The organism is Leptolyngbya sp. BC1307 (assembly GCF_002286735.1).
In the GTDB taxonomy this organism is placed as follows: Bacteria; Cyanobacteriota; Cyanobacteriia; order Phormidesmidales; family Phormidesmidaceae; genus Phormidesmis.
This window is the reverse complement of the sequence record NZ_NRTA01000034.1, coordinates 1-47,759: the sequence shown is the minus strand read 5'-3', so window position 1 is coordinate 47,759 and position 47,759 is coordinate 1. Positions and strand designations below refer to the sequence as shown.

Here is a 47,759-nt window from a genome sequence, read left to right as displayed (position 1 = left end):
AGGGTCTCGTTAATTCTCTCTTCCAAATTATTCGCTTTTCTAGGTGCTACTCCTCGCCTCCGGTAGTAACCGCCGTGGCGGTCGCTCCCTTCAGCGCTCAACTAATATAGCGACCTTTTGATGAATGTGTCAACTGATTTGAAGAAAGTTTTTTAGGATCGCTGAATTCCTTTCTCTGCGTGCAATCTAGCGATTCAACTAGCTCCCTATTGGGCTGATAAGTCTGGTTTGGGCTCTTTTTTCTTGGGAAAAAGTTTTTGGGCACAGCTGGGCTGCTCAAGGCAAAAAGTTTGTATTGCCCTATACGAAACGGTTGTGAGGCATCTGGCTCTATGCTGGTGCGTAGCAATTATTTTTTTAGTAGAGATATGCTGCCGAGCTGGATAGTTTTAGATGGGCTGCTGACGGGTTGGTTGCAGGAGGATATTGGTCGAGGCGATCGCACTACGCTGGGTCTAGCCGATTTAGGTAAGCAGGGAGGCAAGGCTTACTGGGTAGCCAAAGAGGACGGGATCATCGCTGGCCTACCTGTCGCCAAACGGATTTTTTACTTATTAGATACAGCAGTAGGGTTTAGAGCAGAGGTTAGGGAGGGAGAACCGGTTACCCAGGGCACAGTGATTGCTGAGATCGAGGGCCGGCTCGATACGCTGCTAACCGGAGAGCGAGTGGCGCTAAATCTTGCTATGCGGCTCAGTGGGATCGCAACGATGACCCAGCAGTACGCCGAGGTGATTGCCGACTTGCCCACGCGGCTGGTCGATACCCGAAAGACGACGCCCGGGCTAAGGATATTAGAAAAGTACGCGGCCCTTATGGGTGGCGCGCAGAACCATCGAATGGGGCTGGACGATGGAGTGATGATTAAAGACAATCACATCGCTGCAGCCGGCGGAATTGCACAGGCAATTGACCGCATTAGAGAGCGAATGCCTTATCCGGTGACGATAGAGGTGGAGACGGAAAGCTTGGAGCAAGTGGCTGAGGCGATCGCTCACCAGGCGGACATCATCATGCTAGATAATATGTCTCTTGACCTAATGAGAACAGCCGTCAAAAAAATCCGAGCAGCGCATCAGCGAATTAAAATTGAGGCTTCGGGGAATATCAGTCTGGAGACGATTCGAGCCGTGGCTGAGACCGGTGTGGACTATATTTCGAGCAGTGCGCCCATCACGCGATCGCCCTGGCTAGACCTGAGTATGAGAATGCGTTTGTAGCGACCGAAATTTCGGTCTAACGCCATAGCCGCAGTCGCCGAGTCTTAAGTTAATTTACGAAACGGGACGACTAACCGGATTAAGCAATTGAACTAGGCTTAATCCATTGTTTTTTTGGGAATGTGCTTATGAACGATCAACCTGGAGTCGCCAGGCTCGATATGCTCGATACTGACTATGCCAGGATGGTGGCCGGAGAGCCCATTCCCCAAGAGCGCAGAGAACGGTTAGAGGCGGCTGACGCTCATACGTTTGGCCGGTTAGAAAAGCAGATCAGTCGCTATCGATACGGGCAGCTGGGTCAAGAAGGCAAAGACGACATTTTGTGTGATATCGGCCTCACCGCCGACCTGCTCACCCGATCTGATATGGAAGAGATTCATCAGCGCGTCCGCGAGACCGGGCGGTTCTACCTGACGGCGAGTGAGCGTCAGCAGATTATTAACTGGGTTAAAGACGAATTGGCCATTGATTTGACGAGGCCCATTAGCTAGGTCGCCCGTTATCCGACCTGCTTATCTAAAATAGAAATAGAGGATATAGAAGAAGCCTACATAGAGGCACTGAAGTTCAGAGAAGTTTGGTCTCAAAGTCCCTTTACGCGGGTAGAAAAATGGCTACTGTTTCATCTGTAAGCTTGCCAGGACTGATTGAAGGTTTGCCGAATATCTGTGGATGGGAAGGGGAAATCGAGGCGGCGATCGCCTCTCGGCGTCCGGTCTTTTTACCCCAGACGAACTTACGGTTGGCGGATGTGTCGGCAGGGTTTGCTGTCGCCTTGCATATGCATCAGCCAACCATCCCAGCAGGCCAAAACGGAGAGCTGATCAATAACTTGCAGCACATGTTTGAGCATCCCTATGAGGGGGATAATCACAATGCCGGGCCGTTTGCCTACTGCTATAGCCGGATGGGCGACTTTATTCCTGAGCTAGTAGACCAGGGCTACAACCCTAGAGTCATGTTGGACTACGCAGGCACGCTGCTGTGGGGTCTGCAGCAAATGGGCCGAGTGGACATTCTAGACAAGCTGCGAAGCATGACTTGCGACCCGAAGTACCAGCCCTATGTAGAGTGGCTAGGCACCTTTTGGGGACACGGCGTCGCTGCTTCGGTACCGCTACCAGATATAAAGTTGCATATACAAGCCTGGCAGCATCACTTCGCTGCCATCTTTGGTATAGAAGCTCTGCAGCGAGTGCGTGGGTTCTCGCCGCCAGAGATGCAGTTGCCGAATCATCCAGAAACTCTGTATGTCTTGGTGAAGGCGCTGAAGGCGTGTGGCTATCAGTGGATGATGGTGCAAGAGCACACGGTGGAAGCGATCAGCGGCGAGGGAATTAAGCACCCGCATCTGCCGCACCGGCTAGTAGCGCGCAGCTCGTCAGGTGAAGTTGCTGAAATTGCCGTGCTGATCAAAACTCAGGGCTCGGATACAAAATTGGTAGGGCAAATGCAGCCTTACTATGAAGCCAAAACGCTGTCGCCTGTGACCCTGGGCGGGCAGCAAATTCCGCCTTTGGTCACCCAGATTGCCGATGGGGAAAATGGCGGCGTCATGATGAATGAGTTTCCGAGCGCGTTTAAGCGGGCCTGGCATGAGATGGGCGGAAGCAGGCAAGGGGTGGTAGCCTTCAACGGCACAGAATACCTGGAGCTATTGGCAGATGCTGGGGTTACCTTGGCAGACTTTCCCAGTTGCCAGGCGGTCGGACAGGCGCGGCTGTGGGCACAGATTGAAGGCGAACCCACCGCTGAAAAGGTAGCAGCGGCGATCGCCCAGGCACCCGATGGCCTAACGATGACCGGTGGCTCTTGGACCAATGACCGCAGCTGGGTAGAGGGCTATAGCAATGTACTGGAGCCGATGGAAAACTTGAGCTATCGGTTTCACAGCGCGGTAGAGACTGTTCAAGCCTCCGACCTGAAGCAGCAGCACCGATATCGCAATGCCCTGCTGCACAATCTGCTGCTGCAGACTAGCTGCTTTCGCTACTGGGGGCAGGGAGAGTGGACAGACTACGCCAGAGAAATTTACCGGCGCGGGCTGATGATTTTGGACAGTGATTTTTGAGCGGCTCACTCTTTTAATCGCTTTTTAATCGCTGCTGTTTGATTGTTTGGGCAGCGATCGCCTACTGATCGGCAATCTGATCGACTGCAATTTGCACAAAGCTATTGGCCACATCGAAGCTGTCTTCGTGAGCAGCAAAAATGACGACCAAACTCTGACTGGCCTGACCGTAAGGATTGGGATAGCAAAGGATGCGAAAAGAGCCGTCGCCGAAATAGCCCGTACGATCAATCCGGCCTCGCTCTACGGTGACCTCTAAAGTGCCAACAAAGGCATCTGTACGTGAGAGGCAGGTGCGGACACCGCCATTGACGATACCGTCTCCGCTAGCGATTTCGGGTGTAGCCAGGGCAGCGGTCATCGTCGAGCCCCAGGTCAACAGCAAAGCAGACAGAAAATGGGCAGCTTTCATAAGGGCAAAGAAACTTTTATAGCCGCAAGTGTAGGTATATGAGCTTGCTTGCGGCTACTTACCTTGTTCCGGTTTGTGAAGAGTCATAGAAGGGCCAATACCGTCATGCGCTCAGTTGCCAGCTCACGCTTAGGATCGATGACGCCGTAACGCTTGCGGCTCGATGATGTGGAACATCACCCGTTGCCGCCTGGAGATTGACTATGACACACTCTAACCCCAGAAAGGAATACGGAGACTGGATTGCCTACTTTGCCCGATTCGGATACGCAGCCAAAGGCGTACTTTACGGCGGCATCGGACTTTTGGCATTGCTACAGGCATTGGACCTCAGCTCGGGCAAAACCGTTGGCTCGAAAGGCGTCTTGCTAACAATTGCCAGTCAGCCCTATGGCAAGGTAATGTTAGTTATCTTGGCTATTAGCTTGATGGGGTATGTATTGTGGCACTTCATTCAGGCATTTGTAGATCCTGAACACAGCGGTCACGATGCCCAAAACATTGCCCGCCGGATTGGCTATGCCGTGAGCGGACTGGTCTACGCCAGTGTTGCCTTTAGCGCCGTTGGCATTCTGAGATCCTCATCGTCAGAGGACGGAAAAACGGCTCAGGAGTGGGCACTGACGATAATGCAGCAGCCATTCGGACGCTGGCTGGTCGGCGCGGGCGGACTGCTAGCCTTTGGCCTGGGTTGCTACTACTTTTATCGAGCGATTAAAGCCGAGTTTCGTAAGCATATGAAAATGTACGAGATGAGCGATACGGCTAAAACTTGGGCAACGATTGTAGGCCGAGTAGGTAACGCTGCGAGAGGCGTTATCTACATTGTCATCAGCGTTTTTACGCTCCGAGCTGCCTGGGCGTTTGACCCTTCAAAAATTAAGACAACAGAGGGAGCCTTGGCAGTTTTTGATAACAATCCGGCGGATGAGTGGATTTTGAGTATTTTGGGGATAGGGTTTATCGCCTACGGTATTCACATGGGATTTCAGGCGGTTTATCGCCGGATTCAGCCAGAGAATTAGGTCAGAAAATTAGCAGATATGGCTAGCTCTAATCCCTCTCCCAAACCTTATGAACGCTGGCTTGAGTACTATGCCCGCTTCGGTTACGCTGCCAAGGGGATTCTTTACGGGAGCACGGGCGTGCTGGCGATCCTGGCAGCGCTCGATTTCAACCAGAATGAAACGGTAGTGGGATCGACGGGAGCATTGAGAAGCATTGCCAACCAGCCTTTTGGGCGGGTATTGGCAATCGTCATCGCGGCTAGCCTGATGGGTTACGTCGTGTGGCGCTTTCTGCAAGCATTTTTAGATCCTGAGCACAGTGGCTGCGATGCCTCAGATATTGTGCGCCGAATTGGCTATGGCTGTAGCGGCGTTGTGTATGCCAGTATCGCTTACAGTATCGTGGACATTTTGAGCGAACCTGTAGACGATGATGATAGATCGGCTGAGGAATGGGTTTTCATCATCATGAGGCAGCCGTTTGGCAGGTGGTTAATCGGGGCTGCGGGTTTTGTCTTCTTTTGTATTGGCTGCTATTACTTTTACCGGGCAGTCAAAGCGGAGTTTCGTAAACGCTTCAAGCTACACAAGATGACCGATGTTGCTAAGCGCTGGGCGTTTATTGTAGGCCGGGTGGGTATTGCTGCGCGCGGTGTTGTATATACAGTGATTGGCATTTTTGCGATGAGAGCGGCCTGGCTATTTGATGCGGATGAGATTAAAACGACCGAGCAGGCACTGGCGGTTTTCAATAACAATCCGGCGAACGAAACAGTGCTCTTAACGTTGGGAGTTGGCTTTGTAGCGTATGGCATTCACATGGGATTTCAGGCGAAATATCGCAGTATCGATCCGATGTAGGAGCCAGATACCTCGACTGTATGAGGTTTTATGGGTGTCGCTTAGCGTTTCTAGCGATGCGATCGCTCTTTTCCAGCGCCAGGATCACCGTAGCTAGCCAGAGCGCACCGACGATTAGGCCGACGATGATGTCGCTAGGCCAGTGAGCCCCCAGCGTAATGCGGGCAGTGGCAATCAACCCAATCCAAACTGTGCCAAAGGCGATCGCGATCAGCCTTTCTAGCCAGTTGCGAGACGTGCGAAACCACAGGTAAAAGATCAGGCCGTACATAGTTGTAACAACAACGACATGACCTGAGGGGAAAGAGTGCAAGCCGGGAGCCGCGATACCATTCGCAATCAGCTCAGGGCGATCGCGGCTCCACATTCCCCAGCTAATCCACACCAGCGCGAACTGGCCGATGTAGGTGACAACTGCAGTCGCGGCAATAATCGGCTGACGAAACCAGGCTGTTAGGGCGGTGAGTATCAGGAAGATAGGCAGCATTCCAATCGTATTACCGGGAGATTCCCAGGTGATGCTGCGAGGGAACGAAAGGGGGGAGCGGCTTTCCAAAATGAGAAGCCATTTCTCATCCCAGGCTTGCAGCCAGGTATTTTCCCAACCCATTGCTAAGCAGGTCATCAAATAGGTCAATAGGGCACAAATGCCGAGTCCAACGGCAAGCGTTTTCCACCAGCGAGACCAGGCGGCAGGTGGGAGCGAGCAGCTTTCGTGCCAAAACCGGTGGGCGATCGCTTTAACGCCAGCCGGAACTGCTGTCTTGGACTTACGCACCATTTACCTTGCCTACCGCAGATAACTCAAGCAGTTCCAGCATGTAGGAACTTAGATCCTGCTGGCATCTGCCTAGCGGTAGGCAGCACTAAATTCAGGCGAGCGTCATATTGATGCGGCTCAAGAAGTTTTGTAGCCGCTCACTGCGGGGATCGGCCAATACCTCACGAGGATCGCCCTCTTCTTCTACCTGACCTTTGTTTAAGAACATAACCCGACTGGCAACTTCACGGGCGAACTGCATTTCGTGAGTCACCACAACCATAGTCATGCCCTCTTGGGCGAGCTGCTGCATCACTTGCAAAACTTCACCGACTAACTCAGGATCAAGGGCGCTGGTCGGTTCGTCAAATAGCAGAATTTCTGGCTTCATGCAGAGGGCGCGGGCGATCGCTACCCGTTGCTTTTGACCGCCTGAAAGCTGATCAGGGTAGGCATGGGACTTTTCACTGAGTCCTACCTTATTGAGATAAAAGCTAGCCGTTTCTTTGCTCTCCTGTTTGGATTGGCCTAGCACCTTTTGCGGAGCGAGACAGAGATTTTTCAGTACAGACAGGTGAGGAAACAGGTTGAACTGCTGAAAGACCATCCCCACATTGGCTCGCAGCTCTAGCAGGCGGCGGCGACTGAGTTCAGCTACAGACAGATCGATGTCGTTGACAATAAGCTGACCACCGCTGATCGATTCTAAGCGATTGAAGCAGCGCAGCAGCGTACTTTTACCACAGCCTGACGAGCCGATGATGGCAACGACCTCACCCCGGTCAATTTGACAGTCAATGCCTCGCAGCACGGAAAGATCGCCGAACTTTTTCGTCAAATGATTACTGACAATCGCTGGGGTAGGCATGGGGCTTCGGGAAAAAGTAACGACTTTAAGATTTATAGAAGGGTATCACTTCAGCTTCTATAGCGCTGCTCGCACAGTGAGATAGTGAGGCAGCGAGATTGTCATTTTTACGAGGGTCGCAGAAAAAGCAGCCAGTTGGCTACGGCTATTTTGTAAAGTATCATCTATCACTTTTCTGGCGCACAGGAGCCCGATAATAGATGCTAACGAGTGAAAACTATTGGTGTGAGGCCATTTGTGATGAAATTGACGCGCTCTGCTTTTTTGAGAAATGCGGCTGTCGGACTTTGCGCAGCGGGGCTGCTGGCAGCCTGTGGCGGCAGCTCGGGTGAGAAGATACGCTGTCGGTGGGGACAGAGCCGGGATTTCCGCCCTTTGAGTCGATGAGTGGCAGCGGTGAACTAGAAGGCTTTGATATTGACCTGATGAATGCGATTGGGGAAAAAGCCGGTAAGACAATTGAATTCGAGAGTCTGCCGTTTGACGGGCTGATTGCAGCGCTACAGGGTGGCTCAATTGACGCGGCGATCAGCGGCATGACGATCACAGACGAGCGGAAAGAGACTGTTGATTTTTCCGATCCTTACTTTAAGGCGGGACTAGCGATCGCCGTACAGAAAAGCACCACAGATATTCAGACCCTCGATGACTTAGCGGGCAAAAGGATCGCTGTGCAAATTGGCACGACCGGAGCCGATGCCGCCAATAGCGTGCCCGATGCTGAGGTGACAACCTTTGACTCCGCGCCTTTAGCGCTGCAAGAGCTAGCCAATGGCAACGTCGATGCGGTGATTAACGATGCGCCTGCAACTTTGGATGCGATCGCTACTGGCAACATTCCCGACATTGAAGTGGTCGGCGAACTCCTCACTGAAGAATTTTATGGCATTGCAATGCCGCAAGAATCCGGCAACCTGGAAGCCATCAATACAGCGCTCGCCGAAGTAAAAGCAGATGGCACCTACGCAGAGCTTTACCAAAAATGGTTCAACGCTGAGCCACCGGCTGACATGGTCAACTAAGTAACTTACTAACCGCCAAGTAACCGTCAGCTAATCGAAACGCTTTTTCTGCCTGCCCTCTTTAAACTGGAGCTTTCATTTTGGACGAGTCACTCGGCGTTGTCATCAATGCGCTGCCTGCTTTGCTAATGGGAGCCCGAGTTACCCTGCAGCTTACCGCTGTGGCCGTCGCCTTTGGCTCTGTCGGTGGCGTTGCGCTGGGTGTGGCAAGGCTTTCAAAAATTTGGCTGCTGAGGTTGATTGCCAGAATTTACGTCGATTTCTTTAGAGGGACACCGCTGCTAGTGCAGCTTTTCGTCATCTATTTTGGCATCCCGTCTTTGCTGGGCTCTATTGGGCTTGACTTCAGCTTCAGTCGGTGGGGCGCAGCGATTCTGGGGCTAAGTCTAAACTCAGCCGCTTACCTGGCAGAGATTGTTCGAGCGGGCATCCAGTCGATTGAGGTCGGCCAAAAAGAAGCGTCAGAGTCTCTCGGCTTAGGGTCAATGCAGACGATGCGCTATATTATTTTTCCGCAAGCTTTGCGCCGCATGGTTCCGCCTTTGGGCAATGAGTTTATCATTTTGCTCAAAGATACGAGCTTAGTAGCATTCATCGGCTATCAGGAGCTGTTTCGACAGGGTCAGCTCATTGCCGCCAGAAACTTTCGGGCCTTTGAGATTTATATCACGGTTGCCCTGATCTATCTGGCGCTGACAATCATCTCTTCTCAAGCCTTTTCCTGGCTAGAGCGCAGACTGAATCCGACTACGAAGTGAGTTAGTTTATGAACAGTCGTGATGCCAGGTCTTCTAAACGCTAGCTTTCCTGATGCCACAGAGTTTTCCAAAGATCAAAATTATTGCAGTCGGCAAGGTTAAAAAACCTTGGATCAAAGACGGTATTGCCCTATACGCAAAACGTCTGCCCGAGGTGGAAATCATTGAAATTAAAGACAGCGGCAAAGAGAAAGAAGCTGACAAGCTAGAGAGCCTGATCACCGCGCAAGATCGGCTGGCTGTCATGGCGGAATACGGCAAGATGCGCGATTCTGTAGCGTTTGCGCAGTGGCTAGGCAGCGAAGCCTTTGGAACGCTGGTGCTGTTTATTGGGGGGCCGGAAGGGGTGAGCGATCGCCTCAAAACCCACCCAATGATCAGCCTCTCAGCCATGACCTTCCCCCACGAAATCGCCAGGTTGATGTTAGTAGAGCAGCTATACCGGGCAAAAACGATTCTCCAAAAAGGCAGCTATCACAAATGACACAGCAACCAATTCGCCCCTTCAGGTCTTGTGGGTACAAAAACTCCTAAAAACCATGTAAATTGAGAGTTTCTACTTTTGGCACAGTTCGCCTGAATGAAATACTAGGCATTTTCCTTAGCCTCTATTTTTGCTTTTAGCTCAGCTTGAAATGTCCTTCTTTGTTTAGTAACTTCATACAGGACAATACCAGACGATGTTCCTAAATTTAGACTTTCAATAATTCCAAACATGGGAATGTTGACACATAAAGCGCTGTTTTCCAGAGCTAGATTGCTGATTCCAGTACTCTCACTACCAAACCATACGGCCAGTTTCTTGTACTTTGTATAGTCGCCAGCATCGAGCACTACATTGGTTCTTCCTTTAGTGTGCGGGGAGGTGACAATAGATACAAAGCCATTTTTCTCAAGGTGCTGAATGCAGGATTCAGTGTCTTGAAACTTTTTGACGAAGCTCCACTTAATGGCTGAAACTGATGTTTTAGAAAGGGCTGGCCGCTCTCTCATCTCTTGCCAGTCGTCCGGCAGGGAGTTCTTTTGGTCTACGACATATGCTTTCTCAACCCCCAAGGCATTCACATTTCTGATAATTGTGCCGATGTTTTTAATGTCAGTCGGATTTTCGATAACTGCAATCAGATTTTTACACCTAAAATCTTTTATTCTGTCTGCACGCTGCCTGAGAGAAGTTTTTTCTCTAGAGTCTTGCATTGCTTTAGTCCAAAATTGAGGTAAAGAAGTGGCCTAATATTTCGATTTACCTATGTCAGGCAACTCTTCGATACTAACGAGAACTCTCAGCTTCGTCAGGTGCAGTCTGATAGTTATCAGCCATCTGACTTGCAGGCTAGCCTAACAGCAGGTCAAAGACGGGTAAAAAACGTCACTTGATCAAATGTGAACTGAGCTGGTGGAAGAGAAAACCACCTTCCTAAACGCAGTAAATAAATTAATCATTGACTAGCTTAGCTTTCACGATCGCCTGCACTTTACCACCATCGGCCTGACCTTGCAGTCGCTTCATTGCTGGCCCCATCACTTTACCCATATCGCGAGGGCTGCTGGCTCCGGTTTGAGCAATCACCTCATCGACGGCAGCTTCTACTTCCGCGTCAGAGAGCTGAGCGGGTAAATATTCTTCCAGGATGGTGAGTTCCTGGGCTTCTTTGTCAGCGAGATCTGGGCGACCGGCGTCGGTGTACTGGGTAATGGAGTCGCGGCGCTGCTTAGCGAGCTGAGTGAGCACGGCGAGTTCTTCCTCTTCGTTGAGTTCTTCGCGGCCCTTGGCCCGGATTTCGCTTTCCTTTTCGAGAATGACTTTTTTGATGCCGCGCACCGTCTCCAGGCGCAGCTTGTCTTTGGCCTTCATCGCCGTTTTGATTTCGTCAGAGATGTGATCTTTTAATCTCATGGGTGTAGCGTCCTAGAAAGGTCAGTAATCGAAAAAAAGGAGGACTCGCCGGTGACGCGCCCTCCTTTCTAAAAGCTGAAAGTCAATGCGCCAGGATCAATACTCAGGCACTGAGGGATCAATTTCGCGGCTCCAGGCGAGAATGCCGCCTTTGACATTGGTGCCTTGAATGCCTGCTTCTTTGAGAATGGCGAGGGCTTTAGCAGAACGGCCTCCCATTTTGCAGTGAGCAACGAGCTTATGGCCGTTGAGCATACCCTGAAGCTTGAGAACGCCGTCACCGTTTTCAATTTCACCGAGGGGGATTAGCGTAGAACCGGGAATTTTAGCAATTTCGTACTCGTTGGGATTGCGCACGTCCAGCAGGAAGTAGTCGTCTTTGTCGCTGTCGAGCAGTTCTTTAAGTTCGCTGACAGACATTTCAGGCATATTCGCAGCCTGCTTCGCTTCTTCTTCAGCCGCTTGAGGAATGCCGCAGAACTGTTCGTAGTCGATCAGCTTGTCGATCACTACGCGATGTTCCTCGGGCGGTCGGCGCAGCTTCAGCTCCCTAAAGCTCATGTCTAAAGAGTTATATACCAGCAGGCGACCGCTGAGGGTTTTGCCCTTGCCCAAGATGATTTTGATCGTTTCAGTGGCCTGAATCACGCCAATCATGCCGGGGAGAATGCCCAGCACACCGCCTTCTGCGCAGGAGGGCACCAGTCCCGGCGGCGGCGGCTCAGGGTACAGGTCGCGGTAGTTTGGCCCTTCTTCGTAGTTAAAGACGGTCGCCTGCCCTTCAAAGCGATAGATAGAACCGTATACGTTCGGTTTATTCAACAAAACGCAGGCGTCGTTGACCAGGTAGCGAGTTGGGAAGTTATCAGTCCCATCGACGACGATGTCATAGGGCTCAAAGATCTCCAGGGCGTTGTCAGAAGAGAGCCGGACTTCGTGAAGATCAACCTGACAGTACGGGTTGATCTCGAGGATGCGGGCCTTTGCAGACTCGATTTTGGGCTTGCCGACCCATGAGGTGCCGTGGATCACCTGTCGCTGAAGGTTGGAGTGATCGACCACGTCAAAATCGACGATGCCGATACGACCGACGCCAGCGGCGGCTAAGTAGAGCAAGAGAGGGGAGCCTAAGCCGCCCGTGCCCACGCAGCAAACGCTGGCGGCTTTAAGCTTTTTTTGGCCTTCGAGGCCGACCTCAGGCAAGATCAGGTGGCGAGAGTAGCGTTCGTACTCGGCCTTGTCGAGTTGAATTTCATCCAGGTTGGGATTCAGCATGGTGTTTGAAAGGATTAAATAAGTGGCTGATTGCAGCTAGCGAGAAAGGCGAAATGAAAAATATTTAAGCCGAAACCGGCATTCGATCCCTGGCAGATGAAGGTGAAATCCTCATCACTTCTGGTTGAAACTGATGAGTTGAGTCTAGCGCCCAGTTTTTAACATCGACGGCTTGGCCGCTGCGAACCGACACAATTACGTAGGCATATTCAGGCCAGGCGAGGGCGCGATCGCACTCCGAAGGCACCGCCTCATGATCAGGGTGAGAGTGATAAACCCCGATGATACTTAGCCCCTGCTCCCGCGCCTGTCGCTGGGTTCGCAGCATGTCTTCAGGGGATATCGAATATCGTCGCCGCTTAGGCTGGGCTGAAGCGGTTGAAGTGTCTTCGGGGAATACCTCTGCTGTCCATTCATTGTCGAGCGGCACTGTTTCTATCAAACGCTTTTGCGATTCGCCTTCCTCATTCTGAAGAAGAATTTTGCCCACTAGCAAACCGCAGCACTCCTCGGGATACACCCGCTCGGCATGGGCTGACATAGCGGCAAGTTGTTGCGCAGAAAGGGCTAAGACCACGGCTTAAAACTAGAACGGCTCGCTTTTTCAAAAACGCCCCTACTAAAGACGTATTATCCAAGACTTTATATATTAGGCCACTGGGCTACGGAGTAACCATGAAATCTTTTAGAAGCTGATCGACGACTTTGTCCATTGCGACGGAGCGGGAGGCTTTGAAGAGGAGGCGATCGCCTGGTCGAATCATCTTTTTCAGGCAACTAGCTAGTGCTGCATGGCTGACAAATTGCTGAGCAGGGACAGGCCCCGCCCCCACTTCCATCGCCTCAGCCTCAGCAGGATCAGCCAAAATCAGGAGCTGATCGACGCCGAGAGCAGCCACCGTTTGACCAATATGTCGATGCAGTTCCACAGAGCGATCTCCAAGTTCTTTCATCGTACCGAGTATTGCAATATGGCGATCGCCCGGCTGGTCAACCAGTAACTGCAGCGCCGCTACCATCGACTCAGCCCCAGCGTTGTAGGTTTCATCTAGCAGTAAAACATCGTTGGGTAACTGATGACGCTGGGCGCGACCGGCAGGCATAGAAACGGTAACCCCCTGGGCGAGCTTGTGCCAGTCAAGGTCTAGGGCTTTGAGGGTAGCGATCGCACTGAGCAAATTCAGCGCATTATGTCGGCCCGGTAGCGGTAGGGGAATGGAGAGGCTATCTACGATGAGACTGTCGCCCGCCATCTGACCGCGCAGATCACCGCCGGTCAGCCCGTACGTAATCTGCTTCCCTGACCACGCTTTGGCTGCCGTCGCCATCAGCCGCGCGTCATCGTAATTAAGCACAGCTACCCTATCGGCAGGCAGCTCTCTGAGTAATTCGCATTTGGCATCGGCGATCGCCTGCCGCGATCCCAGCCGCCCAATATGGGCTGTGCCTACATTGGTAATCAGGGCAACGTCAGGCTGAGCAATCTGAGCGAGCAGCGCAATTTCTCCCGGCCCCCGCATCCCCATTTCTACCACCGCATACTCGTGCTCGGCGCTCAAGCCTAGCAGCGTCTTGGGAACGCCAATTTCATTGTTGTAGTTAGCCTCGGTTTTCAGCACCGGGCCAAATTTACCCAAAGCCGCTGCGACCAGCTCTTTGGTCGTCGTTTTGCCCACAGAGCCTGTAATCGCAACGACGGGCACCGCTCGCTGCTGACGCCACCATTGGCCCAGAGACTGATAGGCCGCTAGCGTATTGTCAACTTCTAATCGAGGTAGGGCAGAAGTTTCAGCAGAGAAAACAGCGCGGCGGGTAACGGCAGCGATCGCCCCACGATCTATCGCCTGCTGTGCGAAATCATGTCCGTTAAAGGTCTCGCCTTCTAATGCTACAAACAGCTCACCTGGCTGCAGCGATCGCGTATCGGTCGCGATTCCAGTCACTGGCCGGTCGCTGGCCATCGCCTCGCAATTGTGAGGAGTCGCCGCTAGCAGCTTTGTCAACGTCCCCAAGGGCGCAGTGAAACCGGTCATCTTCTTACCAAATTTTTAAGCTGATGATACCAAGCTTCACGACGCCTGGAAGATACCTGATCTCCGACGGTCTGAATCGGTGTCGGCAATAGAGGTAGGACAGCAGTGGGCGATCGCCTCGCTCAGTCAGCAAACTGTACGGAAGATCAAACATCAAAAGTTGATAGGGTCATCCGTAAGGCGGGCATATTAGCGGGTAAGAAATATCACTAAAATTTGATGCGATTGCAGACAGGGCCTATCGGGAAACCGCCAAACCTACCCATGCCTCTCGGTCTGCCATCATCAGCCTCTATCAGTGCCTCACCTCACCTGCTGACTCATGACCCTAAATAGCCGTCCCGTCACCAAAAATATTTCCTTCGGCTCAGACATTTCTTCTTCCACCCAGATCGCAGATCGCTACAGCGACAACCTCATGGACGATCTGTTCATCGATGTGGATCAGATCTTAGAAGGCGATCTCAGCAGCGCCGCTGCAGTCTCTAGTCCACAGGCTGATCATCAACAGGGCCGTCAGGCAGCGTTAATCCATTCCTCAGCTCGCACCGTTGCATTACCTACCGACTTTTCACCCCAGAGCGCTGCCGATATCTATCGCGCCACCTTAGCGGCCAGCAGTCACACTGGCGGCGGCAGACCGGTCACCGCTCGGGTAACTGCCCCCAGCGAAACGGCTCCTTCTGCCGAGTCGATAGAGGTCGAGGCTGCGCCGATGCAATCTGCCGTTAGCTTTCTCTATCCCAGCGAGTCGCTGCTAGCGCTACCCGACGATGGCCTTTCGCCTCGCTCTCCGCAAACTCTCCTTCAGCCCCAGCAGCTAAAAAAGCTATCTCTGCCCTTCTTGCTGATGGGAGCCGCCGGTATTTCGCTGGTCAGTGCCCTCGGCCTATGGCTACTGCCAGGCTCTTCTGAACCTGGATGGCTGCTTTCTCTCAATAAAGAAGCGGCAGCGGCAGAGCTACCCGATCACTCAGACCAGGCATTTTTGCAGTATTTAGGACAATCGTTAGAAGTGATTAGCGCACGCGAAAGCAGCGAAAACCAGACAGTCGCTGCCATTCCACCCACTCTATCGCCGACTGCTCCGTCCTCTGAAACAACGGAGAAAACCGGGACGCTGCCTATTTTGCCCAACATCAAGGCACCGGCCAATATCGTTGAGCGCGTGTTTGTGCCGGTTTATGAGACTGGTCAAACCGCTCAGAGCGCCTCTCAATCTGGCGCATCGCTTCCCACTGTGCCGCCATCGCCAACTCGGATTCCGCTGCGGGCGGTGACAGCCCCCTTGGTGCCCCCTGTGCCTAGAGCAACTGCTTTACCTGCGCCAAGACCGGCAGCAACGACAGCCGTCGCACCCACCAATCCCACTAGCGGCGCAGCGGCGGCTGTCACCGACGTTACACCGGCGACTGACCATGTTTTGGTCGGCATCTTAAACCTGGGCGATCGCTCTGCGGCCATGTTCAATATCGATGGCGGCAGCTCACAGCGGGCTTATGTCGGCGATCGCATTGGCCTTTCTAGCTGGACGCTGGTTACCGTCAACGGACAAGATGTGGTGTTGAGGCGTGATGGCGAGGTGCGCTCAATCTATATTGGACAAAGCTTCTAAATCTCGATCTATATTGGACAAAGCTCCTAAATATAGACGACTGCCATGAGCCTATTTGACGATCTCAGCCGTTTTCTAGAAACGCGGTTAGATGAATTTTTGCGGGCCAATCCGCATTTAGAACTGCGTGCGCTAGAAGATCAGCTGCGCGGACAGGAGGAAGATGCACTAGCCCTCCTCGGCAATCTCAAGCGCCGCGAAAAACAGCTAGAAGACAGCATTCTAGAAACAGCTCAAGACATCCAGCAGTGGCACAACCGCATTGCCAAAGCCAAAGCCGCCAACCGTCAAGACTTAGTCGGCCCAGCTCAAGAACGAGAGGCAGCTTTACTGCGTCAGGGCAATCATCTCTGGGGCCAAATGCAGGGCGTTAAAGAGCGCATTGAGCAAACAAAGGAACTGCGGCAGCGGGTGATGACCAAACGAGAGGAAGTCAAAACTAAAATTGCTCAGGCCGCTACCACACCCAAAGCCACCGACTGGGGAACCACCGGCTGGAACCAAAGTCCCTACAGCTTCAATCAGGCCCTTGATCCTCTTGATGAGACCTTTCGCCAGTGGGAAGCCGAGGACGAACTCGACGATCTCAAACGCAAAATGGGCAATTGAGAGAACGCGAGATGGCGAAGCGTAGATCTTCTATTCGTCACGGCCCACATCTACTGCCAGTCACCGGAGACCGCTTCTACAGGTTCGCCGCTTTCAGTGATGACTTCTAACGGCAGGCTCGCGAGTTCGTCTACCCGGTCAAACTGCACGACTTGCATGCCGGTATCAGCCGGTTCGACGGTCATCACGTAGTGATCTTCCTGCCACGCTAAGCCAGTAATACGATGGTTGAGCAGCCAGGTTTCGGCGCGATCGCCCGCATTGATAGCGATCGCCGCTTCCTCTCCATAGCAGTCCCACAAATCATCAGCCACCGTCCACACGCCAGAGAGATTGATCGGCTCTAGGCGAGCACTCAGGCCATAGGTCGTAAAGCTGATCACCTGATGATCCCAGAACTGGTTAACAGCACTCTTCAGCGGATCGCCACTCAGCGCCTCAGCATATCGAGCATCGCCACCCATTTGCTTGGCCTGCTCAGCCTCACTGGGTCGCTGCCATCTGTCTACATTGGCACATACTTCAAAGGGCACCGCTGCAGGCGTTGCTGCGCTTTGCTCAAGACTTTGGGCAACAGTCGCCTCATCAATCGGTGCTTGAGCAACAGCTTCTTGAACAACAGACCTTTGGGAAAGCGTACTGCTGTCAGGCAGCATGACGCTATTGGCTGTTTTACTAGGGCAGCCTGTAATCATGTAAGCACCCAGCATCGTGACGCCTAGCTGCTGTAGCCGCTTAAAATTTTTCTGACTCATTTTTCTTTCTCACCATCACTCAACTTCGACCTAATTTGATCAGCCTTGCAGCTGACCTACCAAACATTGCTCTTCGATTTACAGCTTCACTTTTCTTGGTCAGGGTAGCTTTGGCTGAAGCGAGCTTCTTCGCTGCCTTAAGGGGCTAGCTCTACAGGACGCCAGCTAAATTAACTAGCTCGCAATCTATAGAGCGGTAACAAATGCCTGAAAGGTTTGAAAGATTAGACTCAGCTCAGCGGCTATTAAATCTGCATAGCGCCTATGAACCGGTCTCAAGCAAGGCTCTAATGCCAAGCTATAGCCTTGGCTACTTAGCTCACTACACTTAGCTCACGACATTAGCGATCACTAGAACAGAGTCATGTGCTGAGTACTAAGTGGCTAGCCGTCGTACGTAGGCGTAGCCTTCTCTGCGAGTATGCATCCGACGACGGCTACAATTTCGCTAAACCCAAAAGACAGAAGCGGCCAATCTTTCGAGGATACTGAAGCAAGCTATCAAACCTGTGTAAAACGAGACGCGATTGATGTCGCCTCTACTCTTTTGAAGAGCTATCTTCACACTTTCTAAGTATCGCTTTATAACTACTTAACACAGATTGAATGTGACAGTTGGTATATCTAACGACAACCTGTTATCGGCGACTGCCTTACTCGCTCAGACAAGACAAATAGCCTGGTGCAGCTGGCTTTTTTGAAGCTTCACGTCTAAGAGTCCATTCAAGAACCCACCTGCGAGAGACAAAACGCTACTGACGATCACGGGAACTGATTGCCTTTCATTATCTACAAATTGGCTCTTTTTTCAGTTGTAGATAGGACAGTTTATAAAAAACGTAATAACTGTCTTGGGCACGTAGAAGAAATACGGAGATGCCGACTCATTTAAAGCACAAAGACTGAGCTAAAAGTTATCAGTATTCACAGGTCCTGCATGGGCAACCGCTGATTGGTTGGCTTGGGTGCTAGCCGATTAAAGGAGCGATCGCTGTAGCCGGAACAAATAAGCTCTGCAACCGCTGTAACGTACCGCCGCCATCATAAAATAAGTCGCCCTTCCCCAGCAGATTGGCTGCTGCCCCCTGCCTACCGCCCAATATGATGGCAGAATCGGCATCGCTGGCCGTGCGCAGGGCTACTCTTCCGGGCAAGTTTGAGCGAATCAGCAGCGTAACGACTTTGGCCTCGGGTCTTTGGGTGGCAATGACCAGGTGAATACCGGCGGCGCGGGCCATTGCGCCCAACCGTTGAATATGTTGTTCGAGCGCTTTGGCGGCCTCTTTATCGGCCATGAAGTCGGCATATTCGTCAAAAATGCAGAGAATGCGGGGTAGGGGCTGCGGCGCTTTTTGGTTGTATTGGCGCAGGTCTGAGCAGCGGCGATGCTCGAAGCGCTGATAGCGATTGTCCATCTCAGCGACGAGGCGTTCCATGAGTGCGATCGCGTCTTCTTTGGTTTTCACAATCGGCTCATACAGCCAGCGCATGGTCTCAAATTCGGGGAAGGTGACTCGCTTGGGATCGACCAGAGCGACCTGAAAATGGGCAGGATCGTGGCGGACGATAAGGCTGAGGAGGAGCGATCGCCGGAGCGAGATCATGAATTTAAGGCCCCTTAGATTGAGCCGCTAGCGTAAGAATTTCCTCAAGGGGGACTTGTTCAGCTTTCACGAGCGACATATTGGCTTTCAAGCTGGTGACCTCGCCTGCACGAATAGCAAAGAATTCGCCTACTTTTTGGTTAGCTAGCTTGCTGGTCACATCTACTTTGGCTTCGCTTAGCATGGGCTTTAGCTTGTTGAGTGCCGTATTTTCTTTGACCTTGCCCACAAACCAGGAGGAGATTTGGTCTCGACATTTGTAATCCAGGTCGCCAGGGCTTTGAGTGGCAAGGAGGATGCCGATCCCCGCTGAACGGGCGCGCTTCAAAAGGCTTTCCATGGGTTCTTTGGTAGAAGGTTTGCCCTGCGCAGGCAGGTAAAGATCGGCTTCATCAAACAGCACGACTGCCTGTAACTTCCCAGAAGGGTGTTTCTGTGCGTAGCGATTGAAATCGAGCAGAAACTGAGATACCCAGAATAGGATATTGGCGTTATCTCCTAGAGAGCCTAAGTTGATGATCGACAGTGGCGTTTTTTGGGGCGATTGGCTGGTTAATAGCTGGTCGGCTGACAGTTGCTCGGCCTGACTATTAAATAGATGACCTGTCATCAGACTGAGCGTTTGCAGGTCTTCGGCAAGCTTTTTGCAATGCTTCGGATCTAGAACGCCGATGGCATTGACTAACAGCGGGTCTACTTCTGAGATAAATTCAATCAGCCGATTTATATTGAGCGGGTTCTCAATCTGTAGCTCACTCAGCACTGCGATCGCCTGTCCTAAAATAGCAATCCGAGTCTTGTCTTGACCGTACTGCTTGTAGTTCAAAATGCCACCTAGCGCCATTGCGCAATAGTTAGCAATTTGCCGACGTTCACCGCTGGGTAATTGGCCTAAGCCCGGTGGTGTAATAGCAATGCTTAACGGTCGGCCCTGTTCTCCAATCGTACCGGGGGTGTAGACGGCGACTTCTACTTTGTCTCGAAGTAATTGACGGCAAGCAGCTAGCTGAGGATCGCTGTCGGGCTGATTCCAGGCATCAGGGTTTGCATAGCTGCACAAGTCGCCTTTGCGATCTAGCAGGATTGCAGGGATACCTCGCAGCAGTAGCTGTTCGATTAGGGTTAATGCCAACGTGGTTTTGCCACTGCCTGTGCCACCTAAAAAAGCACCATGCCGTACCAATTTTTCTGGCCCAAGTTCTACGGGCTCTGGCAAAGTCGTGCGGGTATACCCTAAGGAAATAACTGAATCAGGGATAGGTAAAGTGGGGCTGGTTGAAAAGGACGATATAGGCGTAGGCTTTTCAGGATTTGAAATGGGTTCTGTGCGAGCGGTCATGTTATCTGAACCAACTCCTGTAGGTATCGCCTCGGTGGTTAATACTGGGATCTCTGCTTTTAGCTCGTTTAGGTTGAGCATTTTTTGAAAAGAGGGCAGTTGAGACAGCGGCTGCTCTGTTTGCAGCCATTGCTGGTACTCAGATCGGGGACTATGCAGTTCCTGAAAGCTTTGAATCGCCAGCATCGTTCGCCAGTCGGAGTCTACGACCATAGCTCTACGGCCACCGCTACTCAAAAACTGACCGATTTTCTGAGCGGTTTGTGTCTTCGGATTACTCGGAAACTCTGTAGTTCTGATGATTACAGGGATATAGTCAGCGGCAGCTTGCTCAAATACTTTGATCTGCCTCAACAAAGCGCCGCCCGCCGAGGACTTTTGGCATAGGCCAATTAACAAAGACTCTTTGAGAGTATTTTGCCCTAGCTGAATGTCAGTTTTGAGATAATTGCCTTCTTCGCTGACGGTGAAACGGTAGTTATTACCGCCGAGTTCTTGAGCGCATTGCGGGATGCTGGCGCTTAGAAGGTTCAGTAGGTCGCGATCGCTCTCAGGCAACGTAAAGGTACCAGCTAGGTGATCGTTCCAAAGCTGACTAAGTTCTGTCGGCTCTAGAGGAGGATCTGGGACTATATCGCCATGTAGTTTGGGGGGCTGGCCTGTAGAAATGCTCTCTTCTCTTTTTTGAAGACACCAGTCCAAGACACGCCGAGTGGGTAAGCCTGCTAGTTTATCTACTGTTTCAGAAGGAAAAGGATACAAAGGATCTTGATTGTCTGATATATCAGTATCGGCTGAATCGTAGAGATGCTGTAGGCGTCTTTCGATAATCAGCTGGATATCATCCGCTGTTCTTTGCGCTTTGAGCGTGACGGGTGCAGGGTCTAGTTCTAAGCGATCAAGGTGGGGCTTAGGAAGATATTGCTTCAAGCTGCTATAGAAATCATCCAAGCAAGAGATCACGACTACCACATTAGGAATTTCAGCAATAGTGACGATGGTTTGCATAGCCCGCCGAAAACGCTGCTCGGCGGATTCCATCTCACGAATGTCTTCTAGCTGGTCGAGGCAAATAATGAAAGCGCCGGTTGTGACCGCCCGAACGAGGAGCGCTAGAGACTGCAACATTCGGAGGGGATCGTCATCGCGATCACGCGAAGCCATCCCACCTAATACGCCGCTGTCGTACGGTGCTAACGGCTCACACCGTAGAAACTTCAGCACCTTGGCATTGATAGCAGCTTGACCAGCCTGAAGATAAAGCAGCGCTCGAATAACGTCCAAGTCCACGCCGCTAAGCTTCTCTATTGCTATCACTCGATCCGCAACCGGATAAATCAGATCTAATAGCTCAGAGGTGCTGAGATCTTCCTCTCTTAATAAATGCAGTTCACCCTCAGTCATCACGCCCGGACTCTCTGCCAAAGCGTTTGAAATTTTCATCAGCCCAGTCGTGACGCCAAAATCCTCGTAATAGGGCTTTTCAAAAGAGTCGATTGTGTTCCTGAGTACATACCGCGCGTAGTTAGAGACGGCAGATGTCATCTGCATGTAGCTAAAGAATCCCTGATTTCTCCCATGCGTTTGATTGCGAAAGACGCGCATCAAGTGGGTTTTGCCAGCGCCTGACTCTCCTAGCAGTAGTAAAATTCGCCCTGAATCATCCGAAGTGCCGCTATCTACTCTATTGAGCAGGCGCTCATAGGCTGACCGCGCTGACTGATGGATGGTGTCGACATCATAAGGGTCGGGATGCCAAATGTGATGCTGATGCGTAATCGCGTGAAAGGTGTCTAAACCCTGCTGAGAGCAAAATACGGTTAGCTGCTGTTCTGTGGTCATTGGGAAAAAGAAATCCAGGCGGCAAAAGGTTATTTTGGAAAAGTTTAGTCGGTACGAATGAAATGAAACTGGCTTTGCAAATGGATAATTTCGGAAGCCGCTACGTCTTCTGAGTCAAGGGAGTAACCTAAGTCGGCGCGGCTCAGGTTAATCCATTCTTTACGGCTCGCTGCCAAAAGTTTCTGCTTGAATTCGTCTAGTGTCAGGTTCCAATCCGGTTGCTGCGAACTTAGGGTCTTCCAAACTTGCGAAATAAATACTTTATGGTCTCCAAACCACCCTTCTTCAGTATCTTTAGCCGCTGCTAATACCGTATTAGCAAAGTCCTCAAGCTCCAGATTTGAGAACGCTTTAGGTTGGGTTGGGGCTTCGGATATAGATTGCTTCAAAGTCTCTGGTTCAAAAGCCGGTTCGACCGGCCCATCTATAAAAGCTTGCCGAAGAATAGCCAAACGCAACTGGTCAGGATTATTCCGAGCACCAGCAGCTTTAGCAATAAGCTGGTTGAGCGCCTTATCCCATTTCAAAGGCTTGGGCGTTTGCAAAATATTGTTCAGCAATAACCCCATGACTGCCCCTTGGTTGAACGCTTGCTGACTGAGCTGAGGGAGCTGATCTTGCAAGCTCTGAGCAACAGATGGGTCAAATAGTTGCTGCCACAGCAGAGCATTACGAGTTTCAGTCAGCGACGAGAATGCGTCTATAGGCAAATCATATTCAGACTGTAAGATAGCCGCTCGCAATCTATCCGCATCAGCTAGCCGCTTTCTGGTTTCTGAGGTTAGCGCTGGCAAACCCAGAGCATAGGCAATCCAATACGTGTTTTTGAAAGTAGGCCACTGTAACCTAGTCGGCAGCGTTTCTAGCTTTAGCTGCTTAAGGATGTATTGAGTTCCTTTGTCTGTCGCTTGGTAACGAGCTTTGCCAGCAGACTCGGCATAGCCTTTTTCCTCAAGTGATGTAAGCGCTTGCTCTAGTTGCTCAGTCAGCGCTGATGCAGATAGCTGACTGGCTGCGATCGCTTTCACAGAATCTTTCAGCTTACTTTTAATAAGACCACCCTCTTTTACCAACAGCAGACGGCTGAGGATCAAGTCTGAAAGTGTGATCGGTTGCAGTGGGCGCATGATGACTCCAGTTAAACGGATGATTGAGCAAGTCGAAGCGATAAAGCCTGGTCGATAGTAGCAAGGATTTCTTCGAGGCGGGCAATGACATCTTCAGAGAGGAAGCGCAAAACCCAGAAGCCTGCCTGCTGTAGAGCGATGTCTTTGCGGCGATCGCGGCGATAGCTATCAGATGACTGAAAGTGATAGTAACCATCCAGCTCAACGACGATTTTGGCGCTATCTGCCAGAAAATCAACTTCCATAGACCGGTTACCAAAGCGGATATCGAGCTGAGCATTGACTCGAAACTGCCCAGAAGTCGCAGGTCTTGCTTCTAAGTACTGAAATAGAAGCCACTCTGCCTGACTGCGGTAATTCTCCTTCTCGTCAGCAGTGGGTTCAGCTTTTTCAGCCGACTCTGTGAGCGCCAGTGCCGCATTCAGTATTGCTTCGGTAGCACCGTACTTTTGCCCAGCATGGACAATGGATTGCAGATGGTCTTCGCGCTTTAAACCGCGATCACTCAGCCACTGTCGCAGCCCATTTTTCCCCGGCGCAGTGATTTCAACCATGCCGCCTCGCAAAGTCGCCTTCGCTCTGGATTCTGGCAGCGTGTTTAGCAGTTCATCGGCTTGATCAGAGGGGAGTAAAAGACCGATGGGAATTTTCGGGACTGCTTCGACCAGTTGTGTCAGTGCTATCAGGATCGTCTGCTGGGGAAACTCGTGGCAATCAGGGGGTAGGCGGATGAGAATTCCTGGCGCGGCGTTTTCAGGAAGAAGGGTAGAGACGAGCGTGAAGAGTTGTGCGATCACAGGCAGGTCATTCGCCTTTAGCTCAATGCCCTCAGAGTTGAACGCTTCCCGAAATTTTCCGCAGAGAGGCTTAGCCCGATCTAGGAGTACTTTTAACCAACGACCCTGCTCAGACTGAGCACATTGCTGCTGCCAGAATCGCTCTATTTGATATTCACTCGCGTGAGTCAGCCAAGCGGATAGCTGCTCAACAGCTCGGTCGGATAGCTGGGCAACCCGTTCTAGAACCAGAGACCGTAGGTCGTAATGCTGGACAACAATAGAAAGCCAACCCTCAAACAGCGAAAGCGCTGACTCATAAGTACAAACAGCGGTATGTCGATCAACCTGCTGCGCCCATTGATTCCAAAGAAGCTGCGTTGCCGCTGCACCGCCTGTCAAAACAGACAGCGTCGGGATGGACTGGTTTCGCCGGGACTGATGCAACGCTAATTTGCTAACAAAGGCTGTTTGCTGTTGTTCAACGTCCAGCGTTTTCTGACTTGTCATGGAACCCTTTACTTTTCATTCCTTCTCCATCTCACTACATGAGTTCCCAGATTTCTTTCAAGATCCTATAGGCATCGAGCTACTTGACTGACTGCCCGGTTGGCCCTGCCGACTGAGAGTCTGCTGCGGGCGAGGTTGACTACTCGGTAAGTGCGACGCAGCCTGCCCTCCCAAGCTCTCGCGTAAAAACTTCACGTAGTGACCCAGCATCGTCGCCGTTGCCGCAGGATAATTGCCCGTCGGATCGTACTCATCTCGCAGGAACTGTTTGCCCTGCGCACTCAGCCTGACTTCTTTAATCGTATATTTTGTAATCGTGAGCATTCCCCGCTCGGCCAAACTGCTAATGAGCTGCTGACGGACATTTGCGGGCACCGGCAGCTTACCGGGCGTCATCGTATCCTTACAGGCTTTCAGCACCTTCAGCTCATCGGGCGTGACCGGCAGGCTGGTGGTATCTAGCGTTAGCAGCGTTCTACCGGGAGGCGCAATTTTGAAGTAGGCGACTTCACTGTCGTAGTCCACGTATCCCTTGGAACTCAGGGTTTCGCAAACGCGATCGCGCTCAGCCGCCTTCGTTTTGCTATTAGGAGATAGCTCCGTAATTTGATCACGGTATCCCTCAGATCCCAACAGCTTCAATAAAAACTTCAGCTCAATTACTTTCAAGCTCATGGTGCACCCCTTTTCCCTATGTCAACCTTTAGAAAGCCCAATCAGTTTAAACAAGACTTGATTAGCGCGTAACTACTTTTACCTTTTCTTCGCGTTCATATCAGCAAACTTTGCGATCGCTGATACCCATCAAAGCAAAATTCCCGCGTCCTATTAACTGATCCTTTTTTCGATTTCAGCTTTCACAGCGTCCGCATTGGCTGGCAGGTAAACAGCAGGGTTGGCATATTGGCTAGTCACTTCTTCCAGCGACGACTCATGGTAGCCGACTTTGAAATCGGTAAACTTCAGCCCGTGAGCCGTGCTAATCACCACCGTCTTGTCACTAGATTTGATCACGCCGCGCTTAATCAGCTTAGTCAGCACGGCAAGCGCCACACCGGTATGCGGGCAGGTAAACATGCCAGTCAAATCAGCGTGCGCGGCGGCGGCAGCCAATTCGTTTTCGGTCGCCTGTTCGACAATGCCATCTGTTTCAGCGATCGCCTTCACCGCTTTCTCATAGCTAACCGGACTGCCAATCCGGATGGCATTGGCCAACGTGTTTTGTGCGGTCACGCTGATCTTTTCTTTGAATCCGGTTTTAAAAGATTCATAAAAAGGATTAGCTCTGGCCGCTTGAGCGGCGACTAGCCTGGGCATTCGAGTAATTAGCCCAAGATCCATCATCAGTTGGAAGCCTTTGTGGAGGGCGCTGATGTTGCCAAGGTTGCCAACCGGGATCACGATCCAGTCAGGTACTTCCCAATCAAACTGTTTGGCGATTTCAATGCCGACCGTCTTCTGGCCTTCGATGCGCAGACTGTTCATCGAATTAGCTAGATAAATAGACTTGTCCTGTGTCACTTCCTGGACAATTTTCATGCAGCCATCGAAGTCAGTGTCGAGCGCCAGCACATGCGCACCGTTGGCAACCGGTTGAATTAGCTGCGCCGTACTGACTTTACCCGCAGGCAAAAAGATAATGGCCGGAATTCCCGCGTAAGCCGCGTAAGCTGCGAGTGCAGCACTGGTGTCACCCGTACTGGCGCAGGCAACGGCTTTCACACTGCTGCCCTGAGCCATCATTTGCTTGACGACGCTCACCAGCACGGTCATACCCAGATCTTTGAAGCTGCCGGTGTGGCTGATGCCGCAGAGCTTGATCCACAGGTCAGGGACGCCGAGCTGCTTTCCTAATCGTTCGGCCCAAAACAAGTTCGTATTGCCTTCGCACATACTGACTATATTTTCGTCAGCCAGAGAGGGAATGACCCACTCACGCATTCCCCACACGCCGCTACCGTATGGCCATGTTGTGGTGCCAACCCGCGAGTCGAACAGTTGCCGCCATTGAGAGGCGTCGCGTTTTTTGAGCGGTTCACGTTCGTGATGCACTTCCAGCAGGCTGCCGCAGGACGGGCAGCGGTAAATCACGTCAAAAATCGAATGCTTGGCGGAGCAGCCCGCGATGCAGCGAAAGTAAACTGTCTGACTATCTGTTTGTGATTGGGGCTCGGCAACTGACAGCATGAGTGATTTCTGGAGGTAGGTATTAAGTTGATGGTACGGTCATAGCTGCCAGATGGGAAAGCAGCCAGTATGAACTGCTGAGATAGACTTCTCTAGCTAGGCTTCATAGTCAAAATAGTCAAAATATCTTGAAAACAGGTATCAGCTCAACGTTTGTTATCGAAAGAGTCATGCGGCTTAGGCTGCAGACCCAGTGAAACATTGCGCTCCCAAAAGGCTTCCTCAGCGTAGCCTTGAATAGTCGAATTTTCCGTAGCCAGCGCCAATCGCTTCTGGGCCAAACAGCAGTACAGTTCTTCCTGCTCCACCCCTACATAGTGACGCCCCAGCTTTTTTGCCACTACCGAACTTGTCCCTGATCCCAAAAACGGATCGAACACAACATCACCGGGGCTGGAACTTGCCAAAATCAGCTTGGCAATTAGCTTCTCAGGCTTCTGCGTCGGATGGTCGGTATTCTCAGGCATCGACCAAAAGGGCACCGAAATATCCGTCCACAGGTTAGAAGGATGCGTCGCTCTAAATTTTCCCTGCTGCGACTCTTGCCAGTCTTTCGGCTGGCCCGCCTTATCCCGATAAGGCGCAAGTACCCGCCGTTGAAGCTTCACCGCCTCCACGTTAAAGGTGTAGTCATCAGAAACCGTGCCAAACCAGATATCTTCCGAGGCATTTTTCCAGTTGCGCTTGGCCCCGCGCCCTTTTTCGCGCTCCCAGGTAATCCGGTTGCGCACCTGAAAGTGCTGAGTAAACGCCTCGTAAATCGCATTGGAGGACTGCCAATCGCAGCACATATATATAGAGGCGGTCGGTTTTAGTAAGCGCGGCAAATGGGGAAGCCAAGTCGTCAGCCATTGCTGATAGGCGGCAGGTGACCTAGCCTTAAACGCGACCCCGTTAAAATCCTTATGCCGGTTATACGGCGGATCGACAATCAGCAAATCGACGAAGCCATCCGGCAACCACGGCAGCACCTCAAACAAGCTTTGGTGAATGGTCTGGTCGAGGATAGACGCTACCGGTTGAGGGCTGCTCAAAGTCAATAGTGCAGAAGCATACCTTTCCGATTCTTCTGCACTGAGCGTCAACGTTCGATTATTCGGCGCTCTTTGCTTCGGCGGGCTCAAAATTTTTAGTGGTGCAACTCACCTGCTAGCTTATCAGATGCGATCGCAAAGCCACTCCCCTGGAGACCGCTTTTAAGCGCGCACCAGCATTTGGAGCCACACCCCTTAGAATAGGAAGACTACCGTTTTCAGTTCATCACCCGCTCAGTCCTATGTTTGAAGCCCTCTCAGAACAATTTGAATCCGCCTGGAAAAAGCTGCGTGGCCAGGACAAAATTTCGGATGCAAATATCACAGAGGCCCTGCGAGAAGTCAGGCGCGCCCTGCTGGAAGCCGATGTCAACCTGGATGTGGTCAAAGGCTTCGTCGCCGACGTTAAAGAAAAAGCCCAGGGTGCCGGGGTCGTCTCCGGTGTCCGGCCCGACCAGCAGTTCATCAAAATCGTCTACGACGAGCTGGTCGAGACCATGGGCGAAACCAACGTGCCCCTGGCCGACGCCGAGAATAAGCCGACTGTCGTCCTGATGGCAGGCTTGCAGGGTACCGGTAAAACTACCGCTACCGCCAAGCTAGCCCTGCACCTGCGTAAACAGGATCGCAGCGCACTATTAGTGGCAACTGACGTTTATCGTCCTGCTGCAATTGACCAGTTGCTCACGCTGGGTAAGCAAATCAACGTCCCTGTGTTTGAAATTGGCGCAGATGCGAACCCGGTCGAAATTGCGCGGCAGGGTCTGGCCAAAGCCAGAGAAGACGGCGTCGATACCGTGATTATCGACACGGCAGGCCGACTGCAAATTGACACCGACATGATGGCCGAGCTGGCTCAGATCAAAGAAGTCACGCAGCCGGATGAAGTGCTGCTCGTCGTCGATGCCATGACCGGTCAGGAAGCGGCTACCCTCACCCGCACCTTCCATGATGAAATTGGCATTACCGGAGCCATTCTCACCAAAATGGACGGCGACTCACGCGGCGGTGCAGCCCTATCAGTTCGGCGGATTTCAGGTCAGCCGATCAAATTTATCGGCGTGGGCGAAAAAGTCGAAGCGCTTCAGCCTTTTTACCCCGACCGAATGGCCTCGCGCATCCTCGGGATGGGCGATGTGCTTACCCTGGTCGAAAAAGCCCAGGAAGAAGTGGACATCGCCGATGCTGAAAAGCTTCAGGAAAAAATTCTGACGGCCAAGTTCGATTTCAACGATTTCTTAAAGCAGACTCGTCTGATGAAGAACATGGGCTCTCTAGCGGGAATTATGAAATTGATTCCCGGTATGGGCAATAAGCTCTCCTCTGACCAGCTTCAGCAAGGCGAACAGCAGCTCAAGCGCTGTGAGGCCATGATCAACTCTATGACCATGGAGGAGCGGCAAAACCCTGAGGTGCTGTCGGGTTCACCCAGTCGCCGCCGCCGGGTGGCCAAAGGTGCGGGCTACGCTGAAAAAGAGGTCAGCAAGCTCGTGACCGATTTTCAGCGGATGCGCACCATGATGCAGCAAATGGGTCAGGGCAATATGGGCTTACCTGGCTTTGACGGCGGCTTCCCAGGCATGGGCGGCGGCAATCCGATGGCGGGAGATAGCAACCCGTTTGGGGGCGGGCAAAGACCGGGCTGGCGGGGCGCACCTGGCAGCCAGCAAAAGAAGAAAAAGCAAAAGAAGAAAAAGGGATTTGGCTCCCTATAACTGAAACCGATGAAAAAGCTGCGGCGCGCCGGAATCAAAGTTGGACTGACGATGACGGCGATGTGGATGGGGTTGGCGACTACTGCTGCCGCGCTGCCGGGGCAGTCGGTCGATGAGGTAGCCGCCTGGATGCAGGCTCACCCCACGCTACGGGCAGAGCCCCGAGAAAGGCTATCTTTGCGCCGCAGCGATACGCCAGCACGCCGCTATACTTTTCACGCCTCTGTGATTGGGCCGGGCACTGGAACGGGTAGCCCTGGCGATAGCTTGCTGCGCAACTCTAGACAGCCGGTGATGGTTCGCTCGGAGAAGTTTACGCTGGTTGATATGGTCAATGGCGTGAGCGTCACTCGGCTAGAAGATGCGCTGCGATCGCTCTATGGCGCTGAAGTCTATGCAGATTACCGGCGATCGCAATCTGCCCTGATCTACTCATCGAGCCGCCCAGAAGATTGGGGCACCCAGCGAGCGGCGCAGGCCCAGATTTCTGAAGGCAACCTCTATGGCTACCTGATTGAAGTCATTCCGGATGCCGACGGGACGCTTTCCACCGGGTCAGTCATAGTCATGCTTAAAGAAGATACGCCCAGCCTGGCAGAAGCCCTGCGCAATCGAGAGGCAGGCAGAGGGCTTGAGAGGGCACTTGAGGACTCGCCCGCTGCTAGACCTTCACTTGAGCAGCTACTGCAAACCCGTTAAACACCTTGATCGGAGCGAATAGCTGACCGCGCCGCCTCGGCAATCCAACCCTGGCCGATAGCATGGCCGGCAACCGCCGCAGTTTCAGGAAACAACACAAATTCGACGCCAGCCGATCTTATCTTTTGGGCGATCGCCTCAAGCTGCTGCCGCCGTTCCTCATTACCGGGCAGCACATCGCCAATGAAAATAAACGGCAGAGATGGATTACCGGAAACGAGCCATCAGCGACTGCCCCTAATTGGGAAAAATGAGCTGTCGGCAGATTGCGCCGATGTTCTGGCAAAGAGGCATAGCCTGTGGAAGCGCAGCGTTCGATCCGAGACTGTTGGCTAGCTGTCAATCTTTCTGGGCTAGTGCCTGGAATGGGGCAGTGCTATGGAGGGCAGTGGGCAAAAGGGCTGTTAGTGGCCGGTATTTTCTTCGGGATGGTCAGTCATGCTCTCTGGTCATTATTGGCGGCTGAGGGCAATACCGTTCGAGCTTTTTGGCTGCTAGGCGCAGCCGGACTGGTCTATCTGTTGAATATCTGGGATGCCTTTGCGACAGCGGGGCGACCGCTCTATCCGCTCGGGAATAGGCAGCAGGGCCAAGATGTGTGGTACGGCGTTTTTCTCTCGCAAATTTTGCCAGGGCTAGGGCACCTTTATCTCAATCAGGCCGTCGCAGGCGCATTATTTTTAGCAGTAGGCGTTGGGCTATCTCTGATGGCTAATCAACAGCCTGTGCTGATGCCGCTATCCTGTACGGTGTGGTCAATCGCGGGCTATCACGCCTATCGCAGCGCACCCATGAATCCAGGTAGAGACTATAGCCGGTCGCGCCAGATGCTGATGGTGGTAGTGGTGAGCGGACTGTTGCTGCGCTTGGGAATTGGCAGCCTGCCGATGTGGGTCGATCAGGCGGTGATGCAGTGCATTGTGCCCAGTGAATCAATGGTGCCGACTTTGCAGATTAACGATCGGATCTTTGTCAGTCGCGACCGCCTTTACCAACCTCAGACCGGCGACATTGTTGTCTTTAAGGTGCCGCCAGAAGCGATCGCCCTCGTCGATGCAGAACCTGATGATCTGTTTGTGAAACGGGTGATTGGCTTACCAGGGCAGCAGATAGAAGTCCATGATCAACAGGTATGGGTTAACCAAATTCCATTAGCAGAAAGCTACCTAAGCGCGCCAACAGACTATCAGTGGGGGCCGGAGTTTGTGCCGAGCAATGCCTATTTTGTGCTGGGTGATAACCGCAATGAGAGCGGTGATTCTCACATCTGGGGTTTTTTACCGCAGGCAAATATTATTGGCAAAGCGTATAAGATTTACTGGCCAGCCGGAAGGGTGCGTTCGCTACAGCGTTGACCCCGTCAAATCGCTACAGCGCTGACCTGATCAAACCGCTCCACAGTCCAACCTTAGCTAGGATCAACGGCTAGCGGATCTATTCACACGGGTCAGTCGCCGCCGCAGTAGGCGATACCAGCTGTGCAGCGGACTGACTAAGCTGGCGACATAAAGCATCATTTCGCTCACCGTCACCGTGTCAGTAAAAACTTGCTGACGATAGCGCAGCAGATGCCGCAATATCTTTCGAACGTCGTTCAGCGCGTAGGGGAGGACCATCAGCGGTCGCTGCCAGGGGGCAAAGCTGAGCATTCGCGTGTGGTAGCGACTCAGACCGATGCCCCGACAGAGGGTGACCAGATAGTCACGGGTCAGCCGATGGGCAGGGATTACGTGGTGCATCAGCATGTGCGGGTTATACCAGACTGGCCATCCTGCCCGCTGAATGCGTAGCACCACCTCCAGATCTTCACCGGCTTCTCTCTGACCAAACTTTTCAGCCAGCGTTCTCTCTTCGGGTACGTTATCTAGCCAGGCCTGCCGCCGCACTACCAGACCGGCTCCCGGCGGCAGCACTTTTGCCTCAGGTCTGTATGGAATAGGCTGTGATCCCCGATCAGTCAGCGCCAGTAAGGAGGCAATGCGCTCAAAGTTAGCCGGTGGGGAAGTGGCAAACTTACCGCGAATGCGACTGCCGTACACACCGACTTGAGGGTTTTGCTGACCAAAGCGATAGGCCGAGCGCACCCAGTTAATCCAGGGCAGGTTATCGTCGTCGAGATAGCCAATCAGCGGGCTATTAGCAGCTTTAGTCCCATGGTGACGGGCGAAACCGGCCCCCTGCTGCGGCTCAAATGCGTAGCGCAGCGGCACCGTCTGAGGCCACTGGGCCTGACAGCGCTGCACAACCGCGCGGGTATTATCAGTGCTGTTGTTGTCTACAACAATGATTTCCCAGGCAATATCTGATGTGACTATTTGGCAACGCAGCCGGTCGAGCACAGCGCCAAGTCGATCTGCGCCATTGTAAGTTGCAATGACTACCGTAAAATCTAAAGCAGTCCGCTCTGGGAACAGCCGCTGAAAAGGAGACCGCAGCCCCTGCAAACTCTGAGCTGAGTGGGCTACTTCTGACGGCTGCGTAGCTGAAGAGGGAAGATCAGAAGCTCCCGAGGACATGACAGATACCACGATAGGAATCAGATCGTCACAACCGCTTCGAGAACCGCTTCGAGAAGTGAGCAACAATCCTTTATAGGATACCCAACTTTGCTAAGCTTTTTATCAACAGAGCTGGTAACTCAGTAGACAGATGAGTTTTGATGAGCGTCTAGGGAGTACTAGCACCCAGATGTGGCATCAGGAAATATAGCATCAGAAAAACAGTGGCGATCGCACCTTCCTCAAATTTGAATTCGGCTGATACCTTGTGCCTGAGATTGCTGATCTCGGGCCGCGTACAGGGTGTCGGCTATCGCTACAGCACCCGCGAGCAAGCATCGGCGCTGGGGTTAGTCGGCTGGGTACGCAATTTACCAGATGGTAGGGTGGAGGCGATGGTAGAGGGCGATCGCCCTCAGGTAGAGGAAATGGTGCAATGGTTTCACAGTGGCCCGCCGATGGCACAGGTGGAGGCGGTAAAGAGTGAGGATCTACCACTGCAGAAATTTCGGACATTTGAGATTCGGCGTTAGCGCCTCTTACCCAAGCAACCGGCCCAAGCAACCGGCCCAAGCAACCGGGAAGATCTCGTTACGCGCACAGAGCAATTAGCTGTCGCTGCGCTCGCACACCTACCTACACATTGATCCCTACACATTGATCCCTACACATTGATCAAAGGCGTTGCCCGCGCCCTGAAATCAGCCGACTGCAGAGCTGCCACCGCTGCTTCGGCATTTTGCACTCTAAACTGTGAACCCAATCGCACTGCCTGACGCTGATCGCGCGTGCGAATCATCGCAATCACCGGGGTCTTAGCAGCGAACTTATTCTCTCCTTGCAATACCTTGAGTACATTGCGCAGGCGATACTGTTGCTCAATGTCTCCAGCAATAGAGGGGTCTAAGTCTACCATTACCATGCGAACTGACTCAATCGGCTCGGCATCGTCAACAATCATCTGTATACGGTCATCGCGCCTGTCTACTTTACCCCAGACCATCAGGCGGGCATCGGGCTGAATGTACTGACCAATGCGGGCGTATGCTTTGGGAAACACCACGGCTTCACAGTGACCGCTGAGGTCTTCCATCTGAACGACGGCCATGGAGTCGCCTTTTTTGGTGGTGACGGGCTTGACGGTGCTGAGCATGACGATGGCGCTGAGCGTCACTTTTTCAGGCTGCTCGCTGAGTTCAGAAAGGCTAATCGGGGCGAGAATCTTAGCAGAGCGCTGAATATTTTTCAGCGGATGGTCGGAGATATAGAAGCCGAGCAGTTCTTTTTCTAGCTTGAGGCGCTCTTGCGGTTCGTAGTCTTCTACGGGTGGAGCTTTGGGAGCTGATTCAAAGGCATTGGTAGGGCCAGTGGGGGCAGCTTCGGTAGGGCTGCCGCCTGCGAGTACGTCAAACAAGTTACCCTGGCCGACTTCGCGGTCTTTGGCACGGGCCTGTGCCCATTCTACGATTAGCTCCAAATCTTTCATCAGCTGCTGACGGTTGGGTTCGAGGCTTTCAAATGCGCCAGAGAGGACCAGGGCTTCGAGGGCGCGTTTGTTGACGGAGCGAAGATCGACGCGATCGCACAAATCTGCCAAAGACTGAAAGTTACCTTCTTGATTACGCGAAGTAATTAGTGCCTCAATCGCCCCTAATCCCACGTTGCGGACCGCCGACAGACCAAAGAGAATTTGATTCTCTAACGGCGTAAAGTCTACCTCCGACTTATTCACATCCGGCGGCAATACTCGAATGCCCATGCTGATGCAGCTCGCGATGTACATCTGCACTTTGTCCTGGTCGCCGCTGATGGCCGTCAGTAGCGCCGCCATGTACTCAACCGGATAGTTCGCTTTCAGGTAGGCCGTTTGAAACGTCACAAAGCCGTAGGCTGTTGAGTGAGATTTGTTAAAACAGTACTCAGCAAACAGCACCATCTGATCAAACAGATCGTTGGCGTTCTGACGCGGAAAAGCATTCTTTCCTGCGCCTTCGATGAAGATTTCCCGGTGTTTCTCCATCTCTTTTATCTTCTTTTTACCCATTGCCCGGCGCAGTAGATCGGCCTCACCGAGTGAGTAGCCCGCCAGGTCTTGAGCGATTTTCATGATCTGTTCTTGATAGACCATAATGCCGTAAGTCTCTTTCAAGATCGGCTCTAAAATTTGGTGGGCATAGTCAATTTTCTCTCGCCCATGCTTTCGGTCAATAAATTTAGGAATTAGCCCCGCATCTAGCGGCCCCGGGCGATAGAGTGCCAGTACTGAAGAGATATCTTCTAAACCAGAGGGCTTCAAGTCTTTAACAATCTGCCGCATCCCCGAAGACTCTAGCTGAAATACGCCGGCTAGATCACCGCCAGCTAGCAGTTTGTAGGTTGCCGGGTCATCAAGCGGCAGGGCATCGAGGTCAATCTCGATATTGTGTCGTGATTCAATATGGTCTACCGCGCTTTGAATCATGGTGAGGTTGCGCAGCCCCAAGAAGTCCATCTTTAATAGACCGATCGCTTCTACATCTTCCATGTAGTACTGGGTGATGACCGAGCCGTCGTTGTTGCGCTGCAAAGGCACGATCGTATCGAGCGGCTGCTCAGAAATCACCACGCCCGCCGCGTGCATGCCAAAGGTTTTGTTGGTGCCTTCGATAGTGATGGCTGTGTCAATCCAGCGGCGAAAGGTGACGGCGGTACCAGGAATAAGCTCGCCGCTGTCGTACTTTTCTTTGAAGGTTTGATCGGGGGTGTCATCGGAGATCATCACCTCAAGCTTGGCGGGTTTACCCCGTGAAACCGGGATCAGCTTGGCGAGCTTGTCCGATTCGTTGTAGGGAATATCGAGCACGCGGGCCACGTCTTTGAGTACCGCTTTAGAAGTCATGCGGTTGAAGGTAATAATCTGAGCGACGTGGTCAGTGCCGTATTTTTCGGTGACGTATTTGATTACATCTTCACGCCGGTCAATGCAGAAGTCGGTGTCTACATCAGGCATTGACTTGCGCTCGGGGTTGAGAAACCGCTCAAACAGCAGACCGTGATGCACCGGATCAATATTAGTGATGCCCATCGCGTAGGCAACCAGTGACCCTGCTGCCGATCCTCTCCCTGGCCCGACGGGGATGTCATTGTCACGTGCGAACTTGATGTAGTCCCACACGACCAGGAAATAGGTGGCAAAGCCCATCTGGTGCATCATTTCGATCTCATATTCCATGCGATCGCGGTACTCTTCACTCACCGCCGCATAGTCTGCGATGCCCATCCGCGCGACTAGGCCATCACGCGCTACCTTTGCCATGTAGGTCTCTTTGGTATAGCCCTCCGGAATCGGAAAATTGGGAATTTGAGGATTGCCCAGAACGTGATACTCCTCAACTTTGTCGGCGACTTCTACCGTGCGCGAAACGGCATCTTCAATAACTTCAGGCGAAAGATGATCGCGAAACAGGCGGCGCATTTCGGCTGCGGACTTGAGATACTCTGTGCCGCTGTAGCGCAGGCGCTTGTCTTCTGTGATTAGCTTGCCGGTTTGAATACACAGCAGCGCGTCATGAGCCTCGACATCCACGCAGGAGATAAAGTGAGAGTCGTTAGTGGCAACAACTTTAATATCCAGTTCTTCAGCAATCCGAACGATTTCTACGTTGACAATTCGATCTTCTGGAGAGCCATGATCCTGAATTTCTAGATAAAAATCGTCGCCGAGCAGATCTTTGTACCACTGCGCTACCCGCCGCGCCACGTCCAGCCGCTTTTTTAAGATTGCCTGGGGGATTTCGCCGCCCAGGCAGGCGCTGGTGATGATTAGTCCTTCGTGGTACTGCTCTAGCAGATCTTTATTGATGCAGGGGCGCGAGAAAATGCCTTTGCCCTGAACGCCCTCTAAGTGAGAGATGGTGGTGAGCTTGACCAGGTTTTTGTAACCAACGTCATTTTTGGCCAGCACCAGCTGATGATATTTGGGGCGGCGCTCTTGCTTGGTGATGTCGCCATTGATGACGTACATCTCATTGCCGATGATGGGCTTAATGCCGTGCTTTTTGCAGACTTTTAGCAGCTCTATCGCGCCATACATAACGCCGTGATCAGTGAGGGCTATAGCCTTCATATCTAGCTCTAGCGCCCGCTCTACGAGCGGATCTATGTGGCTAGCACCATCAAGCAGGCTGTAGTCGCTGTGGATGTGCAAGCCAACAAAAGACATTGAAGATATCCTTTACAAAAACGGCAGGCTAGTACAGATCTACTTAAGTACAAATTTACTCTTTTTGGGGAGTTCGGTTCAATCCCTAGCAGGGCCGTTTGGCCTCAAGGGATCTTATTTGAGATTGCTCAGCCGCCGCTGAGTCTGCACTCATTGCTGTTGAACCAGTTTGCTTTAGTCGGACTAGGTACTACCTTCAGGTTAGTTAATTTAACCACTATATATAGCAATCTTCTCAACTTTTATTACGCCTCTACGCTATCGATAGCGATCAAAATCCACTGGCGATCGCCGCAGCTTCGAGGGGTATTTCAGTCAGGGCGCTTCATTTAAAAACCTCGGCCCAAAGACGGAGGTTTCTCACCATTGCCTTACCTAGATTAAAGGGTAAAAATGCGAACTTTTCTTGCAATTTTTCTCAGCTAAAAACTAAACCAAACGGGCTAGTTTAGGTATACTCGCATCATTACAATTTGTATTACGCCTGTAGTCCAAACCGTAGGCTCATAAAAATTTTAGACCTGCGTAGGGTCTTTCAAGCACAGATTCAGCCCAGGATAACCCTTCCATGACGGCTTCTTCGGACTCATCGCCTGCTTCGCCCGTGCCCCCTACTGCCCCTAGTCAGGCCGATTCAAGCAGGATCGCATCGCCCGAGCGAACCAGGGGCGCTTCTCTGACGGCAAGACGCCCGCCTCATAACTGGCTCAGCCTGTTGGCGCTGGCGCTGCTGGCCGCTGGCCTCGGGTTTGTGCTCTGGCGAGTATTTGCGGGACGAGGCGGCGAGCAGGAAATGCAGATGCCGCCCGCTCCGGTCGAGATGAAGCGCTTGCAGGAGGTGCCTCTAGAAGATAGCTCCGAATTTGTGGGGACGCTGGACTCGCAAGCAGGCGTCAGTTTGCAGCCTGAGGCCGATGGCCGGGTTACCCAGATTTTTGTATCGGCAGGTGATACGGTCGCGGCTGGCGACCCGATTATGCAGCTCAGCCCGGAGAGATCGCAGGCTGACTATAACGCGGCGCTGGCCAGCGTAAGCGCGGCGCGATCGGCTCGGGACTCGGCGCGAGCGCAGCTGCGGGCAGCTGAGGCACGGCAAACGGAGCTGGTAGCAGACTTACAGCTACAGCAGACTGACTATGAGCGAACGGCTACCTTGGTGGCGCAGGGCGCACTGCCGCAGGAAAATTTGGATCAGATCAGCCGCGATCGCACCGTCGCCCAGTCTGCTTTGAATTCTGCCCGTCAGGAAATCGCTGCCCTCTCCTCAAGTGTGGAGCAAGCCGGGGCTACGCTTAACCAGACCGAGGCCAATGCCAGCGCCACCCAGCAAGACCTGCTCGATAAAACCGTGACAGCACCCATTGCCGGTATTGTGGGCGACATCCCAATTAAGCTAGGCGACTATGTGACGGCGGGCAGTCAGCTTGCGACCATTACTCAAAACCAGGATCTGGAGCTAGCTGTCGCTGTGCCCATTGGCGAAGCGTCCCGGCTGCGAACGGGAATGTCCGTCGAGCTGATTCCGTTTGGTGAGGATGAGGCGATCGCCGCCGGCAACATCAGCTTTATCTCCCCCACCACCAACACCGCTACCCAAACCGTTTTAGCAAAGGCTCGTTTTTCTGCCCCCAAGCAGCCTCTGCAGGACAACCAGCGGCTGGGGGTCAGGATCATTTGGGATCAGCGCCCCGGCGTTTTAGTGCCCGCTACCGCCATTTCTCGACTCGGCGGCCAAACCTTTGTTTTTGTCCCAGGTGAACCCGATCCAGAGGCAGCTGGCACGCCGCCAGCCGGGGAGCAGCCGCCAGTAGGACAGGGCAAAGCACCTGGTGAAGCTGATGGCCCGCCGCCGATGGTGGCTCGGCTGAAGTCTGTGAAGCTCGGCGGACTGCAGGGCAACGACTATCAGGTGCTGGAAGGACTGTCGGCAGGCGATACGGTGATTACCTCCGGCCTGCTCAATCTGCGAGACGGCGTGCCGATCATGCCAGCGTCTGCCGCTGGCGAGTCTGGCCAGGCAGCAGGTGAGACAGCTGGTCCGCCGGGTTAAGACTGCGCCAGACCAGAGATCGGCTACTGGCCTCATCTCTCCAGCGCTTCCGCTCAGCACTCTACGGCTCTCTATCTCTGCGCTTTGCCAATGTTTGTTAACTACTTCATCAAGCGGCCTGTCTTTGCTACCGTCTGCGCGCTGATTATGCTGCTGATTGGGGCGGTGAGCATCCCGACGCTGCCGATCGCCCAGTATCCAGACATCAGCCCTACACAGATCAACGTTAGCTCTCGCTACATCGGCGCTGACGCAGAAACCGTAGAGCGCGGCGTCACTACCGTGATTGAGCGGCAGATCAACGGCGTCGAGGGCATTCGCTACATCACTTCTAACAGCAGCAACGATGGGGCCAGCAATATTGTGGTCACCTTCGATTCGTCCCGCGATAAAGACCTGGCTGCCGTTGATGTGCAAAACCGGGTGTCGCTGGCAGAGCCGCAGCTACCCGATGCCGTTCGTCAAACTGGGGTGACCGTCTCTAAAGAAACCAGCAGCATTTTGCTGGCGATGAGCCTTTACACCGACAACCAAGAGTACGACGATACCTTCTTGAGCAACTATGCCGATCTGTACATCGCCGATGCCCTCAGGCGGGTAGACGGGGTCGGCAATGTTCAAATTTTTGGTGAGCGCACCTACGCCATGCGGCTGTGGATTGATCCGCAGCGGCTAGCGGGCAGAGGACTCAACGCTGACGATGTAGTGACTGCCTTAGGCGAGCAAAATATCCAGGTAGGAGCCGGGCAGATCGGTCAGCAGCCCGCGCCTGACGACCAGACATTTCAAATCGACCTACGGGCAGAAAGCCGCTTGCAAAACGTCGATGAGTTTGAAGATTTGGTGCTGAGAACGGGCGATGATGGCCAGCTCATTCGTCTGCGCGACGTGGGCCGAGCTGAGCTAGGCGCAGAGCGCTACAGCTCATTTCTGCGCTTTCGCGGCAAGGAGGCCATTGGTCTGGGTATTTTCCAGCTGCCGGGCAGCAATGCCTTAGAAGTGGCAGCGGGTGTCAAAGAGACGATGGCGGAGCTGTCAGCCGATTTTCCACCGGGGATGAAATACGGCATTGGCTTTGATACGACGGAATATGTGCGGCAGTCGCTGCTGAGCGTGCTATGGACGCTGGTACAGGCCATTGGCCTGGTGGTGCTGGTGATCTACATCTTCTTGCAGGACTGGCGCACAACGATTGTTCCGGCAGTGACCATTCCAGTTTCGCTAGTAGCCACGTTCGCCATCATCAAAATCTTCGGATTTTCGATCAACAGCCTGACGCTGTTTGGCCTGACCTTGGCGACTGGCATGGTGGTAGACGATGCCATCGTGGTGGTAGAAGATATCAGTGACAAGATCAATCAGCGCGGGCTCAATCCGGTGCAGGCGTCGATTACGGCCATGGAGGAACTCACCGGGGCAGTGATTGCGACCTCGCTGGTGCTGATGGCGGTGTTTGTGCCGGTGGCCTTTTTCCCGGGGACAACCGGGGCCCTGTACCGGCAGTTTGCGCTGACGATTGCCTTTGCGATCGCTATCTCCACCTTCAATGCCCTCACCCTCACGCCTACGCTCTCGGGCCTACTGCTGCGGCCAAGGGGTGAGCTTACAGGCTGGCGAGCAAAAGTATTCACCCCGTTTAACCGGGGGTTGGACTGGGTACGCGATCGCTATGGCCGTACTCTCAATGTGCTGACTCGCTTCAAATCCGCCGTATTAGCCGCTTTTGTCGTCTCACTGGTGCTCACGGGCTGGCTCTATAGCACCGTCCCCTCCGCCTTTCTGCCCGATGAGGATCAGGGCTACTTCATCACGCTGTTTCAGGGGCCAGAAGGGGTGTCGCTGAGCTATACCAGCGATGTGATGAGCCAGGCAGAGGCACTGCTACTAGAGCAGCCAGAAGTACGGGCAACCTTTGCAGTTGGTGGCTTTGGCTTTAGCGGCAATACGGCCAACAGTGGCGTCATTTTCACAACGCTAGAGCCCTGGGGGGAGCGCCAAGCCTCTGTTTTTGACATCATCGAGCGGGTGCGCGGGCCGTTAATGGGTACAACCGAAGCGCGAGTTTTGCCAGTGAACCCACCGGCCATTCAGGGTCTCAGCAGCTTTGGTGGCTTTGAGTTTCAGCTGCAAGACCGGCGCGGCAATGCGGGTCTCGACAATTTGGTCGCCAGCATGGGGGCGATTATGGGCGCAGCTAGTCAGAACCCCCAGCTCAGCTCAGTCTTTAGCACCTACGCGGCCAGCACGCCGCAGATTGCGATCGCCGTCAACCGCGATCAGGCCAAATCGCTCAACGTCAACATCAGCGATATCTTTAGCACCCTGCAAACCAATCTGGGATCGCGCTACGTCAATGACTTTAATTTAGAAGGCCGCACTTACCGGGTCTACGTTCAGGCCGATCAGCAGTATCGTTCTACGCCTGAAGATATCAACAAGCTGTATGTGCGATCGCAGACTGACGAGCTGATCCCGATGGGCAACCTGATTACGACCACCGATACCGTCGGCGCGCAAACCATCAATCACTACAACCTGTTTCGCTCGATTGCGATCAACGGCCAGCCCGCCGAAGGCGTCAGCTCGGGCGCAGCGATTGAAGCAATGGAAAATGTGGCCGATCAGGTTCTCCCGGCAGGCTTGGGCTACGAGTGGTCAGGGACAGCCCTAGAAGAAATTGAAGGCGGCAATCAGGCTCCGATTATCTTTGGTCTGGGAATTATCCTGGTCTTCTTAGTCTTGGCCGCTCAGTACGAGAGCTATGTAGACCCGGTGATCATTCTCTTTGCGGTGCCGCTAGCGGTGTTTGGCGCACTGCTCGCTCAGACTTTGCGCGGGTTGCCCAATGACATCTACTGTCAGATCGGCCTGGTGATGCTAATTGGGCTAGCCAGCAAAAACTCCATTCTGATTGTAGAATTTGCCAACCAGCTGCGCGACCAGGGCTACTCCATCACTAAAGCCGCGTTAGAGGCGGCTCAGCAGCGGATGCGTCCCATTTTGATGACCGCTATCTCGACGCTCAGCAGTATCTTCCCGCTGGTGATTGCGACCGGGGCCGGGGCAGGTAGCCGGCAGTCTCTCGGCACAGCCGTCTTTGGTGGAATGCTGGTAGCGACGTTTCTGAGTCTGTTTGTGGTGCCGATTCTCTATATTGTGATCAAGCAGCTGAGCGATGGTCGTTCGGGGCCTCATCCTAGCAATCGCGCGACTACAGCCGCTTCAGACGGACACGCCGCGCCCTTGCCAGCCGGGGTCTATCAGGCTCGTACAGATGGCTATCAGCCACCCGGCCCGCAGGCACCTACAGCCTAGGGCCATTCTATGAGCTAGACAAGCTGTCTTTTGACCGTGCGCTCAGAAACGCGCAGTATTGAGGTGTCAGGCAGCTTATCTCTCTTTAAAATTGATGATGCCCATTTACCAGGTTTGCAAAGCTGTGGTTACCGGCGCAGCGATCGCCAGTGCCACACTACTCACCGTCAGCTGTAGCCCATCGATGGAGACACAGGCGGCGACAGACAACAATGCTGCGGTCTCTGATGCTTCTAGCGATGCCCAAAGCCAGGCGATGGATCATGGCGAGATGGATCATGGCGAAATGGATCACGGTGAAGCGGATCACGGCGAAATGGATCATGATGACGCCCATAGCCATCATGACCAAATGCTCGAAGTCCCAGCGGGAACGCCCGTCCCGGATCTCACCGTGCGCGTAGACCCCGACCCGGTGCGCGGCTGGAATCTGTACGTCGGTACGACCAATTTTGAGTTTGCCCCTGAGAAAATCAATAGCGAGAGCAGTCCGAGCGAAGGACACGCCCACCTCTATATCAACGGTGAATCGGCGCAGCGCATCTACGGCAACTGGACTCACTTAGCCGAACTCCCACCTGGCGAAAATGAACTGCGGGTCACCCTCAATGCTAACGGTCACGAAGCCTTAGCTGCTCAAGGCATCCCCATTGAAGAGACTGTTACTGTAGCCGTTGACGAACCCAATTAACCTGCTGATATCCGCTTTACCATGCCCAGCCCTTTAGACCTGTGGTTAATAGCAGCCCTGGGGTTTCTGGGGAGTTTTGGTCACTGCGTTGGGATGTGTGGCCCAGTGACTGCTGCCTTTGCGCTTTCGCATCAGCGCCAGTCTGAGCCGGGGCAATCTGATCCAGATTCGTCTACTCAAGCGCGATCAGTGCGATCGCATCTCTGGTTTCACATGCTGCTCAATCTCGGGCGGCTGCTGAGCTATGCCCTGGTCGGTGCAGGCATCGGCGCGCTGGGGTCGGTGGTGTTTGCCGGGGGGCAGATGGCGGGGGTTGGCTCGGCGCTCAGGCGCAGCATTGCTTTGCTCACAGGCGTGATGCTGATCTGGTTTGGCCTGACTCAGGCTAGCCCGGGCTTTTTGCCCGCCCTGCCCTTTCTCAACCCGGCTCAGCGGCTGCATGAGCGGCTTAATCTGGCCATGAGCGCTGTTTCTAGTCAGTCAGCTGCGCGACTAACCCCACTGCTGCTGGGCCTGCTCTGGGGGCTGATTCCCTGTGGGTTTCTTTACGCCGGGCAGCTGCGAGCTGCTGAAACTCAGAGTTGGGTGGGCGGGGCGGCGATTATGCTGGCCTTTGGGCTAGGGACGCTGCCTGCGATGTTGGCGACCGGGGTGACCACTTCGCTGCTGAGCCGCGATCGCCGTTCCCAACTTTTTCGCTGTGGGGGCTGGCTCACCGTGATTATCGGCACGCTGCTGCTAGTGCGGACAGGCGATACGATGAGCGACTACAGCGGTCATGCTGCGCTGGTCTGTCTCATTTTGGCGCTAATTGCCCGCCCGATCAGCCGCTTCTGGTCTGCGCCGCTGCGCTATCGGCGAGGGCTAGGAGTAGGGGCATTTGCGCTGAGCTGTTTACATTTGCTGCACATGGCTAGCCATACGTGGAACTGGCAGCTTCAGGCCATACAGTTTATGCTGCCCGCGCATCAGGTAGGGGTGTGGCTCGGCATGATCGCGCTACTGCTAATGCTGCCGGGGGCGCTCACCAGCTTTGATCGGGCGCAAAAGGCGCTGGGAAACCGCTGGCGCAAGCTGCATTTGCTCAGCGTTCCGGCCTTGCTGCTGGCGGCAGGGCACACGATTTTGGTGGGCTCTCAATATTGGGGGGCGGTGGTGACCTGGCAAAATCAGGGCCGGGTGGCTGGTTTACTCACCGCTGTCGGGCTAGTATTTGCGGTGCGATCGCGCTCAATTTGGTCTTTGCTTTCGGTCAAAAAACACTATGCACCTCCCCAAAGTCATCCGCGTCCGGTTTTATCTGGTGATCGCGACTGCTGCCAGTCTGATTTGCCTCGCGCTCAGTCCGATGACTAATAGCCAGCAGGCGATCGCTCACAAAGTAGAAGTCGTCGGGGAAGTCGGCGCGACTCTGCATATCGAACCCAACGACACCCCTCGCGCTGGGGAAGAAGTATTGGCCTGGTTTGCCCTCACGCAACGCGGCGGCCAGGTCATTGCTGAAGCAGACAGTCGCTGTGAGCTGGTGGTCTATGCCCAGCCCCGGACAAGCAACGCCGCCCCCGTCCTCACCCCTGCGCTCACAGCAGTCGATGCCGAAGGCTATCGGGACATTCCCGGTGCCCGCTTCACCTTTCCAAAAGTGGGAGCCTATACGCTACTGCTCAGCTGTATTCCTGAGCAAGCCGGTAATTTTGACCCCTTCGAGCTAGATTTTGAAGTGACTGTCGCCGCCGGACCAGCGGTATCAGCGCCGCCTTCTAGCGAAACTGCCGAGACAGAGGCCACCAGTACGAACGCCGCCCCCACTTCAGCCGCTGCTTCACCCGTCTCTAAATTTGTTTGGGTCGTGGGAATAGTCGGCCTAATTTTGCTCAGCGCGATCGCTGTTAGCATTTGGCAGTCACGATAAAAGCCATAATAGAAAGAGACGCTCAGACGCCCCTGCGAACGCAGGCGAGCCAGGAGAAAGCTAAACATGCATACAGCCGAAGTTCATCACGATAGTCTTTTAGACCGAATTCTTATCTGGCTGGTTTCTCGGAAAATGGCGAACGCTATTGACACCGATATGCCGACTGGCGGCTACAGCGGATTTGTCGATCTCTCTAAGCAAATCATGCAAGGGCGCAGTGCCACTGAGCAGCAGGCCGTGGTCGCTCGTGTCTTGCAGTCGCTGGTTCCGGCCCCAGTGCTGTGGATGATTCGGAAGTTTTTTTCACCGACGCGCTTGGTCTGTGTGCTAAATGCCTGGTTTGCGGCGCAGATGTTTGAGTGGCTAGTGGGGCCGTGTGAGGTGACTGAAGCGGATGTCGAGGGGCTTGATGGGGTAGTGCGATCGCAGCCCAGTGCCGTCCATATCGAAAAGTGCCGCTACCTCAAAGACAGCCAGTGCGTGGGCCTGTGCGTCAACCTGTGCAAGCTGCCCACCCAAAGCTTCTTTACTGAAAAGTTTGGCATTCCGCTGACCATGACGCCCGATTTTGAAGATCTCAGCTGCAAGATGGTGTTTGGGCAAGTGCCGCCTGCGGCGATCGCTGACCCAGCCACCGCCCAACCCTGCCTCAGCGAGTGTCCCTCAAGTAACCCATCTGCCCCTGCCTGCCCCAAACTAGATTGCTGAGCTTTGGCCCTGCGCAACATTTCTTAACCAAGGCGTTAAAATAGGGGAGATGATACCCTCGCCTGCCCGCTATGACCTCTGAAGCTAGCGCGATCGCCCCAACCACTGAAGACCAGCTCAATACCGAATCTGCCCGTTGGAAAGTCAACCTGCTCTACGACGGAGAATGTCCGCTGTGCCTACGAGAGGTCAACTTTTTGAAAAAGAAGAATGCGGGTCGCGGCATCGTGAAGTTTACAGATATCGCTGACTTGGACTATCGCCCTGAGGAAAATGGCGGTGTCGATTTTGAAACAGCGATGGGCCGCATTCACGCTGTACTTGCCGATGGCACCGTGATCAAAAATGTCGAAGTCTTTCAGCGGGTTTATGACGCCCTTGGCATCGGCTGGATATACGCCCCGACCAAATGGCCAGTCATCGGCCCTATCATCGACGGCATTTATGATAGGTGGGCCGACCTGCGCCTGTTTGTAACGGGTAGAGGCAGTCTTAATCAGGTAATCACCGAGCGAGAAGAGAGTCTATCCGGTCAGTCTTGCCAAACCGATAGGTGCCAGCTAGACGAAACCTAGCTAATGGCTGGCAAGCATTTCAGATAATCCCTTAACCCGAACTTACGTTGACTGCTCATTCAGCAAACATCTCAGCTAGGGTATCAAGAACTTCTCTCTGCGCCTCCTGCTCGATTTGACCCAGCTTTTTAACCAGCCGGGCTTTATCTATCGTGCGAATTTGATCGAGAACAATCTGCCCATCTTTACCCTGAAACTGACAAGCTACCCGAGTGGGGTACGCCTTTCCCTTTGTTGTCATTGGCGCAACGATCACCGTGGCAATATGACGATTCATTTCATTCGGGGAGATAACCACACAGGGCCGTGTCTTCCGAATTTCACTGCCGACCGTGGGGTCAAGATCAACTAAAAAAGCATCGAAACGGCTGGCTACCACTGCCATTCAGTCTGATCCCAATCGGTAACGGAGACTTCATCTAAAAGCGCATCGTCGCGCTGGGTCGCCATGTCGGCAAAGGCGTCATCCCATCCCTCTCGTGAGCGTGGCGCTGGGCGAATAATCAGATGATCGCCCTGCACTTCGATTTCTACTTCTGCGTGAACACCGCTTTGCTCTAAGAGCAGCTTAGGAATGCGAATGCCCTGGGAATTGCCAATTTTAACAATCCGGGTTCTGATAGCCGCGCCCATGTCGGGATGAGTTCCAAAACGAAATGTAATTACATTGTAGTCACGGCTTAGTGAGGCGTCAATCCGTATCTGCTTCAGAATCAGGTTGGTTAGGGATAGGGCTGTTTGATGGCGATCGCTGCCAGTGGCAAAGCAGTATTTAGATGACCCCTCACGCAGGCTACCTGAAATAGCGAGCATTCCTACTGCCCGGAACTTTCTCTCTGTAGTCAGTCACCATCTTTTGAGTTCAATCGCATTAAAAAAGCTGTTGAGACTGTTTAGCAGAGCATTGTAATGGGGATAGGCATCGTCTCCTTCGCTTTGAAGACGAGCATACAAGGTCAGCTCTGGCTCTGGTGCCAGGCGATCTTCAGGGATATCTAAGCCTGCTTCGGTTAAGCGCGTTGAGGCGATCGCCAATCGATAGAAAGCCTTGATTGCCAGCGGCGATTGCCAGCGTGAAGAGCGCTAAACACAGCGAGATTTGATGGCGTCCGCCTGCCGCACGCCGCCCGTCAGGAATATCAGCGAAGACGGCCAGAACCTTAACCTGTTTGGGCGCTGGCTCGGACTCTGACTAGGCAATGATAGCAGGGCTAGGCTTTGGGGGTAAACGCATCAGTAGGCATCAGTTCGAATATTGGCTTTGAACCTATCCTTACCAAAACTTCATTCTGAATGAAATAGCCCTGGTTCATTACGCGCATGGTGCAGTTTGCGCAGCGCGAGCAGATGAAGACACACCTGGTTTACTATCCGCCTTATCACAACAAGCATAATTCGATTGAGCGCTGTTGGGTGGCGCTAGAAACTAGTGGAATGGCGCTTTCTATATACCGTTGAAACGGCTTTACGATGGGCAGCGAACATGACCGAGAAAGGCTTCGCGCCACTTGTCGAGCTAGTCGATGCGACTTATCAGAAGGGCATCAAGGTGGCCAAAGATGAATTAGAACCCTTCGAGCAACAACGGCAGCGGTCTGAGACATTACCTAAGTGGGCCGTGACGATTGTTTCGATATAAACGGTAGGCTTATTTATTTGCGCGCCCCTTAGGTAGACAAATTTCCACCTACGTATACCTGTGAGGTGATTAGGGGCTGGCAATAAAATACATTACCGGTCATTATAAGGCGGAGTTAAGTCAGTTGAGAGAGGCTAGGGGATGCTAGATGAGCAGATGAAGGAAACC

40 protein-coding genes and 3 pseudogenes are annotated in these 47,759 nt (G+C 53.2%); 21 read left to right on the top strand and 22 right to left on the bottom strand.

The annotated features are described in order from the left end of the window. Positions 1-368: 368 nt before the first annotated feature. From nadC to CKL79_RS16385, 3 genes are all read left to right on the top strand, one after another. On the top strand, positions 369-1,220 hold the full coding sequence (gene nadC, locus CKL79_RS16395) for a carboxylating nicotinate-nucleotide diphosphorylase (RefSeq protein WP_121970662.1): 852 nt from the start codon (positions 369-371) through the stop codon (positions 1,218-1,220). A gap of 128 nt (positions 1,221-1,348) precedes the next feature. After that, positions 1,349-1,714 carry a hypothetical protein gene (locus tag CKL79_RS16390; protein ID WP_121970659.1) on the top strand — a complete coding sequence of 122 codons (366 nt, stop codon included), beginning with the start codon at positions 1,349-1,351 and terminating at the stop codon, positions 1,712-1,714. 119 nt (positions 1,715-1,833) lie between these two features. Continuing rightward, a complete protein-coding gene (locus tag CKL79_RS16385) occupies positions 1,834-3,294 on the top strand; it encodes a glycosyl hydrolase family 57 (protein ID WP_121970658.1) in 1,461 nt (486 codons plus the stop codon). A gap of 61 nt (positions 3,295-3,355) precedes the next feature. On the opposite strand, the gene CKL79_RS16380 is transcribed toward CKL79_RS16385, so the two are convergent. Beyond that, positions 3,356-3,706, bottom strand: coding sequence for a hypothetical protein (locus CKL79_RS16380; RefSeq protein WP_121970657.1), 351 nt, complete (start codon positions 3,704-3,706; stop codon positions 3,356-3,358). Between the two features lie 203 nt (positions 3,707-3,909). Here CKL79_RS16380 and CKL79_RS16375 point away from each other — a divergent pair, with 203 nt between their 5' ends. Both CKL79_RS16375 and CKL79_RS16370 read left to right on the top strand, forming a co-directional pair. Then, positions 3,910-4,731 carry a DUF1206 domain-containing protein gene (locus CKL79_RS16375; protein WP_121970656.1) on the top strand — a complete coding sequence of 274 codons (822 nt, stop codon included), beginning with the start codon at positions 3,910-3,912 and terminating at the stop codon, positions 4,729-4,731. An 18-nt stretch (positions 4,732-4,749) separates the two neighbouring features. Beyond that, positions 4,750-5,574, top strand: coding sequence for a DUF1206 domain-containing protein (locus CKL79_RS16370; protein ID WP_121970655.1), 825 nt, complete (start codon positions 4,750-4,752; stop codon positions 5,572-5,574). Positions 5,575-5,602: 28 nt separating this feature from the next. Here CKL79_RS16370 and CKL79_RS16365 read toward each other — a convergent pair whose 3' ends face one another. Both CKL79_RS16365 and CKL79_RS16360 read right to left on the bottom strand, forming a co-directional pair. Then, a complete protein-coding gene (locus tag CKL79_RS16365) occupies positions 5,603-6,355 on the bottom strand; it encodes a phosphatase PAP2 family protein (protein ID WP_121970654.1) in 753 nt (250 codons plus the stop codon). Positions 6,356-6,446: 91 nt separating this feature from the next. Beyond that, entirely contained in the window at positions 6,447-7,202 is a 756-nt protein-coding gene (locus CKL79_RS16360; RefSeq protein ID WP_121970653.1) for an amino acid ABC transporter ATP-binding protein, read from the bottom strand. Between the two features lie 341 nt (positions 7,203-7,543). Here CKL79_RS16360 and CKL79_RS24400 point away from each other — a divergent pair. Together CKL79_RS24400 and CKL79_RS16345 are read left to right on the top strand one after the other, a co-directional pair. Then, positions 7,544-8,982, top strand: a pseudogene (locus CKL79_RS24400) (ABC transporter permease subunit). A gap of 52 nt (positions 8,983-9,034) precedes the next feature. Beyond that, positions 9,035-9,466 (top strand): 23S rRNA (pseudouridine(1915)-N(3))-methyltransferase RlmH, encoded by a 432-nt coding sequence (locus tag CKL79_RS16345; RefSeq protein WP_121970651.1) that lies wholly within the window; start codon positions 9,035-9,037, stop codon positions 9,464-9,466. A 104-nt stretch (positions 9,467-9,570) separates the two neighbouring features. On the opposite strand, the gene CKL79_RS16340 is transcribed toward CKL79_RS16345, so the two are convergent. The 5 genes from CKL79_RS16340 to murF form a co-directional block, all read right to left on the bottom strand. Then, entirely contained in the window at positions 9,571-10,179 is a 609-nt protein-coding gene (locus tag CKL79_RS16340; RefSeq protein WP_121970650.1) for an RNA methyltransferase, read from the bottom strand. 238 nt (positions 10,180-10,417) lie between these two features. Next, positions 10,418-10,879, bottom strand: coding sequence for a GatB/YqeY domain-containing protein (locus tag CKL79_RS16335; protein WP_121970649.1), 462 nt, complete (start codon positions 10,877-10,879; stop codon positions 10,418-10,420). Between the two features lie 96 nt (positions 10,880-10,975). After that, positions 10,976-12,154: a molybdopterin-synthase adenylyltransferase MoeB gene (moeB, locus tag CKL79_RS16330; RefSeq protein WP_121970648.1), complete on the bottom strand. Its 1,179-nt coding sequence runs from the start codon at positions 12,152-12,154 to the stop codon at positions 10,976-10,978. 64 nt (positions 12,155-12,218) lie between these two features. Further along, positions 12,219-12,731, bottom strand: coding sequence for a M67 family metallopeptidase (locus CKL79_RS16325; RefSeq protein ID WP_121970647.1), 513 nt, complete (start codon positions 12,729-12,731; stop codon positions 12,219-12,221). An 85-nt stretch (positions 12,732-12,816) separates the two neighbouring features. Continuing rightward, positions 12,817-14,187 carry a UDP-N-acetylmuramoyl-tripeptide--D-alanyl-D-alanine ligase gene (gene murF / locus CKL79_RS16320; RefSeq protein ID WP_121970646.1) on the bottom strand — a complete coding sequence of 457 codons (1,371 nt, stop codon included), beginning with the start codon at positions 14,185-14,187 and terminating at the stop codon, positions 12,817-12,819. Positions 14,188-14,509: 322 nt separating this feature from the next. On the opposite strand from murF, the gene CKL79_RS16315 reads away from it, so the two are divergent. Next, positions 14,510-15,802, top strand: a complete 1,293-nt coding sequence (locus CKL79_RS16315; protein WP_121970645.1) for a hypothetical protein — start codon at positions 14,510-14,512, stop codon at positions 15,800-15,802. A gap of 45 nt (positions 15,803-15,847) precedes the next feature. Next, the gene (locus tag CKL79_RS16310) at positions 15,848-16,411 is read left to right on the top strand and encodes a TIGR04376 family protein (RefSeq protein WP_121970644.1); all 564 of its coding nucleotides are present in this window, start codon (positions 15,848-15,850) and stop codon (positions 16,409-16,411) included. Between the two features lie 50 nt (positions 16,412-16,461). On the opposite strand, the gene CKL79_RS16305 is transcribed toward CKL79_RS16310, so the two are convergent. From CKL79_RS16305 to CKL79_RS16270, 8 genes and pseudogenes are all read right to left on the bottom strand, one after another. Next, positions 16,462-17,166 (bottom strand): hypothetical protein, encoded by a 705-nt coding sequence (locus CKL79_RS16305; protein ID WP_121970643.1) that lies wholly within the window; start codon positions 17,164-17,166, stop codon positions 16,462-16,464. A 968-nt stretch (positions 17,167-18,134) separates the two neighbouring features. Beyond that, positions 18,135-18,755 (bottom strand): annotated as a pseudogene (locus tag CKL79_RS16300) (FtsK/SpoIIIE domain-containing protein); the annotation flags it as partial. 19 nt (positions 18,756-18,774) lie between these two features. After that, on the bottom strand, positions 18,775-21,951 hold the full coding sequence (locus tag CKL79_RS16295; RefSeq protein WP_121970641.1) for a helicase HerA-like domain-containing protein: 3,177 nt from the start codon (positions 21,949-21,951) through the stop codon (positions 18,775-18,777). A gap of 44 nt (positions 21,952-21,995) precedes the next feature. Beyond that, positions 21,996-23,078, bottom strand: a complete 1,083-nt coding sequence (locus tag CKL79_RS16290) for a hypothetical protein (protein WP_121970640.1) — start codon at positions 23,076-23,078, stop codon at positions 21,996-21,998. Between the two features lie 11 nt (positions 23,079-23,089). Continuing rightward, the gene (locus CKL79_RS16285; protein WP_121970639.1) at positions 23,090-24,364 is read right to left on the bottom strand and encodes a DUF559 domain-containing protein; all 1,275 of its coding nucleotides are present in this window, start codon (positions 24,362-24,364) and stop codon (positions 23,090-23,092) included. Positions 24,365-24,421: 57 nt separating this feature from the next. Further along, positions 24,422-25,039 (bottom strand): hypothetical protein, encoded by a 618-nt coding sequence (locus CKL79_RS16280; RefSeq protein WP_121970638.1) that lies wholly within the window; start codon positions 25,037-25,039, stop codon positions 24,422-24,424. Positions 25,040-25,192: 153 nt separating this feature from the next. Further along, a complete protein-coding gene (gene thrC, locus CKL79_RS16275) occupies positions 25,193-26,551 on the bottom strand; it encodes a threonine synthase (RefSeq protein ID WP_121970637.1) in 1,359 nt (452 codons plus the stop codon). Positions 26,552-26,697: 146 nt separating this feature from the next. Then, complete coding sequence (locus tag CKL79_RS16270) at positions 26,698-27,675, bottom strand: site-specific DNA-methyltransferase (protein ID WP_121970636.1); 978 nt, start codon at positions 27,673-27,675, stop codon at positions 26,698-26,700. A gap of 152 nt (positions 27,676-27,827) precedes the next feature. Here CKL79_RS16270 and ffh point away from each other — a divergent pair, with 152 nt between their 5' ends. Both ffh and CKL79_RS16260 read left to right on the top strand, forming a co-directional pair. Further along, on the top strand, positions 27,828-29,300 hold the full coding sequence (gene ffh, locus CKL79_RS16265; protein WP_121970635.1) for a signal recognition particle protein: 1,473 nt from the start codon (positions 27,828-27,830) through the stop codon (positions 29,298-29,300). A 9-nt stretch (positions 29,301-29,309) separates the two neighbouring features. Further along, on the top strand, positions 29,310-29,999 hold the full coding sequence (locus tag CKL79_RS16260; RefSeq protein ID WP_121970634.1) for a hypothetical protein: 690 nt from the start codon (positions 29,310-29,312) through the stop codon (positions 29,997-29,999). Here the strand turns inward: CKL79_RS16260 and CKL79_RS16255 are convergent. Beyond that, positions 29,996-30,175 (bottom strand): hypothetical protein, encoded by a 180-nt coding sequence (locus CKL79_RS16255; protein WP_121970633.1) that lies wholly within the window; start codon positions 30,173-30,175, stop codon positions 29,996-29,998. The genes CKL79_RS16260 and CKL79_RS16255 overlap by 4 nt on opposite strands. Before the next feature lie 123 nt (positions 30,176-30,298). Here CKL79_RS16255 and lepB point away from each other — a divergent pair, with 123 nt between their 5' ends. Beyond that, positions 30,299-31,354: a signal peptidase I gene (lepB, locus tag CKL79_RS16250; protein ID WP_121970632.1), complete on the top strand. Its 1,056-nt coding sequence runs from the start codon at positions 30,299-30,301 to the stop codon at positions 31,352-31,354. A gap of 63 nt (positions 31,355-31,417) precedes the next feature. Here lepB and hpsE read toward each other — a convergent pair whose 3' ends face one another. Beyond that, the gene (gene hpsE / locus CKL79_RS16245) at positions 31,418-32,515 is read right to left on the bottom strand and encodes a hormogonium polysaccharide biosynthesis glycosyltransferase HpsE (protein WP_121970631.1); all 1,098 of its coding nucleotides are present in this window, start codon (positions 32,513-32,515) and stop codon (positions 31,418-31,420) included. A gap of 206 nt (positions 32,516-32,721) precedes the next feature. Between hpsE and CKL79_RS16240 the strand changes: the two genes are divergently transcribed. Further along, positions 32,722-33,030, top strand: a complete 309-nt coding sequence (locus CKL79_RS16240; protein ID WP_240518905.1) for an acylphosphatase — start codon at positions 32,722-32,724, stop codon at positions 33,028-33,030. A gap of 131 nt (positions 33,031-33,161) precedes the next feature. Here the strand turns inward: CKL79_RS16240 and CKL79_RS16235 are convergent, their stop codons facing one another. After that, on the bottom strand, positions 33,162-36,698 hold the full coding sequence (locus CKL79_RS16235) for a DNA polymerase III subunit alpha (RefSeq protein ID WP_121970629.1): 3,537 nt from the start codon (positions 36,696-36,698) through the stop codon (positions 33,162-33,164). A gap of 568 nt (positions 36,699-37,266) precedes the next feature. On the opposite strand from CKL79_RS16235, the gene CKL79_RS16230 reads away from it, so the two are divergent. From CKL79_RS16230 to CKL79_RS16200, 7 genes are all read left to right on the top strand, one after another. Then, positions 37,267-38,748: an efflux RND transporter periplasmic adaptor subunit gene (locus tag CKL79_RS16230; RefSeq protein WP_121970628.1), complete on the top strand. Its 1,482-nt coding sequence runs from the start codon at positions 37,267-37,269 to the stop codon at positions 38,746-38,748. 90 nt (positions 38,749-38,838) lie between these two features. Beyond that, positions 38,839-42,063, top strand: coding sequence for an efflux RND transporter permease subunit (locus tag CKL79_RS16225; protein WP_121970627.1), 3,225 nt, complete (start codon positions 38,839-38,841; stop codon positions 42,061-42,063). 94 nt (positions 42,064-42,157) lie between these two features. After that, positions 42,158-42,754: a hypothetical protein gene (locus tag CKL79_RS23505; protein WP_121970626.1), complete on the top strand. Its 597-nt coding sequence runs from the start codon at positions 42,158-42,160 to the stop codon at positions 42,752-42,754. 21 nt (positions 42,755-42,775) lie between these two features. Continuing rightward, a complete protein-coding gene (locus CKL79_RS16215; RefSeq protein ID WP_121970625.1) occupies positions 42,776-44,110 on the top strand; it encodes a sulfite exporter TauE/SafE family protein in 1,335 nt (444 codons plus the stop codon). Next, positions 44,019-44,666, top strand: coding sequence for a hypothetical protein (locus tag CKL79_RS16210; RefSeq protein ID WP_141242222.1), 648 nt, complete (start codon positions 44,019-44,021; stop codon positions 44,664-44,666). The genes CKL79_RS16215 and CKL79_RS16210 overlap by 92 nt, the downstream gene beginning before the upstream one ends. Positions 44,667-44,732: 66 nt before the next feature. After that, positions 44,733-45,377 carry a DUF4033 domain-containing protein gene (locus CKL79_RS16205; protein WP_121970623.1) on the top strand — a complete coding sequence of 215 codons (645 nt, stop codon included), beginning with the start codon at positions 44,733-44,735 and terminating at the stop codon, positions 45,375-45,377. A gap of 71 nt (positions 45,378-45,448) precedes the next feature. After that, on the top strand, positions 45,449-45,952 hold the full coding sequence (locus tag CKL79_RS16200; protein WP_121970622.1) for a DUF393 domain-containing protein: 504 nt from the start codon (positions 45,449-45,451) through the stop codon (positions 45,950-45,952). A gap of 55 nt (positions 45,953-46,007) precedes the next feature. On the opposite strand, the gene CKL79_RS16195 is transcribed toward CKL79_RS16200, so the two are convergent. The 3 genes and pseudogenes from CKL79_RS16195 to CKL79_RS16185 all read right to left on the bottom strand — a co-directional run. Further along, positions 46,008-46,337 (bottom strand): type II toxin-antitoxin system PemK/MazF family toxin, encoded by a 330-nt coding sequence (locus CKL79_RS16195; protein ID WP_121970621.1) that lies wholly within the window; start codon positions 46,335-46,337, stop codon positions 46,008-46,010. Then, the gene (locus CKL79_RS24395; RefSeq protein ID WP_121970660.1) at positions 46,325-46,585 is read right to left on the bottom strand and encodes an AbrB/MazE/SpoVT family DNA-binding domain-containing protein; all 261 of its coding nucleotides are present in this window, start codon (positions 46,583-46,585) and stop codon (positions 46,325-46,327) included. The genes CKL79_RS16195 and CKL79_RS24395 overlap by 13 nt, the downstream gene beginning before the upstream one ends. 213 nt (positions 46,586-46,798) lie before the next feature. Then, a pseudogene (locus CKL79_RS16185) lies at positions 46,799-46,987 on the bottom strand (hypothetical protein); the annotation flags it as partial. A gap of 394 nt (positions 46,988-47,381) precedes the next feature. On the opposite strand from CKL79_RS16185, the gene CKL79_RS16175 reads away from it, so the two are divergent. Continuing rightward, complete coding sequence (locus CKL79_RS16175) at positions 47,382-47,591, top strand: hypothetical protein (RefSeq protein WP_170944085.1); 210 nt, start codon at positions 47,382-47,384, stop codon at positions 47,589-47,591. Positions 47,592-47,759: the final 168 nt, after the last annotated feature.

Excerpts from the sequence above, each read along its gene's own strand:
- CKL79_RS16225 (WP_121970627.1), top strand. The coding sequence starts at position 38,839 with ATGTTTGTTAACTACTTCATCAAGCGGCCTGTCTTTGCTACCGTCTGC.
- CKL79_RS16315 (WP_121970645.1), top strand. The coding sequence starts at position 14,510 with ATGACCCTAAATAGCCGTCCCGTCACCAAAAATATTTCCTTCGGCTCA.
- CKL79_RS16230 (WP_121970628.1), top strand. The coding sequence starts at position 37,267 with ATGACGGCTTCTTCGGACTCATCGCCTGCTTCGCCCGTGCCCCCTACT.
- CKL79_RS23505 (WP_121970626.1), top strand. The coding sequence starts at position 42,158 with ATGATGCCCATTTACCAGGTTTGCAAAGCTGTGGTTACCGGCGCAGCG.
- CKL79_RS16285 (WP_121970639.1), bottom strand. The coding sequence starts at position 24,364 with ATGACAAGTCAGAAAACGCTGGACGTTGAACAACAGCAAACAGCCTTT.
- CKL79_RS16295 (WP_121970641.1), bottom strand. The coding sequence starts at position 21,951 with ATGACCACAGAACAGCAGCTAACCGTATTTTGCTCTCAGCAGGGTTTA.
- ffh (WP_121970635.1), top strand. The coding sequence starts at position 27,828 with ATGTTTGAAGCCCTCTCAGAACAATTTGAATCCGCCTGGAAAAAGCTG.
- CKL79_RS16235 (WP_121970629.1), bottom strand. The coding sequence starts at position 36,698 with ATGTCTTTTGTTGGCTTGCACATCCACAGCGACTACAGCCTGCTTGAT.
- moeB (WP_121970648.1), bottom strand. The coding sequence starts at position 12,154 with ATGCTGAATCCCAACCTGGATGAAATTCAACTCGACAAGGCCGAGTAC.
- CKL79_RS16260 (WP_121970634.1), top strand. The coding sequence starts at position 29,310 with ATGAAAAAGCTGCGGCGCGCCGGAATCAAAGTTGGACTGACGATGACG.
- CKL79_RS16390 (WP_121970659.1), top strand. The coding sequence starts at position 1,349 with ATGAACGATCAACCTGGAGTCGCCAGGCTCGATATGCTCGATACTGAC.
- CKL79_RS16335 (WP_121970649.1), bottom strand. The coding sequence starts at position 10,879 with ATGAGATTAAAAGATCACATCTCTGACGAAATCAAAACGGCGATGAAG.
- CKL79_RS16345 (WP_121970651.1), top strand. The coding sequence starts at position 9,035 with ATGCCACAGAGTTTTCCAAAGATCAAAATTATTGCAGTCGGCAAGGTT.
- CKL79_RS16360 (WP_121970653.1), bottom strand. The coding sequence starts at position 7,202 with ATGCCTACCCCAGCGATTGTCAGTAATCATTTGACGAAAAAGTTCGGC.
- hpsE (WP_121970631.1), bottom strand. The coding sequence starts at position 32,515 with ATGTCCTCGGGAGCTTCTGATCTTCCCTCTTCAGCTACGCAGCCGTCA.
- CKL79_RS16365 (WP_121970654.1), bottom strand. The coding sequence starts at position 6,355 with ATGGTGCGTAAGTCCAAGACAGCAGTTCCGGCTGGCGTTAAAGCGATC.
- CKL79_RS16380 (WP_121970657.1), bottom strand. The coding sequence starts at position 3,706 with ATGAAAGCTGCCCATTTTCTGTCTGCTTTGCTGTTGACCTGGGGCTCG.
- CKL79_RS16210 (WP_141242222.1), top strand. The coding sequence starts at position 44,019 with ATGCACCTCCCCAAAGTCATCCGCGTCCGGTTTTATCTGGTGATCGCG.
- CKL79_RS16340 (WP_121970650.1), bottom strand. The coding sequence starts at position 10,179 with ATGCAAGACTCTAGAGAAAAAACTTCTCTCAGGCAGCGTGCAGACAGA.
- CKL79_RS16205 (WP_121970623.1), top strand. The coding sequence starts at position 44,733 with ATGCATACAGCCGAAGTTCATCACGATAGTCTTTTAGACCGAATTCTT.
- CKL79_RS24395 (WP_121970660.1), bottom strand. The coding sequence starts at position 46,585 with ATGGGCGCGGCTATCAGAACCCGGATTGTTAAAATTGGCAATTCCCAG.
- CKL79_RS16215 (WP_121970625.1), top strand. The coding sequence starts at position 42,776 with ATGCCCAGCCCTTTAGACCTGTGGTTAATAGCAGCCCTGGGGTTTCTG.
- CKL79_RS16305 (WP_121970643.1), bottom strand. The coding sequence starts at position 17,166 with ATGAGTCAGAAAAATTTTAAGCGGCTACAGCAGCTAGGCGTCACGATG.
- CKL79_RS16370 (WP_121970655.1), top strand. The coding sequence starts at position 4,750 with ATGGCTAGCTCTAATCCCTCTCCCAAACCTTATGAACGCTGGCTTGAG.
- CKL79_RS16375 (WP_121970656.1), top strand. The coding sequence starts at position 3,910 with ATGACACACTCTAACCCCAGAAAGGAATACGGAGACTGGATTGCCTAC.
- CKL79_RS16385 (WP_121970658.1), top strand. The coding sequence starts at position 1,834 with ATGGCTACTGTTTCATCTGTAAGCTTGCCAGGACTGATTGAAGGTTTG.
- CKL79_RS16195 (WP_121970621.1), bottom strand. The coding sequence starts at position 46,337 with ATGGCAGTGGTAGCCAGCCGTTTCGATGCTTTTTTAGTTGATCTTGAC.
- thrC (WP_121970637.1), bottom strand. The coding sequence starts at position 26,551 with ATGCTGTCAGTTGCCGAGCCCCAATCACAAACAGATAGTCAGACAGTT.
- CKL79_RS16310 (WP_121970644.1), top strand. The coding sequence starts at position 15,848 with ATGAGCCTATTTGACGATCTCAGCCGTTTTCTAGAAACGCGGTTAGAT.
- CKL79_RS16290 (WP_121970640.1), bottom strand. The coding sequence starts at position 23,078 with ATGCGCCCACTGCAACCGATCACACTTTCAGACTTGATCCTCAGCCGT.
- CKL79_RS16280 (WP_121970638.1), bottom strand. The coding sequence starts at position 25,039 with ATGAGCTTGAAAGTAATTGAGCTGAAGTTTTTATTGAAGCTGTTGGGA.
- CKL79_RS16200 (WP_121970622.1), top strand. The coding sequence starts at position 45,449 with ATGACCTCTGAAGCTAGCGCGATCGCCCCAACCACTGAAGACCAGCTC.
- murF (WP_121970646.1), bottom strand. The coding sequence starts at position 14,187 with ATGACCGGTTTCACTGCGCCCTTGGGGACGTTGACAAAGCTGCTAGCG.
- nadC (WP_121970662.1), top strand. The coding sequence starts at position 369 with ATGCTGCCGAGCTGGATAGTTTTAGATGGGCTGCTGACGGGTTGGTTG.